The organism is Staphylococcus sp. HMSC063A07, from assembly GCF_001836955.1.
GTDB lineage: Bacteria > Bacillota > Bacilli > Staphylococcales > Staphylococcaceae > Staphylococcus > Staphylococcus lugdunensis.
On record NZ_KV830924.1, the window covers coordinates 9,980 to 67,650 of the forward strand.

Annotated in this window: 45 protein-coding genes and 1 riboswitch (1 of these 46 cut by a window edge); of the genes, 35 read left to right on the top strand and 10 right to left on the bottom strand. The window is 33.3% G+C overall.

Translation table 11 applies throughout. From position 1 onward, the window contains the following. Positions 1 to 58: 58 nt before the first annotated feature. Positions 59 to 1,282, bottom strand: coding sequence for a S1C family serine protease (locus HMPREF2597_RS06080; RefSeq protein ID WP_002478028.1), 1,224 nt, complete (start codon positions 1,280 to 1,282; stop codon positions 59 to 61). 163 nt (positions 1,283 to 1,445) lie between these two features. On the opposite strand from HMPREF2597_RS06080, the gene HMPREF2597_RS06085 reads away from it, so the two are divergent. The 3 genes from HMPREF2597_RS06085 (at position 1,446) to HMPREF2597_RS06095 (ending at position 5,147) form a co-directional block, all read left to right on the top strand. Then, positions 1,446 to 2,063 (top strand): lysophospholipid acyltransferase family protein, encoded by a 618-nt coding sequence (locus HMPREF2597_RS06085; RefSeq protein ID WP_002458847.1) that lies wholly within the window; start codon positions 1,446 to 1,448, stop codon positions 2,061 to 2,063. A 359-nt stretch (positions 2,064 to 2,422) separates the two neighbouring features. Continuing rightward, the gene (nagE, locus tag HMPREF2597_RS06090; RefSeq protein WP_002478029.1) at positions 2,423 to 3,892 is read left to right on the top strand and encodes an N-acetylglucosamine-specific PTS transporter subunit IIBC; all 1,470 of its coding nucleotides are present in this window, start codon (positions 2,423 to 2,425) and stop codon (positions 3,890 to 3,892) included. Positions 3,893 to 4,022: 130 nt separating this feature from the next. Further along, a complete protein-coding gene (locus tag HMPREF2597_RS06095; protein ID WP_002478030.1) occupies positions 4,023 to 5,147 on the top strand; it encodes an HAD family hydrolase in 1,125 nt (374 codons plus the stop codon). A gap of 385 nt (positions 5,148 to 5,532) precedes the next feature. Here HMPREF2597_RS06095 and serA read toward each other — a convergent pair whose 3' ends face one another. The 3 genes from serA to HMPREF2597_RS06110 all read right to left on the bottom strand — a co-directional run bounded on the left by serA (position 5,533) and on the right by HMPREF2597_RS06110 (position 9,017). Further along, positions 5,533 to 7,152, bottom strand: a complete 1,620-nt coding sequence (gene serA / locus HMPREF2597_RS06100; RefSeq protein WP_002478031.1) for a phosphoglycerate dehydrogenase — start codon at positions 7,150 to 7,152, stop codon at positions 5,533 to 5,535. Continuing rightward, on the bottom strand, positions 7,142 to 8,302 hold the full coding sequence (locus HMPREF2597_RS06105; RefSeq protein ID WP_002478032.1) for a pyridoxal-phosphate-dependent aminotransferase family protein: 1,161 nt from the start codon (positions 8,300 to 8,302) through the stop codon (positions 7,142 to 7,144). Before HMPREF2597_RS06105 ends, serA begins: the two co-directional genes overlap by 11 nt. Positions 8,303 to 8,570: 268 nt before the next feature. Next, entirely contained in the window at positions 8,571 to 9,017 is a 447-nt protein-coding gene (locus HMPREF2597_RS06110) for an SACOL1771 family peroxiredoxin (RefSeq protein ID WP_002478033.1), read from the bottom strand. A gap of 78 nt (positions 9,018 to 9,095) precedes the next feature. Here HMPREF2597_RS06110 and HMPREF2597_RS06115 point away from each other — a divergent pair, with 78 nt between their 5' ends. Then, positions 9,096 to 9,842 (top strand): glycerophosphodiester phosphodiesterase, encoded by a 747-nt coding sequence (locus HMPREF2597_RS06115; protein WP_002478034.1) that lies wholly within the window; start codon positions 9,096 to 9,098, stop codon positions 9,840 to 9,842. A gap of 168 nt (positions 9,843 to 10,010) precedes the next feature. On the opposite strand, the gene rpsD is transcribed toward HMPREF2597_RS06115, so the two are convergent. Continuing rightward, on the bottom strand, positions 10,011 to 10,613 hold the full coding sequence (gene rpsD / locus HMPREF2597_RS06120; protein WP_002458855.1) for a 30S ribosomal protein S4: 603 nt from the start codon (positions 10,611 to 10,613) through the stop codon (positions 10,011 to 10,013). Positions 10,614 to 10,839: 226 nt separating this feature from the next. Then, positions 10,840 to 11,307: a GAF domain-containing protein gene (locus HMPREF2597_RS06125; protein WP_002478035.1), complete on the bottom strand. Its 468-nt coding sequence runs from the start codon at positions 11,305 to 11,307 to the stop codon at positions 10,840 to 10,842. 130 nt (positions 11,308 to 11,437) lie between these two features. Here HMPREF2597_RS06125 and ezrA point away from each other — a divergent pair, with 130 nt between their 5' ends. The 7 genes from ezrA to HMPREF2597_RS06160 all read left to right on the top strand — a co-directional run bounded on the left by ezrA (position 11,438) and on the right by HMPREF2597_RS06160 (position 19,507). Then, complete coding sequence (ezrA, locus tag HMPREF2597_RS06130; RefSeq protein WP_002478036.1) at positions 11,438 to 13,132, top strand: septation ring formation regulator EzrA; 1,695 nt, start codon at positions 11,438 to 11,440, stop codon at positions 13,130 to 13,132. A 266-nt stretch (positions 13,133 to 13,398) separates the two neighbouring features. Further along, positions 13,399 to 14,532: a cysteine desulfurase family protein gene (locus HMPREF2597_RS06135; protein ID WP_002478037.1), complete on the top strand. Its 1,134-nt coding sequence runs from the start codon at positions 13,399 to 13,401 to the stop codon at positions 14,530 to 14,532. Further along, on the top strand, positions 14,532 to 15,755 hold the full coding sequence (gene thiI / locus HMPREF2597_RS06140) for a tRNA uracil 4-sulfurtransferase ThiI (RefSeq protein ID WP_002478038.1): 1,224 nt from the start codon (positions 14,532 to 14,534) through the stop codon (positions 15,753 to 15,755). Before HMPREF2597_RS06135 ends, thiI begins: the two co-directional genes overlap by 1 nt. Before the next feature lie 37 nt (positions 15,756 to 15,792). Beyond that, the gene (locus HMPREF2597_RS06145) at positions 15,793 to 16,563 is read left to right on the top strand and encodes a TSUP family transporter (protein WP_002458860.1); all 771 of its coding nucleotides are present in this window, start codon (positions 15,793 to 15,795) and stop codon (positions 16,561 to 16,563) included. Between the two features lie 105 nt (positions 16,564 to 16,668). Then, positions 16,669 to 17,163: a thiol peroxidase gene (tpx, locus tag HMPREF2597_RS06150; protein WP_002478039.1), complete on the top strand. Its 495-nt coding sequence runs from the start codon at positions 16,669 to 16,671 to the stop codon at positions 17,161 to 17,163. A 118-nt stretch (positions 17,164 to 17,281) separates the two neighbouring features. Then, positions 17,282 to 18,229: a class I SAM-dependent methyltransferase gene (locus tag HMPREF2597_RS06155; RefSeq protein WP_002478040.1), complete on the top strand. Its 948-nt coding sequence runs from the start codon at positions 17,282 to 17,284 to the stop codon at positions 18,227 to 18,229. A gap of 81 nt (positions 18,230 to 18,310) precedes the next feature. Continuing rightward, positions 18,311 to 19,507 (top strand): acetate kinase, encoded by a 1,197-nt coding sequence (locus HMPREF2597_RS06160; RefSeq protein ID WP_002458863.1) that lies wholly within the window; start codon positions 18,311 to 18,313, stop codon positions 19,505 to 19,507. A gap of 360 nt (positions 19,508 to 19,867) precedes the next feature. Here the strand turns inward: HMPREF2597_RS06160 and HMPREF2597_RS06165 are convergent, their stop codons facing one another. Continuing rightward, on the bottom strand, positions 19,868 to 20,368 hold the full coding sequence (locus tag HMPREF2597_RS06165; protein WP_002458864.1) for a universal stress protein: 501 nt from the start codon (positions 20,366 to 20,368) through the stop codon (positions 19,868 to 19,870). Between the two features lie 141 nt (positions 20,369 to 20,509). On the opposite strand from HMPREF2597_RS06165, the gene ald reads away from it, so the two are divergent. After that, a complete protein-coding gene (gene ald, locus HMPREF2597_RS06170; protein WP_002478041.1) occupies positions 20,510 to 21,631 on the top strand; it encodes an alanine dehydrogenase in 1,122 nt (373 codons plus the stop codon). Between the two features lie 56 nt (positions 21,632 to 21,687). Here ald and HMPREF2597_RS06175 read toward each other — a convergent pair whose 3' ends face one another. After that, on the bottom strand, positions 21,688 to 22,743 hold the full coding sequence (locus HMPREF2597_RS06175) for a M24 family metallopeptidase (RefSeq protein ID WP_070817237.1): 1,056 nt from the start codon (positions 22,741 to 22,743) through the stop codon (positions 21,688 to 21,690). Between the two features lie 160 nt (positions 22,744 to 22,903). On the opposite strand from HMPREF2597_RS06175, the gene HMPREF2597_RS06180 reads away from it, so the two are divergent. Beyond that, positions 22,904 to 23,593, top strand: a complete 690-nt coding sequence (locus tag HMPREF2597_RS06180; RefSeq protein WP_002478042.1) for a metal-dependent hydrolase — start codon at positions 22,904 to 22,906, stop codon at positions 23,591 to 23,593. An 81-nt stretch (positions 23,594 to 23,674) separates the two neighbouring features. Here the strand turns inward: HMPREF2597_RS06180 and HMPREF2597_RS06185 are convergent, their stop codons facing one another. Next, the gene (locus HMPREF2597_RS06185) at positions 23,675 to 24,088 is read right to left on the bottom strand and encodes a universal stress protein (RefSeq protein WP_002478043.1); all 414 of its coding nucleotides are present in this window, start codon (positions 24,086 to 24,088) and stop codon (positions 23,675 to 23,677) included. 240 nt (positions 24,089 to 24,328) lie between these two features. On the opposite strand from HMPREF2597_RS06185, the gene HMPREF2597_RS06190 reads away from it, so the two are divergent. The 8 genes from HMPREF2597_RS06190 (at position 24,329) to pyk (ending at position 36,040) form a co-directional block, all read left to right on the top strand. After that, entirely contained in the window at positions 24,329 to 25,630 is a 1,302-nt protein-coding gene (locus HMPREF2597_RS06190) for a DRTGG domain-containing protein (protein WP_002478044.1), read from the top strand. Positions 25,631 to 25,646: 16 nt separating this feature from the next. Next, positions 25,647 to 26,591, top strand: coding sequence for a DHH family phosphoesterase (locus HMPREF2597_RS06195; protein ID WP_002478045.1), 945 nt, complete (start codon positions 25,647 to 25,649; stop codon positions 26,589 to 26,591). A gap of 19 nt (positions 26,592 to 26,610) precedes the next feature. Continuing rightward, positions 26,611 to 29,805, top strand: a complete 3,195-nt coding sequence (locus HMPREF2597_RS06200; RefSeq protein ID WP_002478046.1) for a DNA polymerase III subunit alpha — start codon at positions 26,611 to 26,613, stop codon at positions 29,803 to 29,805. 204 nt (positions 29,806 to 30,009) lie between these two features. Further along, positions 30,010 to 31,239: an NADP-dependent malic enzyme gene (locus tag HMPREF2597_RS06205; RefSeq protein ID WP_002478047.1), complete on the top strand. Its 1,230-nt coding sequence runs from the start codon at positions 30,010 to 30,012 to the stop codon at positions 31,237 to 31,239. An 88-nt stretch (positions 31,240 to 31,327) separates the two neighbouring features. Next, positions 31,328 to 32,185: an acetyl-CoA carboxylase, carboxyltransferase subunit beta gene (gene accD, locus HMPREF2597_RS06210; protein ID WP_002458873.1), complete on the top strand. Its 858-nt coding sequence runs from the start codon at positions 31,328 to 31,330 to the stop codon at positions 32,183 to 32,185. 1 nt (position 32,186) lies between these two features. Next, positions 32,187 to 33,131 (top strand): acetyl-CoA carboxylase carboxyltransferase subunit alpha, encoded by a 945-nt coding sequence (locus HMPREF2597_RS06215; RefSeq protein WP_002478048.1) that lies wholly within the window; start codon positions 32,187 to 32,189, stop codon positions 33,129 to 33,131. 162 nt (positions 33,132 to 33,293) lie between these two features. Then, positions 33,294 to 34,262: a 6-phosphofructokinase gene (gene pfkA / locus HMPREF2597_RS06220; protein ID WP_002458875.1), complete on the top strand. Its 969-nt coding sequence runs from the start codon at positions 33,294 to 33,296 to the stop codon at positions 34,260 to 34,262. 17 nt (positions 34,263 to 34,279) lie between these two features. Further along, positions 34,280 to 36,040, top strand: coding sequence for a pyruvate kinase (gene pyk, locus HMPREF2597_RS06225; RefSeq protein ID WP_002478049.1), 1,761 nt, complete (start codon positions 34,280 to 34,282; stop codon positions 36,038 to 36,040). Positions 36,041 to 36,594: 554 nt separating this feature from the next. Here pyk and HMPREF2597_RS06230 read toward each other — a convergent pair. Next, positions 36,595 to 37,953 (bottom strand): amino acid permease, encoded by a 1,359-nt coding sequence (locus HMPREF2597_RS06230; RefSeq protein WP_002458877.1) that lies wholly within the window; start codon positions 37,951 to 37,953, stop codon positions 36,595 to 36,597. A gap of 346 nt (positions 37,954 to 38,299) precedes the next feature. Between HMPREF2597_RS06230 and HMPREF2597_RS06235 the strand changes: the two genes are divergently transcribed. The 14 genes from HMPREF2597_RS06235 to HMPREF2597_RS06305 all read left to right on the top strand — a co-directional run. Continuing rightward, on the top strand, positions 38,300 to 39,418 hold the full coding sequence (locus HMPREF2597_RS06235; protein ID WP_070817238.1) for a citrate synthase: 1,119 nt from the start codon (positions 38,300 to 38,302) through the stop codon (positions 39,416 to 39,418). 47 nt (positions 39,419 to 39,465) lie between these two features. Next, positions 39,466 to 40,734 carry an NADP-dependent isocitrate dehydrogenase gene (gene icd, locus HMPREF2597_RS06240; RefSeq protein ID WP_002478051.1) on the top strand — a complete coding sequence of 423 codons (1,269 nt, stop codon included), beginning with the start codon at positions 39,466 to 39,468 and terminating at the stop codon, positions 40,732 to 40,734. A gap of 203 nt (positions 40,735 to 40,937) precedes the next feature. Further along, entirely contained in the window at positions 40,938 to 41,648 is a 711-nt protein-coding gene (locus HMPREF2597_RS06245) for a response regulator transcription factor (RefSeq protein WP_002478052.1), read from the top strand. After that, a complete protein-coding gene (gene pnpS, locus HMPREF2597_RS06250) occupies positions 41,648 to 43,357 on the top strand; it encodes a two-component system histidine kinase PnpS (protein WP_002458881.1) in 1,710 nt (569 codons plus the stop codon). Before HMPREF2597_RS06245 ends, pnpS begins: the two co-directional genes overlap by 1 nt. 564 nt (positions 43,358 to 43,921) lie before the next feature. Further along, positions 43,922 to 46,555, top strand: a complete 2,634-nt coding sequence (gene polA / locus HMPREF2597_RS06260; RefSeq protein WP_002478053.1) for a DNA polymerase I — start codon at positions 43,922 to 43,924, stop codon at positions 46,553 to 46,555. Between the two features lie 16 nt (positions 46,556 to 46,571). Then, complete coding sequence (gene mutM / locus HMPREF2597_RS06265; protein ID WP_070817240.1) at positions 46,572 to 47,444, top strand: bifunctional DNA-formamidopyrimidine glycosylase/DNA-(apurinic or apyrimidinic site) lyase; 873 nt, start codon at positions 46,572 to 46,574, stop codon at positions 47,442 to 47,444. Positions 47,445 to 47,459: 15 nt separating this feature from the next. Continuing rightward, a complete protein-coding gene (coaE, locus tag HMPREF2597_RS06270) occupies positions 47,460 to 48,065 on the top strand; it encodes a dephospho-CoA kinase (protein WP_002478055.1) in 606 nt (201 codons plus the stop codon). A 146-nt stretch (positions 48,066 to 48,211) separates the two neighbouring features. Beyond that, positions 48,212 to 49,213, top strand: coding sequence for a type I glyceraldehyde-3-phosphate dehydrogenase (gene gap, locus HMPREF2597_RS06275; RefSeq protein WP_002458885.1), 1,002 nt, complete (start codon positions 48,212 to 48,214; stop codon positions 49,211 to 49,213). A 174-nt stretch (positions 49,214 to 49,387) separates the two neighbouring features. Continuing rightward, entirely contained in the window at positions 49,388 to 50,395 is a 1,008-nt protein-coding gene (gene bioB, locus HMPREF2597_RS06280) for a biotin synthase BioB (RefSeq protein ID WP_002478056.1), read from the top strand. Between the two features lie 316 nt (positions 50,396 to 50,711). After that, positions 50,712 to 51,182: a transcriptional regulator NrdR gene (gene nrdR, locus HMPREF2597_RS06285; protein WP_002458887.1), complete on the top strand. Its 471-nt coding sequence runs from the start codon at positions 50,712 to 50,714 to the stop codon at positions 51,180 to 51,182. After that, entirely contained in the window at positions 51,183 to 52,559 is a 1,377-nt protein-coding gene (locus HMPREF2597_RS06290; protein WP_002478057.1) for a replication initiation and membrane attachment family protein, read from the top strand. It begins immediately after the preceding gene. Continuing rightward, positions 52,559 to 53,479, top strand: coding sequence for a primosomal protein DnaI (gene dnaI, locus HMPREF2597_RS06295; RefSeq protein ID WP_002478058.1), 921 nt, complete (start codon positions 52,559 to 52,561; stop codon positions 53,477 to 53,479). The genes HMPREF2597_RS06290 and dnaI overlap by 1 nt, the downstream gene beginning before the upstream one ends. A gap of 359 nt (positions 53,480 to 53,838) precedes the next feature. Next, a complete protein-coding gene (thrS, locus tag HMPREF2597_RS06300; RefSeq protein ID WP_002458891.1) occupies positions 53,839 to 55,776 on the top strand; it encodes a threonine--tRNA ligase in 1,938 nt (645 codons plus the stop codon). A gap of 49 nt (positions 55,777 to 55,825) precedes the next feature. Continuing rightward, positions 55,826 to 56,001, top strand: a riboswitch (Lysine riboswitch). Between the two features lie 238 nt (positions 56,002 to 56,239). Beyond that, a protein-coding gene (locus HMPREF2597_RS06305; protein WP_002458892.1) for an amino acid permease crosses the window boundary here: on the top strand, positions 56,240 to 57,671 show its 5' portion. It continues 62 nt past the right edge of the window; the window shows 1,432 of its 1,494 coding nt (coding positions 1-1,432); the start codon lies at positions 56,240 to 56,242; the stop codon falls past the right edge of the window.

Below are 57,671 nucleotides of genomic sequence, written 5' to 3' on the forward strand. Positions count from 1 at the left end.
TTTCTGAGATGTATGTCCCAGACCCTTTTTATATAAATTAAATTCAAATGCTAAGAAGTTATTGTGCAAATTGGCTACTTCTTGATGACTCTGAAGTATGAGATGCTTTTTGACTTTTTAATGTTACGTCGATTTCTTTTGTATTTCCGTCTCTAATAATAGTTAAAGTTACCTTTTCACGAGGTTTTTTATGTTGATATAAGTACGTTCTTAAATCGGTATCTTCTTTAACTGTTGTATTATCTATCTTTGTAATAATATCACCTTTCTTGATCGTACTTCCATGTTCAACCTTAGCCACATATACGCCTTCTTTTCGATTTGTATGCAATTCTTCACGATACGAGTCTGGAATTTCACTTAAATTTAGTAATCCAATACCAATTGAAGGACGTTCGATTTTGCCGTTTTTTACAAGTTGTTCAATCGTAACTTTAACTTCATTACTAGGAATAGCAAAGCCGATACCTTCAACTTGTTCAGCGGCAATTTTCATTGAATTTATACCCACAAGATTACCGTTTATATCAACAAGTGCACCTCCAGAATTACCTGGATTAATCGCAGCATCAGTTTGTAAGACAGTCACTTTCGTACCGCCAGACGATGTATTTGCATCGATGGTACGTTCGTTGGCTGAAATGATACCTGAAGTAACTGAATTAGCGAATTCAAGTCCTAAAGGATTACCCATTGCAAATACAGAGTCACCTGTCTGCACTTTGCTAGAATTAGCAAATTTAATGGCTTTAACTCCATTTGTTTGTTTGATTTTCAAAACTGCAATATCTGAAACCGCGTCTTTACCAACGAGTTTAGCATCAACTTGTTTACCATTATGTAATTGTACCTTAACTTCATTCGCGCCATCAATAACATGATTATTCGTTACAATATAAGATGAATCATTATTAACTTGATATATTACACCAGAACCAACACCTGCTTCTTGTGATTTTGTGGATTTACCACGCAGCAAGTCATCAATACTTGAAGCTTTTTGCATATTAATAACACCCACAATTGAAGGTGATACATCTTTAATCATTTGGTTGACAGAATTGTATTTTTCACTTTTACCATCCAGCCGATTGCCACCTTTAGAGTTTGTTGCCTCTTGCACTTGCGAACCATTTTGATTCAAGCTGGTATGATTTAGCGCTTTTCCAATACCTAAGACGATTAATGCACCTATGATTCCTGCAACAATAGCAATGACTATTGTTTTAAACAAAGGAAAACGAGGTTTTGGATTTCTATAATGTTGATTGAATATTGACATTGTCTACCTCCTATTTCATACATAATATTATTATGTATGGTTTTCAACAATAATTCTAGTAAATTACTATCAGACTTTAGAAGTATCTTTGACGCTGCTTGTTAAGGCAAGAATATAATGATAAAATTCAATTTGTTGAAATAAAAGCAAAGAAGGTGCCATTATGTATCAAATCATCAGTAAATTATTAAATGTCTTGTTAGTAAAAGGGGCTAAATCTTTATATGTATTAGGGAAAGAAAATGTACCGAAGGATAGTAAATATATTGTGACATGTACACATGAAAGCTATAACGAAGTCATTATGTTAGCGCTAGCGCTTGTGCCAAATGAAATTAATTATATGGCTAAAAAAGAATTATTTAAAAATAAATGGATAGGTAAATTTTTAACTTCTTTAAACGCATTTCCAGTAGACAGAGAAAATCCAGGTCCTAGTACATTAAAACGTCCTATTAATTTATTAAAGCAAAATAAAACGGTAGGTATCTTTCCAACAGGACATCGAACATCTACAGAAGGCGCACCATTAAAAAGAGGTGCCTCTACAATTGCTTTGTTAAGTAAGTCGCCGATTTTACCAGCTGCTTACGTTGGACCAAAGCATATTTTAGGATTGTTGACTGGTCGTGCCACAATTAAATTTGGAAAACCTATTTATCTTAGTGATATTCCAAAAGAATTAAAACGTAATGAAAAGATTGAATATCTTACCAAAGAAATTGAAAAAAGAACAGGGGAATTACAGAAAGAGTTAAATGTCTTATATTATGAAAAATAATTAAATTGTTATATTACCAACAAATTTAAGTTTGAAGATAAAATATATAGTGAAATAAAGCGGATTTTTATTAAAGTTTAATAGAAGTTCTCTTTTACTTTTTACACATTAAAGATGAAACGATGATTAATTAAACTGCTATGTAATATTGCTAAAGGTAAATTCATAACTAAAATAGAAGCGTGCAAGCTATGAAGATTATGTAATATATACTTTGTATTAGAAGTTTCGTAATATTAAATATTTTGTTAACATTTTCAAATAAATCTATAAAAATACAAAATGCATATGGTTATTTATTTGTTTGGCAATTATAATAAATAAGTAATAAAAATAAATACGTATTAAGGATTGATAATATGGGTAAGTTTTTTCAAAATTTAGGTCGCTCGCTAATGTTACCAGTAGCAATATTACCTGCTGCTGCGATTATTACTGGAATAGGTAATGCATTAAATGCGTTGCATATCTGGGCACAAGTTGCTTTGTTCTTTACTACTGTTGGTTCAACCATACTGGAACAATTAGGTATTTTATTCGCAATTGGTGTAGCGATTGGTATGGCGAAAAAGAATGATGGGGCAGTTGCGCTTGCAGCAGTGACGGGTTATTTGCTAGTAACTGTTGTTTTGTCACCAGCCAAGATAGCTCCAGTTTTACATGTTAAAGAAAATAGTCTAGATTTAGCTTTTTCACAAATGAATAATTCAAATGTTTTTATTGGTATTGTTATCGGTTTAATAGCAGCGTATACATATAATAAATTTAGTGAAACAGAATTACCAGTTGCGCTATCTTTCTTCAGTGGACGTAGATTAGTGCCGATATTAACTGCATTTTTCTGTACGTTTTTGGTGTTGGTGCTTCTTGTAGCTTGGCCAGTTGTTTATAATGCTATAGTTACTTTTGGAAAAACAATCACAGGGTTTGGACCATTTGGCGCATTTTTATATGGATTCTTTAATCGGTTATTAATACCAACTGGATTACATCATGCATTAAATAGTGTATTCTGGTTCGATACTATTGGCATCAATGATATTGGTAAATTCCAAAGTGGTAAAGATGCCGTAAAAGGCATTACAGGACGTTATCAAGCAGGTTTCTTCCCAGTAATGATGTTCGGTATGCCAGCTGCTGCTTTAGCGATTTATCATACGGCTCAAAGCAAACAGCAAAAGCAAGTGTATGCTTGGTTTTTAGCTAGCTCAATTGGTGCATTCTTTGTTGGTGTAACTGAACCTATCGAATTTGCTTTCATGTTTGTAGCACCCGTTTTATTTGTTATTCATGCATTATTAACTGGGTTATCACTATTTATTGCAGCATTGTTTCATTGGACTGCAGGGTTTGCATTTAGTGCAGGATTGATAGACTATTCCCTATCATTAATTAATCCTGTTGCAAATCATCCGTTGATGTTATTAGTACAAGGCGTGTGTTTCTTTGTATTATATTATGTTATTTTTAGAGTTGTTATACAGGTCTTTAACTTAAATACAATTGGTAGAGGGGATAATTTGCTTGCTGATCCTACTGAAACTGATAACAATCATCACGCAGTTCCAGATAATGGTGAGGGTCAAAGTAAATATTACAATACTGCTAAACAGATTTTAGAAGGGCTTGGCGGTAAGTATAATATTGTATCATTAACGAATTGTGCGACACGTCTTAGAATGGAACTGAAGGATAATGTAGTGATAGACGAACAGAAAATAAAAAATGCTGGGGCAGTAGGTGTTACTAAGAGTGGCAACCATTCAGCGCAGGTAATTGTAGGAACGCATGTTCAACAAGTTGCTGATGAAATTGAAAAGCAATTGTAGAATTTAAATAGCATTAAAATGCGGTTAAGCAAATGTCTACATTGACGTACTGTTTAACCGCATTTTGCATTTGCACCAAACATATCAATTAGGTATGATTAAGAAAAGTAATAGAGAGGATGTGGTGTGAGTGAAATCTATATTATTTGATGTTGATGGCGTTTTTTTAAGTGAAGAACGTTGTTTTGATGTTTCAGCACTCACAGTTGATGAATTATTACATAGTGAAAATTATTTAGGTCTTCAACCTATTAAACAATATAGTGATTTAACAGATGATCAAATTCAACAAATTAGAAATGAGATATTTCAGAATGATAAGATTTTAAATCATTTTAAATCACTGGGTCTTAATTCGAATTGGGATATGTTATTTATTGTTTTTAGCATTCATTTTATACATATTTTGAAGGAGCTTTCTAAAGGAGATAGAGAGGCTGTGCTGTCAAGTCAGCATTTTACTGTAGACAGTATTGCATTTATTAAGCAACATTTAAATCAACAACCGAGCCTTTCACCACTAAATGTTAAGCATTTTTTATCAACGACAACACATGGGAAAACTCAAATATATGAATCATTAAAGCAATATGCACAACAGGAGCTAGAGATTGTTCAAGATGATATGTTTAATTTAAAAAGTACGCTGTGGCATTTTACGCAAGAGGTTTATCAAGAATGGTATTTAGGACAAAGCTTATATGAAGAGATTGAACAGAAAAAACCAAGAAGCACCTTTAAAAAAGGCTTTATTTTTCAAGAAATTTTATTACGGCCTGAAGCGGAAATTCAACAATTATTACATGATTTAAATGCAGCAGGCTATCAATTGGCTGTTGCAACAGGCAGACCTAGAACAGAAACAATTGTGCCGTTTAAATCATTTAGTTTATTACAATGGTTTGATCAGTCACATATTGTGACCGCATCAGAGGTATTAACTGCTGAATCACAATATCCATCTTCTGCACCTTTAGGTAAGCCGAATCCATTTAGTTATATAGCAACATTAAATGGAAATCATCGTGAGCATTACAGTGAATATATCAAAAATCAAAATCATATCGTTTGTGGTACAGATGTTTATATTGTGGGAGACTCACTAGCAGATTTATTGTGTGCGAAAAAAATTGGAGCAACGTTTATTGGAACATTAACTGGATTGAGCGGCAAATCAGCTCGTCTTGAATTAGAACAGCATGGGGCAGACTTTATTATCAACCATGTTGGTGAAATTAGAAGCATTCTACTATAAATAAAGATTGGTAAGTTATATATAATAGATTATTTACGGATTATTTTGAACAGTCTGGGACATAAATGTAATGGATTGAAAATGACTAAATTTTTCTTAGGGCTTGGTTTCCACAATATCATGAATATGGTAGGTGATATCATTTGAAGATATTAAAACTGAAGTTTCTATTGGTAGTGTAGGTTGGGGTGGCTGAAGCTGTCCTCTAAGAAAGCGAGCCAACAATACGAAGTATTCAATAAAAAAGAAGCAGTCAGATGAGTTGAATTCAATTCATCTGACTGCTATTTTTCTGAGATTTATGTCCCAGCCTCATAATTTTGAGATTGATGGTCCATTCTGTATATATAGTTTATGATATTATTCTAAGTTCTTGGAGAAAACTTTATGCCTTAGACTCTGTGTTAGGAATCGATAGAATTGTTCCATGAATCTTTGTGAATTGCTGGGTTTGTTTGAGATGTTGAATAACTTTGTCTGTGATTGGTTGATCGACAGCAATAATCATCATGGCTTGTCCGCCTTCAGTATTTCTACCTAACGACATACTTGCAATATTGATTTGTTCTCGACCAAGCAACGCTCCTGTTCGACCGACAATTCCAGGCACATCGTTGTGATAAGTTATTAATTGATAAGCATTAGGCTGAAAATCGACTGAGAAATCATTAATTCTTATAATTCTTGGACCAAACCCTTCAATAACGGTTGCACCAATAGTTAGAGAATATGATTGATGTTGCAAACGTATTTCAACATAATTCTTAAAAGCTGAGCCAGCTGATGTTCTTGTTTCAACTTGATAATTAATTTCTTGTTCTTTTAATAATACTAAAGCATTGATTAAATTTGCACGATGGCCAAAATGTGGTTTTAGTAACTGTGTAATGGATGAACGCAAGATTAAATCTGCGTGCGGTTCAACAATTTCTCCGCTTACTGTGATTTTAATGTCTTCTGGTGCGTGATCAAATAATTGCACAGCAAGTTCAGCTGCAATTTCACTAACTTTAATGAATTCTCGAGCAGTGTTGCTAATATTAGAAAAATCTAATGTTGGCGCGTTAATCGCATGCTTAATTAATCCTTGCTCAAAATAGTCTACAAGTTCTTCCGAAACTGAAATGGCTACTTTGGTTTGGGCTTCAATAGTTGAGGCACCTAAATGAGGCGTTACAATAATATCGTCGTGACTAATTAAAGGTGAATTAGTTGGAGGTTCTTCTTCAAAGACATCGATGGCAGCTTTGGCAATTTGTTTTTTATCTATTGCTTCAAATAAAGCTGCTTCATCTATAATGCCACCACGTGCAACGTTAATCACTTGTAATGTTGATTTTGCTTTATTAAAGAAGTCCTTTCCAATCATACCTTTTGTCTTCTCAGTTAAAGGTGTATGCACAGTTAAAAAATCTGCTTTTTTAGCTATCTCATCTAGTGAGGCTATAACGATATTTAATTCTTTGGCTTTTTCTTTAGTTAAAAATGGATCATATGCTAAAACAGTCATACCAAAGCTTTGCAAACGTTTAATTACCCCAAGACCAATTCTCCCAGTGCCAATTACTCCCAGAGTTTTTTGATAAAGTTCTACACCACGAAATGCTTTACGATTCCATGCTCCTTGTTGTAATGAAGCATGTGCATTTGGAATATTGCGTGCCATTGCTAAGAGCATAGCAACTGAATGTTCAGTTGCTGAAATCGTATTTCCATCAGGTGCATTAATCACGATTATACCGTTTAATGTAGCAGCATTTATGTCAATGTTGTCAACGCCAACTCCAGCACGTGCAACAACTTTGAGGTGTGAGGCAGATTCTAATACTTTAGCAGTGACTTGTGTTTGGCTACGAACAATTAGAGCTTCATAACTATCAATCATTTCACACAATTCATTTTCTGATAAATTAGTTTGAATATCTAATTGAAAGTTGGGATTATTTATTAATGCCGTAAGACCTTCTTTAGATATAGGGTCTGCTACTAATATCTTATGCTTCATGATGAATTACCTCCATATATGCTTTCATGCCTTTACCAATATAATTCATTTTGCGATAGTCAGATAAAATCGTTTCTAACGCTGCAACAACAGAAAGAATATCAAATGGTGAAACCTTTCCCATATGACCAATGCGCAGAATCTGACCTTTAAGTTTGCCTTGGCCACCAGCAATTGTAATACGATAGTTTGCTTTTAATGAATCTTTAATGTATTTGAGCTCAGCACTATCTTTTGGTATAAAAGCAGTGACGGTAGGTGAGGCGTCTTGTGATTGTACTAATAAGTCTAAATCTAAAGCCTTTAGTGCTGTTCTTAAAGCTTGTTTAATGATATTATGTCGTTTAATAACATGTTCAAATCCTTCATTTTCGATTAACGCGCTATAGCGGTTAAGTGCTCTAAAGAGTGCTACATTTGGTGTGAAAGGTGTGCTATGTTGTATTAATGATGAATGATATTTAGTTAAATCTAAATAAAATCTGGGCGTCTTTACTTCTTGAAATCTTTCGAGTGCTCGATTATTGTATGCGACAAAAGCAAGTCCTGGTGGCAGCATAATAGCTTTTTGACTACCTGATATTAGCACGTCGATATTGTCCCGCTCCATATTTGCGTCAACAGCACCAATGCAACTGACACCATCAACGACAAAATAAATGTCAGGATCAAAAGATTTAATTGCATATCCTATTTGTCCAACGGGATGCAAGACACCAGTTGATGTCTCACAATACTGACAAAATACAGCTGTAATCGTTTCATTTAGATTAGATAAGTAATTTTTAAATGCATCAATGTTAACAGCTTCTCCCCATGCTACATTAAAAACATGTACATTTTGATAATATGTTTCTGCAATTTGTTTAAAACGATTACCAAAAGCTCCTGAGACAATAACGACAAAATGGTCATCTGGATTAACGATATTTAACATACTTGCTTCTAATACGCTTGTTCCACTTGAAGTTAATACCATAACATCATTTGTACTGCCAAAAATCTTTTTCAGAGATGTAAATGCCGTCTTAGCTATGTTTTCAAAGTCGGCCGAGCGATGACCTACCATAGGCAATTGAATGGCTTCATTGATTTCTTTCGGTACTGGGGTAGGACCAGGTGTTAATAATAAAGTTTCGTAATAGTGCATAATAAAACTTCCTCCAATATGATGATTTTTCAATTTTACCAAATATTCTGAAAATTTTAAAGGCAATTTCATATATTATATATTTAAAAATAGAGATAGTTGTACCTAATTTCAATTTGAATGCTGAAACAGGTTAAGACATAAATACCAAAAGACACAAAGAGGATTTCAACTTAAAAATCTTCTTCGTGTCTTTTTTCTCCGCATTGCAGGACTTTTGTTCATAGAATGCTGTACTTAGTCACTTGATATAAAATAATACGCATTGTTAATTCTCTGCTATTGTTGGTTCAATAATAATCTCTATATTTCCTCTGATTGAATTTGAAATCATACAATGTTCATCAGCAATTTGAGTTAGCTTTGAAATACGTTGTTGTAAACGATTGCTTTGCAATTTATCAATAAATATTGTTGGTTTATGAACAATTCTTATCATTGAAAATTTACCTTGATTAAATTGAGCAGTTCCTATAGATTCATTTTTAATAGTAATGTTATCAAACCTTGCACGTTCTAAAGCGGCTGCGAGTGATATGATATAACAAGATGAGGCAGCTGAAACTAACATTTCATCTGGGTTTGTCCCGGTGCCATTACCACCAAGAGATGAGGGAATGGAAATACGTTCATTCAAAATATCGCCTTCTACGGTACCAATACTTTCTCGTCCTCCTGTCCAATGTGTTTTTACTTTAAAATCATGCATAACCATATAACTTTGACCTCCATGTTTGATATGTTAACTTTAGTTTAGATAATTTAAAATAGAAAGCAAGGAAGGGGACTTTTAATGACTATTTCAAGACCTAATTCAACGTTTAGCATCGTTGCACATCGTGGTTTATCGAAACGTTATCCTGAAAATTCATATATAGGCTTAAAAGCGGCTTTAGAATTACCAATAGATATGTTAGAAATTGATGTCCATTACACTAAAGATAAGCAACTTGTGGTCATACATGATGATACAATTGATCGCACTTCTAATGGCCGAGGAAAAGTCATAGATTATACATATGAGCAATTACAACAATTTGATTTTGGAATCAAATGGGGAGAAGCTTTTAAGGGAACCCGAATCTCTAAATTAGAAGATATATTACAATTAGCTCGACAGTATTCAAAAATATTATTGATAGAGTTGAAAGTTCCTCAACAATATCCTGGTATTGAAGATATGTTACTCGACGTTTTGGATCGCTATCATATGCCGAAAAGGCAAGTGATTTTACAATCGTTTGACGAAGAAAGTGTGCGATCTATAGCAACAAAAACGACAGTATACAAACTTGGTGTATTGATAAGTAAGAAGAAATATTGGCATCGTTTACCAAATTTTGAAGATATTTCACAATATGCGGACTATATTAATCCCAATTACTCTATAGTAACTAAAAAATTTATCGATGGCGCACATCAAGTTAATCTCAAAGTTATGCCGTACACTGTAAATGAAGCCAAAGCTGCACAGTCACTTATTAAACTAGGTGTCGATGGCATTATTACAGATATACCAGATGAACTTTTTCAACTATAAAGAAAGCGTTAATAATTTTAAATTGTGACCTGTAAGTAAAAATACGATAATACAGGGAATATGAAGCCATACAGTCATCCGTAACGTAAAAAAGCCAGTAAATGCATTTACAAAATACGCATTTACTGGCTAATTTTTTAGGAATGATGTCCTAAAGTCTAACACTTATTATCTTGAGTAGTACTCAACGATTAATTGTTCATTGATTTCTGCTGGTAATTCGCTACGTTCAGGGAAGCGTACGAAAGTACCTTTTAAGTTATCTGCATCAAAATCTAAGTATTCAGGAACGAAATTATTGATTTCAACAGATTCTTTAATAATATCTAAGTTTTGTGATTTTTCACGTACAGTAATCACTTGACCAGGCTTTAATGAATATGATGGGATATCGACACGACGACCATCTACTTCAATATGACCATGACCAACTAATTGACGAGCTTGACGACGTGTGCGGGCTAAACCTAATGCATAAACAACTGCGTCTAAACGACTAGCTAATAAAATCATGAAGTTTTCACCATGTACACCATATTGCTTAGCAGCAATATCAAATGTATTACGGAATTGTCTTTCAGTCATACCATATAAATAACGTAATTTTTGTTTTTCACGCAATTGCATACCATATTCTGATAATTTTTTACGTTGGTTTGGACCATGTTGTCCTGGTGCGTAAGGACGTTTTTCTAATTCTTTACCAGTACCGCTTAATGAGATACCTAAACGACGAGATTTTTTCCAGTTTGAACCTCTGAATCGAGCCATAAATTGACTCCTCCTTTTCTTTTTTGTTGTTATGAATAAACAAAAAAGAGTGCTATATGCTCATCAAGATATGTTGTTTTATGTGTCTTCGCCTTATAGCTACAGTTACACGACACGTCCGCTTTGGGAACAACATAGCGCTTAATAATATATAGCTGCTACTTTCGTAAATTCACACAAATATTATTGTAACATTTTATGGTAAAGTGTCAATACTTAAATATAACTACAGAGAAAGTTGTTGTTCGATAATTGATACTAAGTTTTCTAATTGTCGCTGATCTTCCTCTGTAAAACGACTGTTAATAGGAGAATCAATATCTAATACACCAATAATTTCATTGTTTTGATGTAAAGGTATGACTATTTCAGATTTACTTTGTGCATCACAAGCGATATGTCCCGGAAATTGATGGACGTCCGCAATGCGCTGTGTTTGGTTTTGTGCAACAGCAGTGCCGCACACACCTTTTCCAATAGCGATGTGAACACACGCTGGATGACCTTGAAATGGTCCTAATATTAGTTCTTGATTGTCTATTAAATAAAAACCAACCCAATTTATTTGGTCGAGATTATCATTTAATAAAGCAGATGTGTTACTTAATATAGCGATTAAATTAGTTTCATCTTCTATTAAACTCTGAAGTTGTTTTGAAAGTAAATTATAATTTGTAGATGTTGTACCAGTCATTAAATTACCTCGCTCATTTTTCTTCATATTATAATAGGTAAAAATAAATTCGGCAATTCATCTATTTTTCACTTAAATCACAGGGCAAATTACGTTATAATAAAATGTGATAAATTAGGAGGAGAATGAGATGGTCTTATACATTATTTTAGCAATTTTCATCATTTTATTGATTGCTATAGGAATTATGTTCTTTTTGCGCTCAAACAAGCGAACTTTAATTTCTAATGCTGAAGAACGTAAAGTTGAAATTCAACAGTTACCTTATGAAAGCAATCTAGAAAAATTAACAAAGCTAAACTTGAAAGGTGAAACAAAAACGAAATATGATGCATTGAAAAAAGCTACAATGGATAACACAACTAATTATTTAGCACCAGTAGAAGAAAAACTACAAAGTGCTGAAGAACAGCTTGATAAATTTAAATTTTCAGCAGCTCAGAATGATATCGATGATGCCAATGAATTAATGGATCATTATGAAGAAGGGTATCAGTCACAATTAAAAGAAGTTGATGAAATTGTAGCTTTACATAAAGATAGTGATAGTATTTATCAACAATGTAAAACAAATTACCGTGAAATGAAACGTGATGTGTTGGCTAATAGACATCAATATGGTGAAGCAGCTGCACCTTTAGAACAACAAATTGAACAATTCGAACCGCAACTTGATCAATTTGAAACACTTAAAGCAGAAGGTAATTATGTTCAAGCACATAATCACATTGCTGGCTTAAATGAAACAATGACACAACTTAAAACATATATGGAAGAAATTCCGGAATTAATTCGTGAAGCCCAAAAGGAATTACCAGGACAATTCCAAGATTTAAAATATGGCTGTCGCGACTTAAAAGTTGATGGTTTTGATTTAGACCATGTCAAAATTGATGGCACGCTACAAAGTTTGAAAACGGAATTAAGTTTTGTTGAGCCAATGATTAGTCGATTAGAATTAGAAGCTGCAAATGAAAAATTAGACGCCATTAATGATAAATTAGATGAAATGTATGATTTAATTGAATATGAAGTTAAAGCCAAAAATGAAGTTGAAGAGTCTAAAGAGGACATTACTGACGCATTATTTAGAGCGAAAGAAATGAATTATACACTTAAAACTGAAATAGATTATGTTAAAGAAAATTATTTCATTAATGAGAGCGATGTTCATAGCGTGAGACAGCATGAAAATGAAATTCAAAATCTAATTGCAGTTTACGATGAAATATTACAAGAAATGTCTAAGTCAGCGGTCCGTTATAGTGAAGTTAAAGACAACTTAGAGTATTTAGACGATCATGTTGCAGAAATAAACGAGGATCAAGAAAAATTACAAAATCATTTAATTCAATTACGAGAAGATGAAGCAGATGCTGAAGATAATCTTTTACGTGTACAGTCTAAAAAAGAAGAAGTATATCGTCGATTGCTTGCATCTAATCTAACAAGTGTACCAGAACGATTTATCATTATGAAAAATGAGATTGATCACGAAGTTAGAGCTGTAAATGAACAGTTTAGCACCAAACCTATTCATGTCAAGCAATTAAAGGATAAAGTTGCTAAAATTGTAATTCAAATGAATACGTTTGAAGACGAGGCTAATGATGTATTAGTAAATGCAGTTTATGCTGAACGATTAATACAATACGGTAATCGCTATCGTAAAGATGATAATAGTTTAGATAAGAGTCTAAACGAAGCAGAACGCCTATTTAAAAACAATCGTTATAAACGATCAATTGAGCTTGCTGAACAAGCACTTGAGAAAGTTGAACCAGGTATAACAAAATATATAGAAGAACAAATGACAAAAGAATAATTGCACTATACAATAGAAATGCATAAAATAGGCTGGGACATTTGATTATGTTCCAGCCTACTTATACTATATTGACTCCGTAATAAAAATTAAATTGCACTACTGTTCTACGAATTCAATTGGGTAGTAGAATCTAAAAAGAGACAAATGAAGAAATTTACTTTTAATTTTTCAAAAAAATAGTATAATGCTTGAGTATTAATTTTTATAAAAATAGCAGATAATAGTTTTAATAGAATACAGTTAAATGAAAGAGAGTGTTGGTTTTGATTTATCTTGATAATGCGGCAACAACGAAAGCCAATCTAGACGTAATAGATTCTTTTGTAAAGGTGAATCAGTCATTATATTATAATCCGAATAGCCCACATTATGCTGGGTTACAAGCAGCGCAAATATTGCAACAAGCGAAAAAGCAAGTAACACAAATCATGAATTGTCCGCAATTTGATGTTCTATTCACTAGTGGCGCAACTGAATCAAACAATATCGCATTAAAAGGTATCGCTTATAGAAAAAGAGATACAGCTAATGTCATTATAACATCCGTTTTAGAACATCCTTCAGTGTTAGAAGTAATGCGTAGTTTAGAACAAGAAGGTTTTACATTAAAATATGTAAATGTTACTTCGCAAGGAATAATAGATGTGGAACATTTAAAACAATTAATGTCCGAAGATGTTGGTCTTGTAACGTGTATGCATGTTAATAATATTATGGGACAAATTCAACCTATACAAGCTATTGTAGATTTATTAAAGCACTATCCTAAAGCGCATTTTCATGTAGATGCTGTACAGGCATTTGGTAAAATACCTCTGTTAATAGAAGGAATCAATAGCATGAGTCTGAGTGGTCATAAATTTAATGGCTTAAAGGGACAAGGTTTACTTCTCATAGATAATGTGAGAAAGCTCACACCGATTATTCAAGGTGGCGGTCAAGAGTATGGTGTACGTAGTGGAACTGTTAACTTGCCTATGGATGTATCTTTGGTCAAAGCGTTAAAATTAGCTAATGAACACTTGTTATCACGGTATGAAAAATTTGCATCATTTAAACAGCAAATTGTAGATATGTTAAAAAATTATCCAGGTGTATACTTAAACTCGCCAGAAAATGCTGCACCACACATTGTTAATATCGCATTTCCAGGCGTTAAAGGAGAAGTACTTGTCAATGCATTTTCTAAACTGGATGTTATGGTTTCAACAACGAGTGCTTGCTCTTCTAAAAGAGAAAAACTTAATGAAGTATTGTTAGCTATGGGATTGTCAGATAAACGCATTGAAGGAAGCATTAGAATATCCTTTGGTGATACTACAAGCCAAGAAGATATAGATACATTCAAAAAAGCATTTAATGAAATATATGGAGAAGTGAAGGAGTTATTAAAGTAATGAATTATGATCATATTTTAGTTAGGTATGGTGAGCTCACTTTAAAAGGGGCTAACCGTAAAAAGTTTGTCAACTGCTTAAAGGACAATGTGAATAAAGCATTAAAATCAATCAATGGCACGCATGTCATGGGAAAAAGAGATCGCATGTACATAGATTTAGAAGAAGAAACGGATTGTAATGAAGTCATCCAGCGCTTAACTCAAATTTACGGTATTAAATCAGTAAGTCCAGTATTAAAAACTGGCAAAACTGTTGATGAAATCAATCAACTTTGTATCAAATTAGCATTAAATTTTAACACAAATGCTTCTTTTAAAATTGATGTTAAACGCTCAGATAAAACTTTTCCATTAGATACTTATGAATTACAACGTATAGTGGGTGGCGCTGTTATTGAAAATGTTCCTGGACTTACAGTGAACGTAAAACAACCAGACTATGAACTACGTGTTGAAGTTAGAAAAGACGCGATTTATGTATATCATGAAATCTTTGAAGGCGCTGGTGGGTTGCCAGTTGGTACAGGTGGCAAAACATTATTAATGTTATCAGGAGGTATTGACTCACCGGTTGCAGGAATTGAAGTAATGCGTCGTGGTGTAACTATTGAAGCCATACATTTCCATAGCCCACCATTTACAAGTGAAAAAGCCAAAGAAAAAGTCATTGAACTTACACGCATTATGTCTCAACGTGTAGGTCCAATTAAATTGCATATTGTTCCATTTACAAATTTACAAAAACAAATCAACAAAGTTGTTCACCCAAGATACACAATGACATCTACGCGTCGTATGATGATGCGTATTGCTGACAAAGTTGTTCATGAAATAGGTGCACATGCGATTGTTAATGGAGAAAATCTAGGACAAGTAGCAAGTCAAACGTTGAAAAGTATGTATGCTATTAATCATGTTACTTCTACACCTGTATTACGTCCTCTATTGACACTTGATAAAGAAGAAATTGTTAAAATGGCACGCAAGATTGGTACATATGACGTATCAATTCAACCGTTTGAAGATTGTTGTACTATTTTTACACCAAAAAATCCTGTAACAGAACCAGATTTTGATAAGGTTGAAAAATATGAGCGTGTGTTTGATTTTGATAGTTTGATACAACAAGCGGTAGAACAGATTGAAACATTAACAATAGATAAAAATTATAAAAGCAAAAAAGATGAAGACACAGCTGCTTTAATAAATGAATTATTTTAGTATCTTTGATAGTTATTAAGTGTAAGGGGATGCTGTGATGGATATAAATATTTACATTGTTTTAATTATCATTTTATTTGGCTTTTTAGCTGCATTCATTGATGCTGTTGTAGGTGGGGGTGGCTTAATATCAACGCCCGCTTTGTTGGCAATTGGTTTACCACCTGCATTAGCATTAGGTACAAATAAACTTGCAAGCAGTTTTGGATCCTTGACGAGTACGATTAAATTTATTCGGTCCGGACATGTGGATTTGAACATCGTTCTCAAGCTCTTTCCATTTGTATTCATATTTGCAGCTGGAGGGGCTAGTTTAGCTATCTTTCTGCCGGCAGAAGTACTTAAACCATTAATTATTATCATATTGACATTAGTAATGGTATATACACTAGTGAAAAAAGATTGGGGAAGTGTACGTACTTTTACTAAATTAACGCCTGTAAAAGCAATAATTTTTGTAACACTCATGCTTATTATTGGTTTTTATGATGGTTTTTTGGGTGGAGGTACGGGTTCATTTATGCTGTTTGTATTATTGCTATTTGGTTTTGATTTTTTAAGTGCAGCTGGAAATGCTAAAGTTTTGAATTTTGCGTCAAATATAGGTGCACTTATCTTGTTTATGATTTTGGGGCATGTTGATTATATGATTGGTTTCATTATGGCTATAAGCATGATTGTTGGATCATATGTTGGTGCGCGCTTTGCGATTGCCAAGGGTGTAGGATATATAAAATTATTATTTGTCACTGTCACTTCAATGTTAATATTAAAAAATATTTTTGATTATGTCAGAGATTGGTTATAAGAAAAAATAGTACTTTCTTTATAGATTAAATGATTGATTTTGTAATTATGTATGGCGTATGATGACATATATGAAGTATATAACATTATTAGGAGGTCATCGATTATGGCTGAAGTCACATTCAATAACCAACCTATTCATTTATTAGGTTCAGAAGTACAACAAGGAGATCAAGCGCCGAATTTCACAGTATTGGCTAATGATTTAAGTGAGGTAACATTAGATACTTATCAAGGACAAAAGAAATTAATTAGTGTGGTTCCTTCTATAGATACTGGTGTTTGCGATCAACAAACGCGTAAATTTAATGAAGAAGCAGCGAAAGAAGACGGTGTTGTATTAACGATTTCTGTAGATTTACCTTTTGCACAAAAGAGATGGTGTGCAGCGAATGGTTTAGATAATGTCATTACGTTAAGTGACCATAAAGAACTTTCATTCGGTAAAAATTTTGGTGTAGTTATCGAAGAAATGCGATTATTAAATCGAGCAGTATTCGTCTTAGATAAAAATAATAAAGTTGTATATAAAGAAATTGTAAGTGAAAACACTGATTTTCCAAACTTTGATGCTGCATTAGAAGCATATCAACAAATATAATCTGTTAATAATATTAAATTGATGTGTCCACAGTTATTTCAATCGATGAGAACATAAAGATATTGACTTCTCAAGAAATAATGTGGACATTTTTTATGAGAAAGGAAGTCTCGTTATCATGCAAGAACAAGAAACCATCATGGAAACGTTATTTAAAACGCTTGATGAAAAGGCTAAGAGCTTGAATAAAGAAAATGGACAAAGCTTTATCGAAAATCTAGGATTAGCGATGGAATATGTGTATCAACAGCGTCGAGATTTACTTGAACAAGCTACATTACAAGATCGTCGTAAAGCCTTTCAATTTGCCTATTTAAGTTTATTACAGGAAGAAACAATACAGGCCAATCATCAAATCACCCCTGACTCAATAGGATTGATTTTGGGATTTTTAGTTCAAAAGTTTATGGCAAAATCGCAAGAATTACATGTTGTTGATATGGCAAGTGGTGCTGGCCATTTAAGCGCAACAGTAAATGAAGTATTGAAAGAATCGACGCTCATGCATCATCTTATTGAAGTTGATCCCGTGTTATCAAGAGTAAGTGTCCATTTAGCGAACTTTTTAGAAATACCTTTTGATGTATATCCTCAAGATGCTATCATGCCACTACCTTTAGAAGAAGCCGACGTTGTGATTGGAGATTTTCCTATTGGATATTATCCTGTTGACGAACGGAGTAAAGATATGGTTTTAGGATTTAAAGAAGGACATAGTTTTTCGCATCATTTATTGATTGAACAGAGTGTAACAGCTTTACGTCAAGGTGGTTATGCATTTTTAGTAGTACCTAGCTCTATATTTGAAGGGGATAGGGTACAACAGCTGCAGAATTTTATTGCTACAGAAACAGAAATGCAAGCATTTTTAAACTTACCTAAAACACTGTTTAAAAGTGAACATGCGCGCAAATCTATTTTAATTTTACAAAAGAAAAAACCACATGTGACTAAATCGGTTGAAGTTTTATTGGCTAATATACCTGATTTTAAGAATCCACATCAATTTCAATCATTTATTGCTGAATTGAATGACTGGTTAGTAACAAATCATCCAGAAAATTAAACTGTATTACTCTTGAATTACTACTGTATTAATGGTTAAATAGTATAGGATACTATTATAAAAAATGGAGGCCAAGGACAAATGTCGAAATTAATTTTGGCGATTAACGCTGGTAGTTCTTCTTTGAAATTTCAATTGATTAGAATGCCTGAAGAAAAATTAGTAACAAAAGGTTTAATTGAACGTATTGGATTAAAGGATTCAATTTTTACTGTAGAAGTAAATGATGAAAAAGTAAAAGAAGTAAGAGATATTAAAGATCATGAAGAAGCAGTTAATATCATGTTAGATAGTTTTGAAAAACATGGCTTCATCGAAAATATCAATGATATTGAAGGAACTGGTCACCGTGTTGTTCATGGTGGTGAATTGTTCCCAACATCAGCTCTTGTAACTGATGAAGTAGAGAAACAAATTGAATCATTATCTGAATTAGCACCGCTTCACAACCCAGCTAATTTGATGGGAATTAGAGCATTTAAAAAATTATTACCTAATATTCCACATGTGGCAGTATTTGATACTTCATTCCATCAAACAATGCCAGAACAAGCTTATTTATATAGCTTACCTTATCAATATTACGAAGATTATGGCATTCGTAAATATGGTTTCCATGGTACGAGTCATAAGTATGTCTCACAACGTGCTGCAGAGTTATTAGGTAAACCAATTGAAGAATTACGTATTATTACATGTCATATTGGTAATGGTGCCTCAATTGCAGCTATTGATGGTGGAGAATCTATTGATACTTCTATGGGCTTCACACCTTTAGCTGGTGTGACTATGGGTACACGTTCAGGAAATATTGACCCAGCACTTATTCCTTTTATTATGGAAAAAACAAATAAATCAGCTGAAGAAGTTCTAAATGTATTGAATAAAGAATCTGGTTTATTAGGTATTTCTGGTACTTCAAGTGACTTGCGTGACCTTGAAGGAGATGCTCAAGAAGGTAATAAACGTGCACAAATTGCTTTAGATGTCTTTGCAGAGAGAATTCATAAATACATTGGTTCGTACGCTACAAGAATGCATGGGGTTGATGTCATTGTATTCACAGCTGGTGTTGGAGAAAACTCTGATGTTGTTCGTGCAAAAGTTCTTGAGGGCTTAGAATTTATGGGCGTATATTGGGATCCTAAGAAGAATGAAGGATTACGTGGTAAAGAAGCCTTTATCAATTACCCACATTCACCAGTAAAAGTCTTAGTTATTCCAACAAATGAAGAAGTTATGATTGCAAGAGACACAGTTAAATTTGGCGATTTATAATAATTTAAAGTTAAAAAGGAGACGTTTCTGAAATAGGGACGTCTCCTTTAATTATAAGGGTGTATTACAGGTTTGACATAAATTAGCTTTGTGTTTCTTTTATACTCAATATTGTGAATTGTTGTTTCTCATACATAGGTGAGAACTTCAGCTACCCAACTTGCTTTGCTAAAAAAGGTTTAACCAGCTTTACTGTGCTTTGGACTCCCTGTTCTTTTTTCTCATGTGAGTGTGTCGCCTATGGAATTCGAACTTAAAAGCACTTAGCTATGTCTTAGTATCGTTTAATATAGTAACAAAAAAGGGCAAAGACATTTATGTCTTTGCCTCGTCAATATAATATAAATAAAAGTGATTTAATTACGCTTGATATTGCTTACGAAGTTCTGCTGTAGCCACTTGTGGTTGGAAATCTTCTGGGATTTCTTCAGTACGAACCACTAATACGTCACATGGTGCATGACGTACAATAGCTTCTGAAACAGAGCCAACGATAAATCGTTCAACTGCATTAAGACCTGATGTACCGCACATAATTAAATCTGCATGTAATTCAGATGCTAGTTTTTTTGGAATAATAGCTTTTGGTGAACCGAATTCCAAACGCGTTTCAACTGTTGGAACACCTGCTTTTGTAGCAACTTCTTTATAGCCTCTCAGTAAATCCTCTGAGAAGTTTTTAGATTTCTCAGTAAACTGAGCATCATACACTTCATATGAAGAATACGTTCTTGAATCAATGATGTTAACAATCGTTAATTTAGCCTCATTACGTTTTGCAACATCTACAGCTTTGTTAAAAGCCCATTCAGCTTCATGTGATCCATCTACTGCGATTAGAATATTTTTATAAGTTAACATTGCGGTTGCCCCTTTCGCTTTTCTTAATTTTATTTTACCACAATTTACAGAATATTAAATTAATATAGTTTTACAATTTTGTGTATATTTTGATTGCGCTTTCATAGTGATAGCGTTACGATATGGATGGAGGTGGAAGGAATGAAAATAGGGATTCCAAAAGAAATAAAAAACAATGAAAACAGAGTGGGCTTATCACCCAGCGGTGTGCATGCTTTAGTTGAGCAAGGGCATGAAGTTCTTGTTGAAACTAACGCTGGTATGGGCTCATTTTTTGAAGATATTGATTATGAACAAGCAGGTGCCAAAATTATAAATGATGCATCTGATGTTTGGGATGTTGAAATGGTTATCAAAGTAAAAGAACCATTGGAATCAGAATATCAATATTTTAAAGAAGGTCTTATTTTATTTACTTACTTACATCTGGCTAATGAAGAAAAATTAACACAGGCACTTATCGATAAAAAAGTTGTTGGGATAGCATATGAAACAGTGCAATTACCAGATCGTTCATTACCATTGCTTACACCAATGAGTGAAGTTGCAGGTCGAATGTCAGCTCAAATTGGTGCAGAATTTTTACAAAAAGTTAAAGGCGGAATGGGCATCTTGCTAGGTGGTGTTCCAGGGGTACCTAAAGCACGTGTATCAATCATTGGTGGAGGACAAGCTGGTACAAATGCTGCTAAGATTGCACTTGGTTTAGGTGCAGATGTAACAATTTTAGATGTAAATCCTAAGCGATTACAGGAACTTGATGATTTATTTGATGGTCGTATTCATACTATTATGTCAAACCCACTTAATATTGAAAATGCAGTGAAAGAAAGTGACTTAGTTATTGGTGCAGTACTTATTCCAGGAGCTAAAGCACCAAATCTTGTTACAGAAGATATGATTAAACAAATGAAAGATGGCGCGGTCGTAGTTGATATTGCCATAGACCAAGGTGGTATCTTCGAAACGACAGATAAAATTACGACACATGATGATCCTACGTATATTAAACATGGCGTGGTGCACTATGCAGTTGCGAATATGCCTGGAGCAGTACCACGCACATCAACGATTGCATTGAATAATGCAACACTACCATACGCACAATTACTAGCTAATAAGGGGTATAAAGAAGCATTTAAAGCTAACCATCCATTGTCTCAAGGTTTAAATACGTATAAAGGTCATGTTACAAATAAAGGTGTTGCTGAAGCATTTAATTTAGAATACCTTTCAGTTGAAGATGCGCTTAAAGAAAAATAATTGAGGTGAAAAACGTCCGGATTAAAGTTATCCGGACGTTTTAGTATAGCAATATTCTATTTATCATAACGCGTAAGTATTTCATAACCATTTTCAGTAACTAGAATATCGTCTTCAATTCTTACTCCTGCTACGTTAGGTACATAAATACCAGGCTCAATTGTTATGACCATTCCAGCTTCTAATACGTTTTCATTTGTACTAGAAACATCTTGATATTCATGCTCTTCTAATCCAAGTCCATGTCCTAAACGATGTGGGAAATATTCTCCATAACCTGCCTCAGAAATAATATCTCGTGCTATTTTATCAATTGCTTTAAGCTTTACACCTGGCTTAATAGCTTTAATTGCAGTTGTTTCCGCTTTTAATACAATATCATATATTTCCTGTGCTTGATTTTCAGGTGTACCGAATTTCACAGTTCGAGTCATATCACTGCAATAGTGGTTAACGATTACACCTAAATCAAAGAGGACATATTCATTGTCTTGTAACTCACGATCTCCTGGTGTGCCATGAGGTGATGCAGCATGGTTGCCAAATAATACCATGGTATCAAAACTCATTTCAGAAACACCATATTTTTTAATTTCATTTTCAATATGATTTACAACATCGCGTTCTTTTACACCAACTCTTAAGAAAGAAACACCAATTTCTATACATTTATCAGCGAGTTGGGCCGCTTTTTTGATGTTTTCAATTTCAGAAGCTGATTTAATATTTCTTAACTGTTTAATAGTAAAATCAATGTCATCAAATGATTTTACGTTAAAGCCTTGTGCCAATTCACGTTGTCGTTTAACAGTTAAATGCTCACTTTCTATCAACATTTTATTAAATGTTTGTGTCATTAAATTAAATGGATTTTCAGTATCTAGATAGCCAATGATTTTACCTTCAAAGGGAGATGCTTTTACTTCTTCAACTTCCATTTTAGGACAGTATAATATTTGTTCTCCATTTTTTTTAATTAGCAGAGCAAATAATCGTTCATGTGGTTCACTGCGATAACCAGTAAAATAAAAGATATTAAGTGGTGTTGTAATCCATGCAGCGTCAGCTTGCTGATCCTTTAACGTTTCAATGATTGTATCTGTGTTTGTCATGTGTTTACCTCCTAAATCATCTTAAATCCATAATACGGCTATTTAGGTTATTTTTCAAAATATACTCATTAATGAATCCTATCTTTAACTTATAATTTATTGTTAAAATTGTAATATGTAGGGTATAACTAAATTACAGACGTTTTAAGGAGGAAATATGATGAAACTTTCATTTCACGGACAATCAACAGTTTATTTTGAGAGCAACGGTAAAAAAGTTATTATCGATCCTTTTATTTCAGGTAATGACAAGTGTGACTTAGATGAACAAACGTTAGAGGTTGATTATATTATATTAACTCATGCACACGAAGATCATTTTGGTGATACGGTTGAATTAGCAAATCGTAATCATGCTACGGTGATTGGTTCAGCAGAATTAGAGGGTTATTTAACTACAAACAAAGGTGTAGAAAATGTTCGCGGTATGAATATTGGAGGAAAGGCAGAATTCGAATTTGGAACTGTGAAATATGTCCAAGCCTTCCATAGTTCAAGCCTAACAAATGAGGACGGAATTCCAATCTACTTGGGTATGCCGATGGGTGTAATTATTGAAACAGAAGGTAAGACAATTTATCATACAGGAGATACAGGTCTATTCAGCGATATGAAGTTGATTGCACAACGTCATCCTGTAGATGTTTGCTTCATTCCAATAGGTGATAATTACACAATGGGGATTGATGATGCAAGCTATGCGATTAATGAATTTATTCAACCCAAAATTTCTGTACCAATACACTACAATACATTCCCATTAATTGAACAAAATCCACAAGAATTTAAAGAAGCTGTAACATATGGTGATGTACAAATACTTGAACCAGGTGAAGCGGTTAAGTTTTAAGATAGAATTAGTGTAAAAGTTTAAGGACTCAGAAACCTTAGTGATAACTGAGTCCTTTTTAATATTCATACAGAATTGAAACTATTTAACGATTAATACAGGGATGTGTGCGCGCTTAGCTACCTTATGACTGACACTACCGAGAACAAATTTCTTTTGTTCTTCAGCTTTGCGGTTACTTAAAACAACGATATCGTATTTGCCACTATTTGCGTGCTTAAGTAATTCTTCTTTTGCACTGCCACGCACAATAATTTGGTCATATTTAATACCGTAGTCATCGAGTATTTTTCTTGTTTTTGCAAGACCTTTGTCACGATCTTCGCATAGCTTATCAAGATGAACACCAGCTCTTATAGATGCTTGAGCATCTTGTTCTCCAATAGCGTTTAAAATAGTAACCACAGTATCTTTACCAGCTAATTTGGACACTTCTTTTAATGCTTTTTCGTTTTTAAGTTGAATATCTACACCCAATAAAATATTTTTATACATAGATACATCCCTCCTCACCCTTATTGTAGTAGAATTATGCTTGTTTTCCAATAATAATTGTGTGAAAAATAAACTTTATTCAAAATAAAATAACTTTATAAGTAATGAATAATATGTAATTAAAGAATAAGGTGAGCATTTTAATTAAAAGGCTTTATTTTTTGTGATATTAAATCGATTTTTTAGCTTTAAAAAGTTATAATACATATAACAATCTCCAAAAATAGTAGAGGTATTAAAATGACTAAACATGAACAAATTTTAGCTTATATCGAAGCCTTATCAGTAGGTCAAAGAATTTCGGTCAGAAAAATTGCTAAAGTGTTAGAAGTATCAGAAGGCACGGCTTATCGAGCGATTAAGGATGCTGGACAACTTGGCTTAGTGACGACGATAGATCGTGTAGGCACAGTTCGAGTTGAAAAGAAGAAACGTGATGAAATTGAAAACTTAACTTTCAGCGAAATCGTTAAGATGATTGACGGCGAAGTTATAGGTGGTAGACAAGGACTGCACAAAACAGTGTCAAAATTTGCGATTGGTGCAATGGAAATTAGAGATTTGATAAAATATATTAGTAAACAGACACTACTTATTGTTGGAAACAGAGAAGATGCACAATTTGAAGCGTTGAAAAGAGGATGTGCTGTTTTAATTACCGGTGGCTTTAAGACGTCAAAAAGAATAATAAATTACGCTAATGAGCATCAATTACCTATTTTATCGTCAAACTATGATACATTTTTAGTTGCAAATATTATTAACAGGGCCATGTTTAATCAAATTATTCGTAAAGAAATTTTGATTGTTGAAGATATTGTTAAACCAGTTAATGAAACGACCGTAATTTTTTCGCACATGGGTCTAAAAGAGTATAAAGAAAAAGCAAAGACTACTGGCCATAGTCGTTTTCCTGTTGTGGATCAAAATTGGAAACTAGTAGGCATTATTACGAGCAAAGAAACCATCGATATGGACCATGATGATGTCATACAAAGTGTGATGACAAAACCACCTATAAATGTTGAATTATCAACGACTGTGGCGAGCTGTGCACATATGATGATTTGGGAAGGAATTGAAATACTTCCAGTAACTACAACTAACAAGAAAATATTAGGTGTTATCACAAGAGAAGATGTTTTGAAATCTATGCAATTATTAGGACGGCAACCACAAATTGGTGAGACAATCAACGACCAAATTGCTAAACATATTGCAGTTACTCCAGAATCAATTGCTGTTGAAGTATCACCATTACTAACTAATCAATATGGTACATTAAGTAAAGCGGTCTTTGTAGCAATTATAGAAGAAACAGTGCAATATAAAATGAGAAAATATAAAAAAGTCGATGTGATGATTGAAAGTTTAAATATTATATATATTAAAACTGTTACAATCGAATCTTCAATTGAAGTTAAATACGATATATTAGATGTTGGACGGAATTTTGCAAAACTTGAAGTAGCGATGAATTGTAATAATCAAAAAGTTGCTAAAGGTATGATAATGTGTCAAATGTTTGAAGATATTATCTAATTAGGGGAGTTGGATTATGGAAAAAATATGGAATCAAATTATGGATGAAATAGAACGTGCGAAGACAATCATTATACACCGTCATGTAAGGCCAGATCCAGATGCTTATGGTTCACAACTAGGCTTAAAGTATTATTTGCAAGCTAAGTTTCCTGATAAGCGCATTTTTGCTACTGGAGAAGCTGAGCCATCATTGTCATTTATAGGGGATTTAGATTCAATCTCAGATAGAGATTATCAAGATGCACTTGTCATTATTTGCGATACAGCAAATGCACCAAGAATTGATGATTTACGATATAATTTAGGTAAGTCTTTGATTAAAATAGATCACCATCCACCAGTAGATCAATATGGGGACATCAACTATGTAAACGACAAAGCTTCGTCTACAAGTGAGATTATTTATGATATGATTGCACATTTTAATGACAATTATTTAATGTCTTCTAAAATAGCGCGGGTATTGTATTTAGGTATTGTTGGTGATACGGGTCGTTTCTTATTTAATAATACAACGCCTCATACAATGAAAGTAGCTAGTTTTTTATTAACTTTCCCATTTAATCATAATGCAGAGTTGAATAAATTATCTGAGAAAGATCCGAAATTAATGCCGTTTCAAGGTTATGTTTTACAAAATTTCCAACTTAAAGATGATGATGCATTTTGTCAGATCAAGATTACAAATGATGTACTTGACCATTATCATATTAAACCGAATGAAGCATCACAGTTTGTAAATACAGTAGCTGATATTAAAGGATTGAAAATTTGGGTATTTGCAGTCGATGAGGGTGAACAGATTCGTTGTCGAATACGGTCAAAAGGTATCACAATTAATGATGTAGCCGCTCAATTTGATGGTGGTGGACATCCCAATGCATCAGGTGCCTCTGTATATTCTTGGGAAGAATTTGAACAACTTGCACGATTGTTACGTCAAAAGCTAACTGTTTAAAAAGAAAGGAGTGTTAATATTGGTTGTACATCTTAATATTCATACGTCATATGATTTGTTGAATTCAAGTTTAAAAATTGAAGATGTTGTGGCTAAAGCTTCAAAGCAAGGTTATACAGCATTAGCTATTACTGATACCAATGTGTTATATGGCTATCCAAAATTTTATGACGCGTGTGTGTCTGCCAATATTAAACCTATCTTTGGGATGACTGTCTATATTACTGATGGATTATCTTCTGTAGAAGCTGTACTTTATGCGTTAAATAATGAAGGATTAACAGCGATGTACCAGTTATCTTCAGCTATCAAAATGAAAGATAAATCATTGGTGCCATTTGAATGGATTACTAAATACCAAAGCAACATTGCTATTGTTTTTAAACAAGTAGAACAAAAGCACGGACATATATTAGAAAAATTTTTAAATGATGAGTTTATATATGTAAATAGTGATAGCAAAAATGATTTTGGATTGCCACGAGTCTGGTTACGAACTGCACGTTATTTAAATGATAATGATGCAGATACCATTGCCGCCCTTCAGGCTATTAAATTGAATGAAAAGTTAGATTTAGTTAATGAGATGGATAATTTAAATGAACATTTCCTCGAAGCTAGTGAGCTAGACGAATTGACAGTTTCACAAGAGGAGTGGGCACAAACGCAAGCATTAGCTGAAAAGTGTAATGCAGAAATACAATATCATCAATCATTGTTGCCACAATTTAAAACACCAGATAATAGTAGTTCTAAAGCATACCTATGGAAACAGCTTGTGCAGCGTTTAAAAACATTACAATTAAATCAAAAAAATTATATAGACAGACTAAACCATGAATTTAAAATCATTACAAATATGGGATTTGAAGACTATTTTCTGATTGTTAGTGACTTAATTCATTATGCCAAAACCCATGATGTAATGGTAGGACCGGGCCGTGGATCTTCTGCAGGATCATTAGTTAGCTATTTATTGGGAATAACAACGATTGATCCTATAAAATATAATTTGCTGTTTGAGCGATTTTTAAATCCTGAACGTGTTACGATGCCAGATATTGATATTGATTTTGAAGACACGAGACGTGAGCGCGTCATTGAGTATGTGCAACAAAAATATGGCGAATATCATGTGTCAGGAATTGTTACCTTTGGACATCTATTGGCAAGGGCTGTTGCAAGAGATGTAGGTCGAATTATGGGATTTGATGAAATTACACTTGCTGAAATATCAAAACTTATTCCTCATCAATTAGGTATTACGTTAAACCAAGCCTATGACAATGATAAATTCAAAGACTTTGTTCATCGCAATTATCGACATGAAAAATGGTTTGAACTATGTAAGAAATTAGAAGGATTACCGCGTCATACATCTACACATGCTGCAGGAATTATTATTAACGACCAACCTTTATTTAATTTCGTTCCTTTAACAATAGGTGATACAGGATTATTGACTCAATGGACAATGACAGAAGCAGAACGTTTAGGATTATTAAAAATTGACTTTTTAGGATTGCGTAATCTATCTATTATCCATCAAATAGTGACACAAGTTAAATATGATTTAAATGTTGAGATCGATATTGAAGCAATACCTTTCGATGATCCTAAAGTATTTGCACTGTTATCACAAGGTGAAACAACAGGTATTTTCCAACTAGAATCAGAAGGCGTCCGTCACGTGTTACAGCGCTTGAAACCGCAACACTTTGAAGATATTGTTGCAGTAACTTCTTTATATCGTCCGGGTCCAATGGAAGAAATACCCACATATATTACACGACGTCACGAACCATCAAAGGTAGCATACTTACATCCAGATTTAGAGCCCATTTTAAAAAGTACATATGGTGTTATCATTTATCAAGAGCAGATTATGCAAATTGCTAGTCGATTTGCTGGCTTCAGTTATGGAGAAGCGGATATATTAAGACGTGCAATGAGCAAGAAAAATCGTGCTGTATTAGAAAATGAACGACAACATTTTGTTGAAGGCGCCCAAAGAAATGGCTATGAAGAACAAATAAGTAAACAAATCTTTGATTTAATTTTAAAATTTGCTGATTATGGTTTCCCTAGAGCGCATGCAGTTAGTTATTCTAAAATAGCTTATATCATGTCGTATTTAAAAGTACACTATCCACATTACTTTTACGCTAATATTTTAAGTAATGTTGTAGGAAATGAGCAAAAAACAGCGGCAATTATTGAAGAAGCAAAGATACAGGGAATTGCAATTTTACCACCACATATTAATCATAGTCATTGGTTTTATAAAGCAACACCACAAGGTATTTACCTATCTTTAGGTGCAATTAAAGGTGTAGGCTATCAAAGCGTGAAAACAATCGTAAATAATAGAAAAGAACAAGGAAATTTTAAAAGTTTTAAAGATTTTTCTAAACGCATACCCAAACGTATAAAAACACGTAAACTTTTAGAGTCTTTAATTTTAGTAGGGGCATTTGATTCGCTGGGGCACAATCGCGCAACATCACTTCAAATGATAGATGAAGCAGTCGATGATATTACACATGTTGGTTTAGATATTTTTGACATTGCGGGTATGACCCCTAAAGATGAGATTGAGGAACGAGAAGAATTGAATGATTTACAGTTAAGCACGTATGAAAAAGAATATCTTGGGTTTTATATTTCACAACATCCAGTTGAAAAAATGTTTCATCGCAAACAGTTCTTAGGAATTTATACATTGGCTAATGCTGCTAATCATCAACCTATTCTTGTGCAGTTCGATCAAATCAAACAGATAAGGACGAAGAAAGGCCAACAAATGGCTTTTGTTGTTGTAAATGATGGTATTAAAGTTATTGATGGTGTGATTTTTCCAGAGCAATACCGTCAATATGGTAATCAGATACAAGAAAATGAAATGTATATTGTCAGTGGGAAGTTTGAACAACGTAATCAGAAGCAGCAATTAGTTATTCAGCAAATTACTTACTTAGAAGACTATCAGCAGCACAAGATTAGCCATGCGAAGCAAATTGTATTGCGCCATATCAATGATAAACAACGATTAAAACAACAGTTACAAACTGAGAAATCTTTTAAAAGTATTGATGTGAACTATTTTGATGAAACTACGAAACAAATGCAAAATGTTGGCTACATTGAGCGTGAACAAGGTAAAATCGAACAGCTTATAGATAACTATAAGCCAGAAGACATAAGAATTATATAACTTTTAACAAACATTAAATTATGATATAGTAAACTGATGATTAAATGTAAACAATCATGAGTTTACTATTTTTATATACATAAAATGATGGTTAGAATTATGATTTGTTTCTAAACGTAAGAAGAGGTCGAGTGTTTGATTAATCGTGGTTTTGTCTCAACATCTTCATTATAAGTATCCAAAAAATGAATAGGGGTTGATGTAATGTCTTTAAGAGATGACGCTTTACAGATGCATAAAGAAAATCAAGGTAAATTGCAAGTTACACCCAACGTTAAAGTAACGAATAAAAAAGAATTAAGCTTAGCTTATTCTCCAGGTGTTGCTGAACCTTGTAAAGAAATACACGAAGATCCTAGAACGGTTTATGATTATACTATTAAGAGAAATACTGTAGCAGTGGTTACAGATGGTACAGCTGTATTAGGACTAGGTAATATAGGAGCAGCTGCGAGCATTCCTGTTATGGAAGGCAAAGCGGTACTATTTAAAAGTTTTGCAGGTATTAATGGTGTACCAATTGCTTTAGATACTACTGACACTGAAGAAATAATCCAAACAGTCAAATTAATCTCACCGAACTATGGAGGCATTAATTTAGAAGATATATCAGCTCCACGTTGTTTTGAAATTGAAGAGCGCTTAAAGAAAGAAACCAATATACCTGTATTCCATGATGATCAACACGGTACTGCTATCGTTACTCTGGCTGGACTTATAAATGCATTAAGAATTGTAGACAAGCCACTATCTGATATTAAAATAGTATTAAATGGTGCTGGCGCAGCTGGCATTGCTATTTGTAAATTATTGGATGCATATGGCGTACGTCATATGATTATGTGTGATTCTAAAGGTGCAATATATGAAAATCGACCATATGGAATGAATGAAACAAAATCATTTGTTGCTAAATTTACAAATAAAGATAAAATAGAAGGAAGCTTACAAGATGTTATTAAAGAGGCAGATGTTTTTATAGGTGTATCAATTGCCGATTTATTAACTAAGGAAATGGTACAATCAATGTCTAAAGATGCTATAATTTTTGCTATGGCTAATCCCAATCCTGAGATTAAACCGGAAGATGCCAAAGAAGCAGGAGCAAAGGTTATTGGTACAGGTCGGTCGGATTTTCCAAATCAAATCAATAATGTACTTGCTTTTCCTGGAATATTCCGTGGCGCATTAGAAGTTGAAGCAACGCATATAAATGAAGAAATGAAAAAAGCTGCAGTAGAAGCAATTGCGAATCTTATTCAACCGGATGAATTAAGACCTGATTATTGTATTCCTGATCCATTTGATAAGCGTGTAGCACCATCTGTTGCTAGAGAAGTTGCAAGAGCTGCAATGGAAACTGGTGTAGCTCGAATTGAAGTTGAACCACAAGCAATTTATGATAAAACGATGAAACTAACAGATATACAATAAGCAAGTAAACATAAGATATTAAAGATATATCAGATAACTTTAAATATAATATAGTGCTTTAGATGTTTAGTGACGTGGAGGTTTATGCATGTTTAAAGATTTTTTTAACAGAAGTAGTAAGAAAAAGAAATATTTAACAGTACAGGATTCCAAGCAAAATGATGTGCCAGCGGGTATTATGACCAAGTGTCCTAAATGTAAAAAGATTATGTATACAAAAGAACTAGCGGAAAATTTAAATGTCTGTTTCAATTGTGACCATCACATTGCTTTGACAGCTTATAAACGTATTGAAGCTGTCTCTGATGAAGGTAGTTTTCAAGAATTTGATAAAGGCATGACATCAGCAAATCCTTTAGATTTTCCAGGTTACGAAGAAAAAATTGAAAAAGATCAACAAAAGACAGATTTACAGGAAGCAGTTGTCACTGGCATTGCAACATTAGAAAATCTACCATTTGGTATTGCTGTAATGGATTCAAGGTTTCGTATGGGGAGTATGGGATCGGTAGTAGGTGAAAAAATATGTCGCATTATTGATTATTGTACTGAACATCGATTACCTTTTATCTTATTCTCTGCAAGTGGTGGAGCAAGGATGCAAGAGGGTATTATTTCTTTAATGCAAATGGGTAAAACAAGCGTATCATTAAAACGTCATTCTGACGCAGGTTTACTCTATATTTCATATTTAACTCATCCTACAACAGGTGGGGTTTCCGCAAGTTTTGCTTCGGTTGGTGATATCAACTTGAGTGAGCCAAAAGCATTAATCGGATTTGCAGGACGACGTGTTATCGAACAAACAATTAATGAAAAATTACCTGAAGATTTTCAAACGGCTGAGTTTTTATTAGAACATGGACAACTTGATAAAGTCGTTCATCGTAAAGACATGAAAGAAACATTAGCCCAAATCTTAAAAATGCATCAAGAGGTGAATTAGGATGCTTGACTTTGAAAAACCGCTATATGATATAAAGAACAAAATTGAATCATTAAAAGAATCTCAACAAAAAAATGATGTGGATTTACAAGATGAAATTGATTTATTAGAGGCTTCATTAAAAAGAGAAACTAAAAAGATTTATACAAATTTGAAACCTTGGGATCGAGTTCAAATTGCTCGTTTACAAGAGAGACCTACTTTATTGGATTATATTCCACATATCTTTGATGCATTTATAGAATTTCACGGTGATCGAAACTTTCGTGATGATCCTGCTATGGTAGGAGGCATTGCGTACTTAAATGAAATGCCAGTAACTGTGATTGGTCAACAACGCGGTAAAGATACGAAAGATAATATTTATCGTAATTTTGGAATGGCTCACCCAGAAGGTTATCGCAAAGCGTTACGATTAATGAAACAGGCTGAGAAATTTAATCGTCCTATCTTTACATTTATTGATACGAAAGGTGCTTATCCAGGAAAGGCAGCAGAAGAACGTGGGCAAAGTGAATCTATAGCGAAAAATTTAATCGAAATGGCATCATTAACAGTCCCTGTCATTGCTATTGTTATAGGTGAAGGTGGTAGCGGTGGTGCATTAGGAATTGGTGTTGCCAATCGCATTTTAATGCTGGAAAATAGTACATATTCTGTAATATCACCAGAAGGCGCTGCAGCATTACTATGGAAAGATAGTAGTTTAGCTAAGATGGCAGCTGAAACGATGAAAATTACCGCTAATGATTTATTACAATTAAAGATTATTGATAATGTTATTGAAGAACCTTTAGGTGGTGCACATAGAGATATTGAGATTCAAGCACAACATATTAAAGCGGCATTTGAAAACGAACTTGCTGAATTGTCAAAATTAAATAAAAAACAATTAGCAGAAGACCGATATAATAAATTCAGACATATTGGTTCATTTGTTGATTAATTAAGTGTAAAAGAGTGAAATGGTAACCATTTCACTCTTTTAATATAAACTTAACAATTAAAACGTTTACATCAATAAACCTTAATAATATTGATGGAATGACCCCAAAAAGTGTGGTAATTTAGAGTTAAAGAGAAATCTAGTTAAGAAAGGTATGTCGTCATGAAAAAAATTGCAGTATTAACTAGCGGTGGTGACTCACCAGGTATGAACGCTGCAGTAAGAGCAGTTGTTCGTACAGCGATTTACAACAACATCGAGGTTTATGGCATTTATCAAGGTTACCAAGGTTTACTAGATGATAATATCCATAAATTAGAACTTGGCTCTGTAGGGGATACCATACAACGTGGAGGTACATTTTTATACTCAGCGAGATGTCCTCAATTTAAAGAAGCAGAGCATCGTAAAGTTGGGATAGATAATCTTCGAAAGAGAGGGATTGAAGGTCTGGTTGTCGTTGGTGGCGATGGTAGTTATCGAGGCGCACAACGTATTAGCGAAGAATGTCCTGAAATTCAAACTATAGGTGTTCCAGGTACGATTGATAACGATATTAATGGTACTGATTTTACAATCGGTTTTGACACAGCATTAAATACAATCATTGAATGTGTCGATAAAATAAGGGATACAGCTTCTAGCCATGCTCGAACATTTATTGTAGAAGTAATGGGACGTGATTGTGGAGATCTAGCTTTGTGGGCTGGTCTATCAGTAGGTGCCGAAACGATTATGGTGCCAGAAGTTAAAACAGAAATTAAAGACGTTGCCGAAAAAATAGAGAGTGGTATTAAACGTGGTAAGAAACATTCAATTGTAATGGTTGCTGAAGGTTGTATGAGTGGCCAAGAATGTGCGGATGAATTAATGAAATATATAAACGTTGACACACGTGTTTCAGTATTAGGTCACATTCAACGTGGTGGAAGCCCTTCAGGCACTGACCGTGTACTCGCATCAAGGTTAGGCGGTCATGCAGTTGATTTGTTAATTCAAGGTAAATCTGGTCTTGGCGTAGGTATTACGCATAACCAACTTACAGCTACGCCATTCGATGAGATTTTCAAAATTTCAGATCATAAATTTAACAATGATATTTATGAACTAGCTAAAAAGCTATCTATTTAATTTAGGAGGCAATTAGAATGAGAAAGACTAAAATAGTATGTACAATAGGACCTGCATCTGAATCAGAAGAAATGTTAGAAAAATTAATGAAAGCTGGCATGAATGTTGCCCGTTTGAATTTTTCTCATGGCAGTCATGAAGAACATAAAGCACGAATTGATACGATTCGAAAAGTAGCGAAAAAACTTGGGAAAACAATTGGAATCTTACTTGATACTAAGGGTCCTGAAATTCGTACTCATGACATGAAAGATGGCCTAATTATGTTAGAAAAAGGCAAAGAAGTTATTGTGAGTATGACTCAAGTAGAAGGAACACCAGAAAAATTTTCAGTAACTTATGAAAATTTAATTAATGATGTTCAAGTAGGTTCATACATTTTATTAGACGATGGCTTAGTTGAACTTGAAGTTAAGGAAATAGATAAAGCTAACGGCGAAGTTAGATGTGAAATTTTAAATACAGGTGAATTAAAAAATAAAAAAGGTGTCAATCTCCCTGGTGTCAGAGTAAACTTACCTGGTATTACAGATAAAGATGCAGATGATATTTTATTTGGAATTAAAGAAGATGTCGATTATATCGCTGCAAGTTTTGTTCGACGTCCAAGCGATGTTTTAGATATTCGTGAAATTTTAGAAAGAGAAAACAATCATAATATTACCATCTTCCCTAAAATTGAAAACCAAGAAGGTATTGACAATATTGAAGAAATATTAGAAGTATCTGACGGATTAATGGTAGCACGTGGAGACATGGGTGTTGAAATTCCACCAGAATCTGTACCAATTGTTCAAAAAGACTTAATTAGAAAATGTAATAAATTAGGAAAACCTGTTATTACTGCTACGCAAATGTTAGACTCTATGCAACGTAATCCACGTGCAACTCGTGCTGAAGCAAGTGACGTAGCTAATGCCATTTATGATGGAACGGATGCCGTAATGTTATCAGGTGAAACAGCTGCTGGTTTATACCCAGAAGAAGCAGTGAAAACAATGAGAAATATTGCTGTATCTGCTGAAGCTGCGCAAGACTACAAAAAATTATTATCAGATCGTACAAAACTAGTTGAAACATCATTTGTTAACGCGATTGGGGTTTCTGTAGCACATACAGCTCTTAATTTAAACGTTAAAGCTATCGTTGCAGCTACTGAAAGTGGTTCGACTGCAGTAACAATTTCTAAATATCGACCACATTCAGATATCATTGCTGTTACACCAAGTGCACATACAGCTCGCCAATTAGCACTTGTTTGGGGTGCATATCCAGTTATTAAAAAAGGTCGTAAAACCACTGATGATTTATTAAATAACTCTGTCGCAACTGCTGTTGAAACAGGACGCGTAACAAATGGGGATTTAATCATTATTACTGCTGGTGTTCCAACTGGTGAAAAAGGTACAACTAATATGATGAAGTTACATCTTGTTGGTGATGAAATTGCAAAAGGTCAAGGTGTTGGCCGTGAATCAGTTGTAGGTCAATCTGTTGTTGCAGATGATGCCAGCGATTTAGAAGGAAAAGACTTAAGCAATTCAATTATTATTACTACTTCAGTTGACGAAACTTTAGTACCATACATTGAAAAAGCAGCTGGCTTAATCACTGAAGAAAACGGTATTACTTCTCCAAGTGCTATTGTTGGTTTAGAAAAAGGCATTCCAACGATTGTTGGCGTAGAACATGCTACTAAAGAAATTAAAGATGGTATATTAATTACAGTTGATGCTGCACAAGGAAAAATCTTTGAAGGCTATGCAAACGTACTTTAATAACTTAAACATTAAATAGTAATAGAGTCTGGGTCTGGGATATAATTATATTTTAGACTATGGACTATATATTGGCAGTAATTGACTGGGTTGAAAATACGCTTATACCAAGCTTTTTTCAATCCTAGTCAACCTTGCCGGAGCGGGACGATGAATTCAGTCCCGCTCCTTTTTTACAATAAATAGAGCATGATAGAGATAAATAGTATAAGAAATAACGGGCTGAGATATAAATGTCTTTAACAAGCTGAAGACGGGGTGCCAATAAAGAGAAATGCAAAAAACATTTTATCAAGCAAAGCAAGGTGGGGTGGTCCCCAACAAAGAAAAATACGAAAAAATTTCACCAAGCAAAATAATAATATGAAATATTGAATATTAAAAAAGCATAAAGATGATTTTTAATTTCCAATCATCTTTATGCTTTTATTTTGGGATTTACATCCCAATCTGTCCATAATTGAGATTTAAATAACCGAATCCTAGCTGCAAATTAACATTTAAGTTGTTTTTAAATGTTAAATAACTTATTTACAAATCTTTATATTTGGTTATTATTTAGTTTTCTTCGCCATTTGTTTATATCTATAATACATAAGTCCTAAAATAATAAACCAAACGGGCGTAAAGTAAATCGCTCTTCTTGTTTCAACATTTACAAATAGCAATGCAAAAACAAAAACAAAGAACAATAGAATGATATATCCCATGTATTTGCCGCCTGGTAATTTATATGTCGACTGTTTATGTAGCTCTGGATTTCTTCTACTATAATTAATATATGCCCAGAGAATAAGTCCCCAAACTACAAGAAATAATACAGTTGAAATAGTCGTAACATACGTGAATACTAAAGTTGCATCTGGGAAAATATAGTTCAATAGTGCTGCAACTAATAAAAATACAGATGAACCAATAATAGCAATATGTGGCACACCTTGTTTATTAGTACTTCTAAAAATAGGTGGTGCTTGTTGTTGATCGGCAAGTCCAAATAACATACGACTATTTGAGAAAATACCACTATTACAAGATGACGCAGCAGCTGTTAGAACAACAAAATTAATGAGTCCTGCAGCGAATGGTATACCGATTAACGCGAATAGTCTAACAAATGGACTATCGTCAGGACTAACTTTATCCCAAGGTATAATTGACATAATAACTGCTAATGCACCGACGTAAAAGACTAAAATACGTAATGGTACAGAGTTGATTGCTTTAGGTATAGTTTTTTGTGGATCTTTTGTTTCACCGGCTGTAACACCAATCATTTCGATACCTACGAAAGAGAACAATGCCATTTGGAATGACATAAAGAATCCAGATGCACCTTTCGGAAAAATACCGTTTTGATATAAGTTAGCAAAACTAGCAGATCCAAATTGCGTTTTGTAAGCCATAAGTATCATCACTAGACCAACGACAATTAACCCGACAATTGTTGCAATTTTAATAATGGCAAACCAAAATTCTAATTCACCAAATAATCTTGCACTCAAAAGATTGAACGTCATTAATATGAGTACACAGAAAAGTGCACTGACCCAGTTTGGAATTTGCGGAAACCAAAAACTTACGTATTTTGCTACCGCAGTTACTTCAGCCATCCCCGTAATAATCCAACAGAACCAATAAGTCCAACCAGTCACGAAACCAGCGAAAGGTCCAATATATTTATTAGTTACATCAGCAAAAGACTTAAATTCAGTATTTTGAATAATAATTTCCCCTAAGCCTCTCATAAACATGAATAACATAAATCCAATGAGGATGTACGTTAATAAGATGGATGGACCTGTCATTGCAATCGTTTGTCCGGCACCTAAGAATAATCCAGTACCAATTGCACCACCAATGGCGATTAATTGCACGTGACGGTTACTCAATTCTCTTTGTAATTTATCCTCCATAAGACAACTCCCTTACATTTAGATATTATTATTATGCACTTATAAACTTCATTCGACAATTATTTTTCATAAATTTTATAAAATTTTCCTTAAAATCGTGTTAACAAATTGTTATCAAATATAATAAAAAATTGAAATATTCAATAAAATCAGACTAATGAACAACATAAATTTGTATAGAATTGTTATAACAGCGCTGATTTTGGGGTATAAGAGTATTAATAGTTTGTTAACTATTATCTTTACACGTTTACATGTATAAAGAATAAGCGTTCACAAATGAAAATTGATTAGCTATAATATTAGTTGAAAGCCATTATAAAAGAAAAGAAAAGGGGAATTTCATATGGCAGAATTAAAAAAGGGTTTAGAAGGGGTTATTGCAGCTGAAACAAAAATCAGCTCAATTATTGGAAGTCAATTAACTTATGCAGGATACGATATTGATGATTTAGCAGAAAATGCTGAATTTGAAGAAATCGTCTTTTTATTAAAAAATTATCGTTTACCAACTGAAGAGGAATTGGCAGATTTAAAGAAGAAATTAAACTATTATATGACATTAAATCCTCGAGTTTATAAACATTTTGAGGAATATGTAACTGATAATGTTCATCCTATGACAGCTTTACGTACATCAGTTTCATACATTGCACATTTTGATCCGAATGCTGAAGGAGAAAGTGAAGAAAAAATTCTTGAAAGATCTATACGTATTCAAGCAAAAGTAGCATCATTAGTGACAGCATTCGCTCGAGTAAGAGACGGTAAAGAACCGCTTAAACCGAAAGCAGAATTAAATTATGCGGGGAATTTTATATATATGCTACGAGGAGAGTTACCTACAGATATTGAAGTTGAGGCGTTTAATAAAGCGTTAGTTTTACATGCGGATCACGAATTAAATGCATCTGCATTTACAGCTCGCTGTGCAGTTTCTTCTTTATCAGATATGTACTCTGGTATTGTAGCAGCCGTTGGTTCTTTAAAAGGGCCTTTGCATGGTGGAGCGAACGAACGAGTAATGAACATGTTATCTGAAGTAAAGTCTGTAGACCAGGTTGACGATTATTTAGATGAAAAATTTGCAAATAAGGAAAAAATAATGGGATTTGGCCATCGTGTATATAAAGAAGGCGACCCACGTGCGAAATATCTCAGAGAAATGAGCCGAAAAATCACTTCAGAAACTGGAAGAAGTGAATTATATGATATTTCAATTGCTATTGAAAAACGAATGAAGGAAGAAAAAGGGCTTATTCCTAATGTCGATTTCTTTAGTGCTACTGTTTATCATAGTATGGATATCCCACATGATTTATTTACGCCAATATTTGCTGTCAGCCGTACAGCTGGATGGACAGCTCATATTTTAGAACAATATAGAGATAATCGTATTATGAGACCGCGAGCTAAATATATTGGTGAGAAAGATCGAAAATATATCCCTATTGAAGAAAGATAGCAGTTAATTAATTACTAATGTGAATTTTTATAATGGAGGTTCAAATTATGTCAGCAGAAAAAATTGTTAAAACACAAGATGGGTTACAAGTTCCAAATGAACCTATTATTCCATTTATTATTGGGGATGGTATTGGACCAGATATATGGAAAGCAGCTAGCCGCGTGATTGATGCCGCAGTTGAGAAAGCTTATAACGGTGAAAAACAAATTGTGTGGAAAGAAGTATTAGCTGGGCAAAAGGCTTATGACGAAACAGGAGAATGGCTACCTAGCGAAACTTTAAAAACGATAGAAGAATATTTAATAGCTGTTAAAGGACCATTAACAACACCAATTGGTGGAGGTATTCGTTCACTTAATGTAGCTTTACGTCAACAACTTGATTTATTTACATGTCTCCGCCCAGTTCGTTGGTTTAAAGGAGTACCATCTCCAGTAAAACGACCACAAGATGTAGATATGGTGATTTTTAGAGAAAACACAGAAGATATATACGCTGGAATCGAATTTAAAGAAGGTACTGAAGAAGTTAAGAAAGTGATTGATTTCTTACAAAATGAAATGGGTGCATCGAACATTAGATTTCCTGAAACATCTGGAATTGGTATTAAACCTGTATCAAAAGAAGGTACTGAGCGTTTGGTCAGAGCCGCTATACAATATGCCATTGATAATGGTCGTAAATCTGTCACATTAGTTCATAAAGGTAATATTATGAAATTTACTGAAGGTTCATTTAAACAATGGGGTTATGATTTAGCGCATAATGAATTTGCTGATAAAGTATTTACTTGGCAGCAATATGATGAGATTGTAGAAAATGATGGTAAAGAGGCTGCCAATAAAGCTCAAGAAAGAGCTGAACAACAAGGTAAGATTATCATTAAAGATTCTATTGCGGATATTTTCTTACAACAAATATTAACGCGTCCTGCAGAGCATGATGTTGTTGCTACTATGAATTTAAATGGAGATTATATTTCAGACGCCTTAGCAGCACAAGTTGGTGGTATTGGTATTGCACCAGGTGCTAATATCAACTATGAAACTGGACATGCTATATTTGAGGCTACACATGGTACTGCCCCTAAATATGCAGGATTAAATAAAGTTAATCCATCATCTGAATTATTAAGTTCTGTCTTAATGTTAGAACATCTTGGCTGGCAAGAAGCAGCTGATAAAATTACAGATGCCATTGAGTCAACTATCGCTTCAAAAATAGTAACATATGATTTTGCTCGCTTAATGGATGGTGCAACAGAAGTTTCAACTTCTGAATTTGCTGATGAATTAATTAAAAATTTAAAATAAGACTTGGTTTGTAGATATGAATCGAAATTCATTTATAAAATGAATTTCGATTTTATCTTTTAAATGGGTACATAATCTCTTAATATTAGGTTATATTTAAATTAATGTAAAAATTATGTAAAGTTAATGTTTGATATGTTATTTTTTTTTAAACTTCAGTTATAATGAATGTGAAAATGCAATTACAATATAGGAGGCACATCATGTCACAAAAAATTTTAGTGGTAGATGACGAGCAATCAATCGTAACATTACTAAAATACAACTTAGAAACGGCAGGATATATCGTCGAAGTCGCATATGACGGTGAAGAAGCACTAGAAAAGGTAGAAAAAGTACAACCAGATTTAATTGTACTGGATGTTATGTTACCTAAAAAAGATGGAATTGAAGTATGTAAGACGATTCGTTCAGACAAAAACTTAGTTCCTATTTTAATGTTAACAGCTAAAGATGATGAATTCGATCGTGTTTTAGGCTTGGAATTAGGCGCTGATGATTATATGACAAAACCGTTTTCACCTAGAGAAGTAGTTGCAAGGGTTAAAGCAATTTTAAGACGTTCTCAGTTTGTTAATGAAGCTGCAAATGATGCAGCAAACGAAGAAGATATTTTAATTGAAAATATACGCATTCGTCCAGAATTTTTTGAAGTTTATAAAGATGATGAATTATTAGAACTGACACCTAAAGAATTTGAACTTTTACTCTACCTTATTGAACGACAAGGAAGAGTTATTACTAGAGAACACATGCTTAATTCAGTTTGGAATTATGAATTTGCTGGTGATTCTAGAATTGTGGATGTACATATTAGTCATTTAAGAGATAAATTAGAAGAAAATCCTAAACAACCAAAATTGATTAAGACGGTTAGAGGTTTAGGTTATAAATTGGAGCGTCCTAAAGCTTAATGCTTAAATTTCATCAACGGTTACTCTTACTATTATGTACAATAACAATAATAAGTTTTATCGGATTAGGCGCTATTATGCATCATTCAATATATCAGACGCTCACGGACAAAAAAGTTGCTGATTTAACTAAGAAAACTGAAAACTATTCAAAATTAGAAGAACAAGGTAAAACTGAAGAAATTAAAAATATCGCAAAAAATGAAAACATTTCTGTCAAAATAACAGAGGGAAATAAAATTATATTTGAAACAAAAAGCCATTATGATATTAACCCTGCAATTGATAATGCAGCCAATCCATCTAATATTATTTATGACCGCGCTGATGAGGGATACCACTATACTTTTAAAAATAAATTTAGCAATGAGGCTATATACATTAGTGGAATAGATGATGAGATGGTTAATTTACAGAAAGAGCTTTGGAAATATATAGCGTTAATTGGTGTTGTTGTACTTATCGCAATTTATTTAGCAGTTAGAAGTATTAAACGTACATATATTAGACCGATTAACGAAGTTACATATGCGACCTCGTTACTCGCTGATGGATATTATCATGTTCGAGTACCTGAAAGTAACGTCAAAGAAACAAAGGCGTTGTTTGTTACAACAAATGAACTTGCACGCCGTTTACAAAAATTAAATAATAAACAAAAAATCCAATCAAACCGTTTAAAAACTACATTAGAAAATATACCAAGTTCTGTATTAATGATTGATAAGTATGGTGAAATTGTTGTAGCCAATCATTCATATTATGAAGTTTTTGGTTTAGAAGAAAAGGTTGAAAACAAGGATTATAATGATTTTATTGATGATAAGATAAAACAACTGATTCTAGAAGCATTTAAAACCGAAAAAAGCATGTATAATCAAGTTGAAGTTAATATCAATAATGTACATCATAAATATTTTGATGTTTCTTGCGTTCCAATTCTGTCAAAATCTAAAAAACATCTGCAAGGTATGGTAGTTGTTTTACATGATATAACTAACTTAAAGAAATTGGAAAATTTAAGACGAGAATTTGTTGCTAATGTATCACATGAGCTTAAGACTCCAATCACTTCTATTAAAGGTTTTGCTGAAACATTGATAGAAGGTGCAAAAGATGACGTGGCATCTTTAGATATGTTTTTAAATATTATTTTAAAAGAATCTAATCGAATCGAGTCTTTAGTTATGGATTTATTAGATTTGTCACATATAGAACAACAACGTGAATTAGAGACAGCGTATGTCAATTTATCGGAACTTGCACACAATACTGTAGATAACTTACAAAATCAGGCGAAAGACAAAAATATCGAAATTATAGATGAAATTAGCCCAGATATTATTTTCAAAGCGAATAAAAATAAAATTGCACAAGTCATTACGAACTTGCTATCAAATGCTATTAACTATTCTTTGGAGAATAATCGAGTTATTGTGCGAGTTTATCGTCAACAATCAAAAGTATATTTAGAAATACAAGATTTTGGTATTGGTATTAGTAAAGAAGAACAAAAGCATATTTTCGAACGCTTTTACCGTGTTGATAAAGCAAGAAGTCGAGATTCAGGTGGTACAGGCTTAGGTTTATCAATTACGAAGCATATTGTTGAAGCACACCATGGTGTCATTAGTGTCAAGAGTGAACCGAATAAAGGATCAACATTCAAAGTAACTTTTACAGATAATTATAGTAATAACGAAGTATAAAATTATTCATACATTCAATAGATATTATTTTAAACTGACGACAAAACTTAGAACTTGTCGTCAGTTTTTTGCGTATTTTAATTTTCAAATGAAGGGAGAACTAAAGGTAGTTAAAAGAAAATGGAACGCCTTTGCAGAGCAAATGCATAAGAATCTGGGACATCATTATGTTCTAGGATATGAACTAAATATTGGCAGTAGGTGACTGGATTGAAAATACGCTGATACCAAGCTTTATCAATCCTAGTCAACCTTACCGCGGGCGGGACTACGAATTCATAATGAATGCTGTCCCGCTCCCTATAAAACTCGCCATGCTCGTTAAGTGCAATAAAGGAATACCTGAGCTGAAGCTCATGGAGAAAATGGAACGCCTTTGCAGAGCAAATGCATAAGTTCCACTAGCCCAAAGACAGTGGAACTATAAAACTCGTCATGCTCGTTAAGTGCAATAAAGGAATACCTGAGCTGAAGCTCATGCATAAGAAGCACTAAACTCGCCATGCTCGTTAAGTGCTTCTTTATATGCTAGAATATAGGTAAATATGGTCTGGAGGTTTGATTGTGGATAAATTAGTTTTAATTGATGGAAATAGTTTGAGTTTCAGGGCATTTTACGCTTTGCCTTTGCTGTCGAATAAGGCTGGTATTCATACAAATGCAATATATGGCTTTGCTATGTTACTAGAGAAAATATTGAAAGAAGAGCAACCTAATCATTTTTTAGTAGCATTTGATGCAGGTAAGACGACTTTCAGACACGAAAAATATAGTGAATATAAAGGTGGGAGACAAAGTACGCCTCCAGAATTAAGTGAACAATTCCCATATATTCGACAGTTATTAGATGCATATCATATTAAGTATTATGAATTAGAAAATTATGAGGCTGATGATATTATTGGTACGTTGAGCAAACAAGCTGAAGCGTCAGGGTTAGAAACGATTATTATTACAGGAGATCGTGATTTAACACAATTAGCAACGGACCATGTAACAATTTATTACACGAAAAAAGGGGTTACTGATGTAGATCATTACACACCAGAATTCATTGCTGAAAAATATAATGGATTGTTACCAAAACAAATTATTGATATGAAAGGTCTTATGGGAGATACTTCTGATAATATACCTGGAGTAGCTGGTGTTGGAGAAAAAACGGCAATTAAGTTACTTAACCAGTTTCATTCTGTTGAAGGTGTGTATAATCATCTTGATGAAGTTTCTGGAAAAAAACTTAAGGAAAACCTTGAGAATAGTAAAGCCGATGCGTTTATGAGTAAAGATTTAGCTACAATTAATTGTGACAGCCCTATAAAAGTGAATCTTAAAGATACAATTATGGGCGATTTAAATGATAATAAAGATAAAATTGAGCTTTTCCAAAAATTAGAATTTAAACAATTACTTAATGATATAGACAGTAGTGCTAGTGAAAATAACAGTGAAACTGAACACAATTTTGAAGTGATCCATCATTTTGATAATATAAATTTTAAAAAGCTAGATAATGCAATCATACATTTTGAAATTGATGGTAGTAATTATTTAAAGGATAAAATTTTAAAGTTTGGATTATATGCACAAAATCAATATATCGTTATTTCGGCTGAGGATATCCATCAATATACTGAACTCATTGAGTGGTTAGAAAATGATCATAATAATAAAATTGTTTTTGATGCTAAAAAGACTTATGTTGCTGCACATCGTTTAGAAATTAATCTGCAGCATATTGATTTTGATGTTATGTTAGCAAGTTATATTATTGATCCATCTCGTACTATAGAAGATGTTCAATCCGTAGTAAGTTATTATAATCAAAATTTTGTCAAAAGTGATATTGCTGTATATGGTAAAGGGAAAAAACGACAAGTTCCACTAGATGATGTGTTGGAAGTGCATATCGCTGCCATTATGCAAGCTATTTATAATTGTAAACCATTAATGTCAGACATTCTGTCAGACCATAATCAAATGGACTTGTTGAATAATTTAGAGTTGCCATTAGCGAGAATACTTGCTGACATGGAAGAAACAGGTATTTATACAGACGTAAATGATCTTAAGGAAATGCAAAACGAGCTTCAAGAAAAATTGGATAATCTTGTTTCAGAAATATATGAAGCAGCAGGTGAATCATTTAATATTAATTCACCTAAACAATTGGGCATTGTTTTATTTGAAACATTAAAATTACCTATTATTAAAAAAACAAAGACGGGTTATTCTACTGCGGTTGATGTACTTGAACAGTTACAAGGTAAACATCCTATTATTGATTACATTCTTGAGTATCGACAGTTGTCAAAATTACAATCAACATATGTAGAAGGCTTGCAAAAAGTCATAAGTGACGATCAACGTATCCATACGCGTTTTAATCAGACATTAGCGCAAACTGGACGTCTTTCATCAATTGATCCGAATTTACAAAATATACCGATTCGTCTTGAGGAAGGTCGTAAAATTCGTAAAGCCTTTAAACCAACGTCAGATGATTATGTTATTTTATCTGCGGATTATTCTCAAATTGAACTTCGTGTATTAGCACATATGACTCAAGATGAAAGTTTAAAAGAAGCTTTTATACATGGAGACGACATTCATGCTGCTACTGCTATGAAAGTGTTTGGAGTTGAAAAAGATCAAGTTAATGATTTAATGCGTAGACAAGCAAAAGCGGTTAATTTTGGCATTGTTTATGGTATAAGTGATTATGGTCTTAGCCAAAATTTAGGTATTACACGTAAAAAAGCAAAAGCTTTTATTGATGATTATTTGGCTAGTTTTCCAGGTGTTAAACAATATATGACCGATATTGTTAAAGATGCAAAAGCCAATGGTTATGTTGAAACGTTATTACATCGACGCCGTTATATTCCAGATATTACGAGCCGCAACTTTAATTTAAGAAGTTTTGCTGAAAGAACAGCCATGAATACGCCTATTCAAGGTAGTGCTGCAGATATTATTAAATTGGCAATGGTACAATTTGATAAAAATGTAAGAGAAACAAACTATCATGCCAAATTATTACTTCAAGTGCATGATGAATTAATATTTGAAGTTCCAAAGTCTGAGGTACAAGATTTTAGTGAATTTGTTGAAGAAATTATGGATAATGCATTAACACTTGCTGTCCCATTGCTTGTAGATTCTAGCTATGGAGCTACATGGTATGATGCTAAATAGAAAGAGGAAATAAAGTATGCCAGAATTACCAGAAGTTGAACATGTTAAAAGAGGTATTGAACCTTTTATAATTAACACGATTATAAAATCAGTAACATTTTCTTCAAAAGTCATTGACGGCAAGTCAGACGGGAAAGAAACAATCATTAAAGGGATTAATCTTGATGGTTTTAGGCAGTTTACAGAGGGTTATAAAATATATAAAGTAGAGCGACGCAGTAAATACATTAATATTTATATTGAAAAGAATCAGGAGTGCCGTGTATTGATTAGTCATTTAGGAATGGCAGGTGGTTTTTTTATCGTAAATCATTTAGATGAGATACATGCTCCAAACTATAGAAAACATTGGCATGTTATTTTTCATTTAAGTAATGGTAAATTACTTGTTTATTCAGATATTCGACGTTTTGGTGAAATTAGAAATGTACAAGCACTAAATAATTACGCATCGTTCAAAAATATGGCGCCCGAACCTTTTGACGAAAGCGCATTAGATCATTATTTGACTTATTTAAACCAACCTAAAGTAAAGCACAAATCTATTAAACAATTAATCCTTGATCATAAAGTTATTGCAGGTTGTGGGAATATCTATGCTTGTGAGGCATTATATAGAGCTGCAATACATCCCGCCACTGAAGTGCAAAGCTTAAATCAGCAAGCAAGACAAAATCTTTTTTTAGAAGTTCAAGCCGTTTTAAATGAAGGTATTGAGTATGGCGGAACGAGTATCTCGGATTATCGTCATGCAGATGGTAAGACAGGCACGATGCAGTTACGCTTAAATGTATATAAACAACAGCAATGTAAAAAATGTGGACATAAAATAGAACAGCAAGTGATTGCTACACGTAATAGTCATTTTTGTCCGGTTTGTCAAAAATAATGAAAGAGTGAGTTTATGCCAAAAGTAATAGGACTAACAGGTGGGATAGCCACTGGTAAATCAACAGTATCAGAATTACTTACAGCCTATGGATTTAAAGTCGTAGATGCAGATATTGCAGCTCGAGAAGCAGTTAAAAAAGGTTCTGCTGGATTGGAGCAAATCCGCCAAACATTTGGGAACGAAGCCATTAATGATGATGGTGAAATGAATCGTCAATATATGGGTCAACTCGTGTTTAATCACCCTGATAAAAGAACAGAATTAAATGAAATTGTACATCCTATCGTGCATCAACTAATGGATAAAGAAAAATCACACTACCTTAATCAAGGTTATAATGTGGTGATGGACATTCCGTTACTTTTTGAAAATGAATTAGAAGATACGGTAGATGAAGTTTGGTTAGTATATACTTCAGAAAGTATTCAGATTGACCGGTTAATGGAAAGAAATAATTTAAGTTTGGAAGAAGCCAAAGCACGCGTATATAGTCAAATTTCTATTGATAAAAAAAGTAGAATGGCTGATATAGTAATAGATAATTTGGGGGATAAATTAGAATTAAAACAAAACGTAGAACGCATTTTGACTGATCAAGGATATATAAATCAAGAATAAATATAGAGGAACCTTTTACATACATTTGTAAAAGGTTTTTTATATAAAAAATTTCTAAAAACTAAAAGTAAACGCTTCCAATGAAGATAAATTATGTTATACTAATTGCATAAAGTATAACATAAAGAATATAAGGGGTGCTTTTAATGTCAACGAATATTGCAATTAATGGAATGGGTAGAATTGGAAGAATGGTGCTAAGAATAGCACTAAAGAATGAAGCATTGAATGTAGTTGCCATCAATGCTAGCTATCCTCCTGAAACAATTGCACATTTAATTAATTATGACACAACACATGGGAGATACGATAAAAGAGTAGAACCTATTGAAAGTGGAATTCGAGTGGAAGGCCATGATATTAAATTAGTGTCTGATAGAAACCCAGAAAATTTACCCTGGAAAGATTTAGAAATAGATATCGTCATTGAAGCGACCGGTAAATTTAACCATGGTGATAAAGCTAAGGCACATATTCAAGCAGGAGCTAAAAAAGTGTTATTGACAGGACCATCAAAAGGCGGAAAAGTACAGATGGTGGTTAAAGGTGTTAACGATCAAGACTTAGATACAGATACATATGACATATTTAGTAATGCGTCGTGTACTACGAATTGTATCGGACCAGTTGCAAAAGTTTTAAATGATAGTTTTGGCATTGAAAATGGCTTAATGACAACGGTACATGCAATTACAAATGATCAAAATAATATAGATAATCCGCATAAAGATTTGAGAAGAGCGCGTTCTTGTGGGGAAAGTATTATACCAACATCAACAGGTGCTGCTAAAGCATTAAAAGAAGTTATGCCAGAATTGAATGGCAAACTACATGGCATAGCACTTCGTGTGCCAACTCAAAATGTATCATTAGTTGATTTAGTCGTTGATTTAAAACAAAAAGTGACAGTAGATGAAGTTAATCATGCATTTAGAGATGCAAACTTACAAGGAATTATTGATGTTGAAGAGGCCCCTCTAGTTTCTAAGGACTATAATACAAATCCTCATTCAGCAGTTATAGATGCTAAAAATACAATGGTCATGGGAGATAATAAGGTTAAAGTTATAGCCTGGTATGATAACGAATGGGGATATTCTAATAGAGTAGTTGAGGTAGCAAATCAACTTGGAGAACTAATTAAATAAACAATTTATTACTGCATCAATACGAGGTAAGTTGGAAACTTACCTCGTTTTATATTTTAAGTCTTAACAGAAATAGAACAAGTATATTGTAAACTTAAAAATGTTTAAGGTTTACAATATTGATATCAAAGACTAAGATATAACTATATTGAAAGCAGAAAGGTATGTGGGGAAATGAACTTAGCAAATCAAATTATTAACGGGAAATATTTAACTCAGGCTGAGTGCTTAAAAATTTACAGGGATGCTTCTTTAGCTACATTAGATTTAGTGCATGAAGCTTATTTAATTAGACGACATTATTTCGGTCATAAAGTCAAACTAAATATGATTTTGAATGCAAAAAGTGGAATTTGTTCTGAAGATTGTGGCTATTGTGGTCAATCTAGAGAGATGAAGCACAAACAACGATACACCTTGGTGTCAAATGAAACAATATGTAAGGGCGCAGATGTTGCTTCAAATAATAAAATTGGTACGTATTGTATTGTTATGAGTGGTAGAGGACCAAGTGACAAAGAAGTAGAACATATTACAAAAACGGTAAAAGATATAAAAAAGGATCATCCACAATTAAAAATTTGTGCCTGTCTTGGATTGGCTAACGAAGAGCAGGCAGAAAAATTAAAAGCTGCTGGAGTTGATCGCTATAATCATAATATTAATACTAGCGAGTCGTATCATGGGCAAGTTGTTTCAACACATACATATAATGAACGTATACAAACGTTATCATATATGAAAGAACATCATATTTCACCATGTTCAGGCGTAATATGTGGTATGGGTGAAAGCGATGAAGACATAATTGATATGGCTTTCGCATTGAAAAAAATAGATGCTGATAGTATTCCAGTGAATTTTTTACATCCGATACAAGGAACAAAATTTGGTAGTATGGATGATTTAACGCCTATGAAGTGTTTAAGAATATTATCTATATTCCGCTTAATAAACCCAACAAAAGAAATTCGTGTTGCAGGTGGCCGTGAAGTAAATTTGCAATCATTGCAACCACTTGCATTACAAATTGCAAACTCGATATTTGTAGGTGACTATTTAATTACCGGTGGTCAACCAAATGAGTTAGATTATCAAATGCTCGAAGATCTAGGTTTTGAAATTGATTATGGCAATGACGATGAAATTACTTTTAGTCATCCACAATTCAAATCAAAGTAAATACAGAAAAAACAACGTTACAATTCAACAAGCAACATCAATTAAAAAATATTTAATATATTGTTCTACTATTGAGAATAAGTAATATTTATTATGGAGGGGCAAACTGTAAAGTAAAGCCATAATTGAATAATTTTTCTTGAAAAAAGTAAAATAGAAAAGGTTTTATAAATATATAAGACTAGCGTGTATAAAAAAGTTATGTTAAATTGCTATTTGTTAAAATTCTGTATGGATTCAATGAACATGTCACTGCTTTTGTCAAAATAGAAAATATAGTATAATGAAGCATAATCTAATCAAGAGGGTGATATAAATGAAATGCCCAAAATGTAGCTCTACACATTCAAAAGTTGTTGATTCAAGACATGCAGATGAAGCAAATGCAATTCGTCGCCGCCGTGAATGCGAGAAATGCGGCACGCGTTTTACTACTTTTGAACACATAGAAGTGAGCCCATTAATCGTTGTTAAAAAAGATGGTACACGTGAACAATTTTTAAGAGAAAAAATATTAAACGGTTTGGTAAGATCTTGTGAAAAAAGACCTGTGCGTTATCAACAATTAGAAGATATTACAAACAAAGTAGAATGGCAATTGCGTGATGAGGGTCACACTGAAATTTCTTCGAGAGATATTGGGGAACATGTAATGAATTTACTTATGCATGTCGATCAAGTTTCTTATGTCAGATTCGCATCCGTATATAAAGAATTTAAAGATGTTGATCAGCTTCTAGCTTCCATGCAAGGTATCTTAAATGATAATAAACGGAGTGACTCTTAAATGACCATGCAAGCTTACCAATTTGATTTAAGACCAAGAGACAGTTTTGAAGTTATTCGTCATTTTGAGCTTAGTCAGGCTCACTTAGAAATATTAAATCGATTATATGCTCCATTGATTGGTACGCATGCCATTGGTTTATACCATTATTTAAATCAGTTTGTATCTGAAAATAATCAGGAATTGCTAACGCATTATACCATTATGAATGAGTTAAAGGTTAATTTATTAGATTTTAGAAAGACAATGGATTATTTAGAGGGGATTGGCTTGCTTAAATCTTTTGTGCGCCATCAATCTGATAATTCAAATTTTATCTATGAACTAATACAACCACCTACAGCTTATCAATTTTTTAATGATCCTATGCTGTCAGTTTTTTTATTTAGTGAAGTCGATAAAAAGCGCTTTGTACAGTTAAAACAATATTTTGAGCAAGATAGAAAAGATTTAACAAATTATCAAAATATTACGCACAAATTTACTGAAGTTTTTAAAATGCCTAATAAAGATATTAAAATTGATAGTCAAAACATTAAATCATCTCAATATTATAAAGGTCTTGATTTGTCTAATGAGCACTTTGATTTCGAATTACTTAAAGAGTTACTTCAACATCATTTTATTAGTAGTGAAATAGTTACAGATGAAGCTAAAGCTTTAATCTTACAATTGGCTACTTTATACGGTTTAACCGTTGAGGCAATGAAACGCATGATTTTAAACTCAATTACAAGTGCACAAACTTTATCGTTTGAAGAGTTACGCAAACAAGCAAGATCATATTATTTAATTGAGCATGAACAGCAATTGCCTAAATTAGCGATAAATGCTGATAAATATTATGATTCTGAGAGCCAACATACGCGTGATAACTCGACTAATACAAAACAAGACGAGTGGCTATCTAGTTTAGATAATATAAGCCCAGTTGATATGCTCTCCTCATGGTCGGGTTCAGAACCGACTCATCAACAAAAGCTGATGATAGAAGAATTGGTTAGTAGAGAAAAACTACCGTTAGGCGTCATAAATATATTATTACAATTTGTGATGTTAAAAAACGAAATGATGTTGCCTAAAAAATATATATTTGAAGTTGCTTCTAATTGGAAAAAATTAGGCATTTCAAATGCAAAAGAAGCATACGAACGAGCACTAAAAATGAATGAACCAAAACAAGTAGAGCGAAAACCTCAAAATGCAAAGAATCGTTATTATGGAAAACAAATTGTTTCTAGAGAGAAAACACCGAAGTGGCTGGAAAACAGAGACACTGCTAAAAGACAAGAGAAAATAAAGAAAAAAGATGACAATTTGGAGAAAGATAGACAACAATTCCTAGAGCAATTAAAAAAAGATTGGGGTGATGATTAATGAAAAGCTTTAAAAATATTATGGGATCAGATTCAAATTTAGAACAGCGTATTTCACAAATCAAGCAACAAGTTATTAACGATTCAGATGTTAAGCAATTTTTAACTATGCACCAAAGTGAATTAACAAATGCCATGATTGATCGTGATTTAAATGTATTGCAAGAATTTAAAGACCAGCAAAAGCATTATGATGGTCATGATTATCATTCATGTCCCAACTTTGTTAAAGGACACATACCTGAACTTTATGTTGAAGATGAACGCATAAAAATAAAATATTTACCATGTCCTTGCAAAATTAAATACGATGAAGCGCGTTTTGATAGCCAATTAGTTACTTCCCACCATATGCAGCGTGACACACTTAATGCAAAGTTAAATGATATATTTACTGAAGATCGAGATCGATTAGAAATAGCGATAAAAGCTAATCACATATGTAAAAGTATTATTAATGGTAAAAGTGTCAAAGGCTTATACATTTATGGACCATTTGGAACAGGAAAATCGTTTATTTTAGGTGCGATGGCTAATCAGTTAAAATCACAAAAAGTTGCCTCAACTATCGTATATTTGCCTGAATATATTAGAAGCTTAAAGAATGGTTTTAAAGACGGCAGTTACGAACAACGATTAGCTCGAATTAGAGAAGCTGGAATATTAATGTTAGATGATATAGGTGCTGAAGAAGTAACTCCATGGGTTAGAGATGAAATTATTGGACCTTTATTACATTATCGTATGGTTCAAGAATTGCCAACTTTCTTTAGTTCTAATTTAAGCTTTGAAGAGTTGGAACATCATTTGTCTATAACACGTGAAGGGGCAGAAAAAACAAAAGCTGCAAGGATTATAGAGCGTATAAAAAGCTTAGCTGATGATGTATATTTAGAAGGAAAAAATTATAGAAACAATTGATATTTTAAATATGTGTTGTATAATGAACGTAAATCTATATCGTTGAAATTTTTGAAGATATGACATGTTAAGGGTATTATTTAGAAAGCCATTGGTTGATGAAAAATGGTTAATAACTTTTCGTGTTACTCCTTCATTTGTAGACATTTGTAATGAATGTCCGGCTCAAGACCGTTATCTTATGTAGAGGTAGAGTGATGATATATTCATATAAGTACTTTAAGATATATGAATTTTCATTACTTAATTAGGGTGGCATCGCGATAATCTCGTCCCTTTGTTGGGATGGGATTTTTATTTTGCTGCTATATATAATAAAGAATCAACGATACTAGTTCATATTTTAGGAGGATGTTAGTATGACCAAAATAAATATTCAATTTCCTGACGGTAATAAGAAGGCTTTCGATAAAGGTATTACTACTGAAGAAATTGCACAGTCAATTAGTCCTGGATTACGTAAAAAAGCTGTAGCTGGTAAGTTTAATCAGCAACTCATTGACTTAGCACGACCACTTGAAGAAGATGGAGAAATCGAAATTGTTACTCCTGGTAGTGAAGAAGCATTAGAAGTGTTAAGACATTCAACAGCACATTTAATGGCAAATGCATTAAAACGTTTATATGGAAATGTACAATTTGGAGTTGGTCCGGTTATTGAAGGCGGGTTCTATTATGACTTTGATATGGAAAATAAAATTTCCTCAGACGATTTTGAAAAGATTGAAAAAATGATGAAACAAATCGTTAATGAAAATCATAAAATTGAACGTAAGGTTGTTTCTAGAGAAGAAGCTAAAGAATTCTTTAAGGATGACCCTTATAAATTAGAATTAATTGATGCAATTCCTCAAGATGAGATGGTCACATTGTATTCACAAGGCGACTTCACAGATTTATGTCGTGGGGTACATGTACCTTCAACAGCAAAAATCAAAGAATTTAAGTTATTATCTACTGCAGGGGCATATTGGCGTGGAGATAGCAATAATAAAATGCTTCAACGTATATATGGAACTGCTTTCTTCGACAAAAAAGACTTAAAAGCACATTTACAATTACTTGAAGAACGTCGTGAACGTGATCATCGTAAGATTGGTAAAGATTTAGAGTTGTTTACAAATAATCAGTTAGTTGGTGCTGGATTACCTCTTTGGTTGCCAAACGGTGCGACAATACGACGTGAAATTGAGCGCTATATCGTTGATAAAGAAGTTAGTATGGGATATGACCATGTTTATACACCTGTTTTAGCAAATGTCGATTTATATAGAACTTCTGGTCATTGGGCTCATTATAGAGATGATATGTTTCCACCGATGAAATTAGATGAAAATGAAGAAATGGTATTACGTCCAATGAATTGTCCTCATCATATGATGATTTATAAAAATAAACCACATTCTTATCGTGAGTTACCAATCCGTCTTGCTGAATTAGGCACAATGCATCGTTATGAAGCAAGCGGTGCAGTATCAGGCCTACAGCGTGTTAGAGGTATGACTTTAAATGACTCACATATTTTTGTTAGACCTGACCAAATTAAGGATGAATTTAAGCGTGTAGTTCATATGATTCAAGATGTATATAAAGACTTTGGATTTGAAGATTATACATTCCGCTTAAGTTACAGAGACCCTGAAGATAAAGAGAAGTATATGGATGACGATGATATGTGGAATAAAGCAGAGTCAATGTTAAAAGAAGCAGTTGATGAGCTTGGTTTGCCTTATGTTGAAGCAATAGGTGAAGCGGCATTTTATGGTCCTAAACTAGATGTTCAGGTTAAAACTGCTATGGGCAAAGAAGAAACATTATCAACAGCACAACTGGACTTTTTATTGCCAGAGCGCTTTGAATTAACTTATATTGGTAGTGATGGTGAGTATCATAGACCAGTAGTGATACATCGTGGCGTTGTATCTACGATGGAACGTTTTGTCGCTTTCTTAACAGAAGAAACAAAAGGCGCTTTTCCAACATGGTTGGCACCTAAGCAAGTTGAAATTATCCCAGTCAATGTTGATTTACATTATGACTATGCAAGAAACTTGCAAGATGAATTAAAATCCCAAGGTGTACGAGTTGAAATTGATGATCGCAATGAAAAAATGGGTTATAAAATACGTGAAGCACAAATGCAGAAAATTCCATATCAAATTGTTGTCGGTGATAAAGAGGTTGAGAATAACCAAGTTAATGTTCGTCAATACGGCTCTCAAGATCAACAGACGCTTGAAAGGGACGAATTTATATGGAATTTAGTTGATGAAATCAGACTAAAAAAACATAGATAGTCTTGTAATATAGTAGGAATTAATGTATATTCATTATATAAAATTTTAAATTTGAGTTAGAGGTTGCAACTTTAATAAGTAACTTATCTATAGTTTTTATGGGACGCATATAGGTGAGTGAAAGGTAATGTTGCCGAAGCAAATGTTTATCCATAATAAATGTTTGTTGGGACAGTTATCGAATAGATACTGTACTGTCACAATATGTGATGTGCTACCAATATAGAAAAAATGGTTGTATATCTCTTATAGATATGTAACCATTTTTTATGCTTTAACATCGATTCGTTTGATAAAAAGAAAAGGACGCGATAAAACACTTGTAAAACAATAATAATTTCTCAACGGAAATTTTTGTGTATTTGACGATATAAAGATACGTTCATCATGTGTTTTGTCCCTTATCTACAATTGAAAAACGGGTGTATTTAGCTAGCCTCTACGTAAAAGAAAGGGAGCTTTTATGTCTAAGATTGAAAGTCAAAATGGCGGTATTATACGAGGATTAAAAGACCGTCATATTTCTATGATTGCTATGGGAGGGTGTATTGGTACAGGACTGTTTATGACTTCTGGTGGTGCCATACACGATGCAGGTGCGCTTGGCGCATTGATAGCATATGCAATTATTGGTATTATGGTATTTTTCTTAATGACTTCTTTAGGAGAGATGGCAACATACTTACCTGTCTCAGGTTCATTTAGTACTTATGCAACGCGCTTTGTAGATCCTTCATTAGGTTTTGCATTAGGTTGGAATTATTGGTTTAACTGGGTTATTACGGTTGCTGCGGATGTAACTATTGCCGCGCAAGTTATTCAATATTGGACACCAATGGCAGGGATACCTGCATGGCTATGGAGCTGTATCTTTTTAGTCATCATATTCTCATTGAATTCATTATCTGTAAGAATCTATGGTGAGAGTGAATACTGGTTCGCTTTAATTAAAGTTGTTACGGTTATTATTTTCATTGCTATAGGTCTTCTAACTATTATTGGAATAATGGGTGGTAAATTTGTTGGCTTTGAAACATTTACTAAAGGCGAAGGACCTATACTTGGTGGGAATTTCGGCGGAAGCTTGCTATCTATATTAGGTGTGTTCTTAGTAGCAGGTTTTTCATTCCAAGGTACAGAACTTATAGGGATTACTGCTGGAGAATCTGAAAATCCAGAGCGTGCCGTGCCAAAGGCGATTAAACAAGTGTTTTGGAGAATATTGTTATTTTATATTTTAGCAATTTTTGTTATTGGAATGTTAATACCTTATGATAGTAATGCCTTAATGGGCGGAGATAATAGCATTGCCACTTCTCCATTTACATTAGTTTTTAAAAATGCTGGATTAGCTTTTGCCGCATCATTTATGAATGCAGTTATTTTAACTTCAGTATTATCCGCTGGTAACTCTGGAATGTATGCATCAACAAGAATGCTTTATTCAATGAGTAAAGATAAATTAGCATTCCCGATTTTCGGGAAAACCAATAAATATGGTGTGCCATATTTATCTTTATTACTCACAGCAATATTAGTGATCATTATCTTTTTAGTTCAAAAAGTTAGTGGCAATGCATATGAATATATCGTTGCGGCAAGTGGCATGACTGGTTTTATCGCATGGGTAGGTATTGCTGTAAGTCACTATCGATTTAGACGTGCATTCCAACGACAACACCATAATAAAAAAGAATTAAAATACAAAGCTAAATGGTTCCCATTTGGACCTATTTTTGCTGGTATTCTATGCGTTATTGTTATCATAGGTCAAGATGTGGATTTCATTAAAACTGGTGAATTTGATTTAAATCGCTTTGTTATTACTTATATGGGTATTCCGGTATTCTTAGTGTTCTTTATCTATCATAAATTAAGATACAAAACCAAAAAGA

Coding starts and splice junctions, on each gene's coding strand:
- HMPREF2597_RS06235 (WP_070817238.1), top strand. CDS start 38,300: ATGGCAGAATTAAAAAAGGGTTTAGAAGGGGTTATTGCAGCTGAAACA.
- icd (WP_002478051.1), top strand. CDS start 39,466: ATGTCAGCAGAAAAAATTGTTAAAACACAAGATGGGTTACAAGTTCCA.
- HMPREF2597_RS06125 (WP_002478035.1), bottom strand. CDS start 11,307: ATGACTGGTACAACATCTACAAATTATAATTTACTTTCAAAACAACTT.
- HMPREF2597_RS06080 (WP_002478028.1), bottom strand. CDS start 1,282: ATGTCAATATTCAATCAACATTATAGAAATCCAAAACCTCGTTTTCCT.
- HMPREF2597_RS06160 (WP_002458863.1), top strand. CDS start 18,311: ATGTCGAAATTAATTTTGGCGATTAACGCTGGTAGTTCTTCTTTGAAA.
- nagE (WP_002478029.1), top strand. CDS start 2,423: ATGGGTAAGTTTTTTCAAAATTTAGGTCGCTCGCTAATGTTACCAGTA.
- gap (WP_002458885.1), top strand. CDS start 48,212: ATGTCAACGAATATTGCAATTAATGGAATGGGTAGAATTGGAAGAATG.
- HMPREF2597_RS06105 (WP_002478032.1), bottom strand. CDS start 8,302: ATGCACTATTACGAAACTTTATTATTAACACCTGGTCCTACCCCAGTA.
- accD (WP_002458873.1), top strand. CDS start 31,328: ATGTTTAAAGATTTTTTTAACAGAAGTAGTAAGAAAAAGAAATATTTA.
- HMPREF2597_RS06195 (WP_002478045.1), top strand. CDS start 25,647: ATGGAAAAAATATGGAATCAAATTATGGATGAAATAGAACGTGCGAAG.
- thrS (WP_002458891.1), top strand. CDS start 53,839: ATGACCAAAATAAATATTCAATTTCCTGACGGTAATAAGAAGGCTTTC.
- HMPREF2597_RS06205 (WP_002478047.1), top strand. CDS start 30,010: ATGTCTTTAAGAGATGACGCTTTACAGATGCATAAAGAAAATCAAGGT.
- HMPREF2597_RS06245 (WP_002478052.1), top strand. CDS start 40,938: ATGTCACAAAAAATTTTAGTGGTAGATGACGAGCAATCAATCGTAACA.
- HMPREF2597_RS06165 (WP_002458864.1), bottom strand. CDS start 20,368: ATGTTAACTTATAAAAATATTCTAATCGCAGTAGATGGATCACATGAA.
- bioB (WP_002478056.1), top strand. CDS start 49,388: ATGAACTTAGCAAATCAAATTATTAACGGGAAATATTTAACTCAGGCT.
- thiI (WP_002478038.1), top strand. CDS start 14,532: ATGAATTATGATCATATTTTAGTTAGGTATGGTGAGCTCACTTTAAAA.
- HMPREF2597_RS06230 (WP_002458877.1), bottom strand. CDS start 37,953: ATGGAGGATAAATTACAAAGAGAATTGAGTAACCGTCACGTGCAATTA.
- nrdR (WP_002458887.1), top strand. CDS start 50,712: ATGAAATGCCCAAAATGTAGCTCTACACATTCAAAAGTTGTTGATTCA.
- HMPREF2597_RS06185 (WP_002478043.1), bottom strand. CDS start 24,088: ATGTATAAAAATATTTTATTGGGTGTAGATATTCAACTTAAAAACGAA.
- ald (WP_002478041.1), top strand. CDS start 20,510: ATGAAAATAGGGATTCCAAAAGAAATAAAAAACAATGAAAACAGAGTG.
- pnpS (WP_002458881.1), top strand. CDS start 41,648: ATGCTTAAATTTCATCAACGGTTACTCTTACTATTATGTACAATAACA.
- HMPREF2597_RS06155 (WP_002478040.1), top strand. CDS start 17,282: ATGCAAGAACAAGAAACCATCATGGAAACGTTATTTAAAACGCTTGAT.
- dnaI (WP_002478058.1), top strand. CDS start 52,559: ATGAAAAGCTTTAAAAATATTATGGGATCAGATTCAAATTTAGAACAG.
- HMPREF2597_RS06215 (WP_002478048.1), top strand. CDS start 32,187: ATGCTTGACTTTGAAAAACCGCTATATGATATAAAGAACAAAATTGAA.
- HMPREF2597_RS06085 (WP_002458847.1), top strand. CDS start 1,446: ATGTATCAAATCATCAGTAAATTATTAAATGTCTTGTTAGTAAAAGGG.
- pfkA (WP_002458875.1), top strand. CDS start 33,294: ATGAAAAAAATTGCAGTATTAACTAGCGGTGGTGACTCACCAGGTATG.
- HMPREF2597_RS06175 (WP_070817237.1), bottom strand. CDS start 22,743: ATGACAAACACAGATACAATCATTGAAACGTTAAAGGATCAGCAAGCT.
- coaE (WP_002478055.1), top strand. CDS start 47,460: ATGCCAAAAGTAATAGGACTAACAGGTGGGATAGCCACTGGTAAATCA.
- serA (WP_002478031.1), bottom strand. CDS start 7,152: ATGAAGCATAAGATATTAGTAGCAGACCCTATATCTAAAGAAGGTCTT.
- HMPREF2597_RS06290 (WP_002478057.1), top strand. CDS start 51,183: ATGACCATGCAAGCTTACCAATTTGATTTAAGACCAAGAGACAGTTTT.
- tpx (WP_002478039.1), top strand. CDS start 16,669: ATGGCTGAAGTCACATTCAATAACCAACCTATTCATTTATTAGGTTCA.
- HMPREF2597_RS06115 (WP_002478034.1), top strand. CDS start 9,096: ATGACTATTTCAAGACCTAATTCAACGTTTAGCATCGTTGCACATCGT.
- pyk (WP_002478049.1), top strand. CDS start 34,280: ATGAGAAAGACTAAAATAGTATGTACAATAGGACCTGCATCTGAATCA.
- HMPREF2597_RS06145 (WP_002458860.1), top strand. CDS start 15,793: ATGGATATAAATATTTACATTGTTTTAATTATCATTTTATTTGGCTTT.
- HMPREF2597_RS06180 (WP_002478042.1), top strand. CDS start 22,904: ATGAAACTTTCATTTCACGGACAATCAACAGTTTATTTTGAGAGCAAC.
- ezrA (WP_002478036.1), top strand. CDS start 11,438: ATGGTCTTATACATTATTTTAGCAATTTTCATCATTTTATTGATTGCT.
- HMPREF2597_RS06110 (WP_002478033.1), bottom strand. CDS start 9,017: ATGGTTATGCATGATTTTAAAGTAAAAACACATTGGACAGGAGGACGA.
- rpsD (WP_002458855.1), bottom strand. CDS start 10,613: ATGGCTCGATTCAGAGGTTCAAACTGGAAAAAATCTCGTCGTTTAGGT.
- mutM (WP_070817240.1), top strand. CDS start 46,572: ATGCCAGAATTACCAGAAGTTGAACATGTTAAAAGAGGTATTGAACCT.
- HMPREF2597_RS06190 (WP_002478044.1), top strand. CDS start 24,329: ATGACTAAACATGAACAAATTTTAGCTTATATCGAAGCCTTATCAGTA.